This window comes from Tenacibaculum sp. MAR_2009_124 (assembly GCF_900105455.1).
GTDB lineage: Bacteria > Bacteroidota > Bacteroidia > Flavobacteriales > Flavobacteriaceae > Polaribacter.
The window spans coordinates 57,672-115,342 of sequence record NZ_FNSF01000005.1; the positions used below are offsets into that span (position 1 = coordinate 57,672).

38 protein-coding genes, 2 tRNA genes and 1 pseudogene (2 of these 41 cut by a window edge) are annotated in these 57,671 nt (G+C 32.6%); 25 read left to right on the plus strand and 16 right to left on the minus strand.

The genetic code is table 11. The features are described from left to right. The 5 genes from BLW23_RS11230 to BLW23_RS11250 all read right to left on the minus strand — a co-directional run. A protein-coding gene (locus tag BLW23_RS11230; protein WP_093669874.1) for a hypothetical protein crosses the window boundary here: on the minus strand, window positions 1-74 show its 5' portion. Its footprint begins 775 nt before the window's first position; 74 of the gene's 849 nt are visible here — the first part of the coding sequence; its start codon is at window positions 72-74; its stop codon lies off the left edge, out of view. A gap of 200 nt (window positions 75-274) precedes the next feature. Beyond that, entirely contained in the window at window positions 275-862 is a 588-nt protein-coding gene (gene nadD, locus BLW23_RS11235; RefSeq protein ID WP_093669876.1) for a nicotinate (nicotinamide) nucleotide adenylyltransferase, read from the minus strand. Then, entirely contained in the window at window positions 862-1,470 is a 609-nt protein-coding gene (gene gmk, locus BLW23_RS11240) for a guanylate kinase (RefSeq protein ID WP_093669878.1), read from the minus strand. The genes nadD and gmk overlap by 1 nt, the downstream gene beginning before the upstream one ends. Before the next feature lie 3 nt (window positions 1,471-1,473). Next, window positions 1,474-2,340 carry a YicC/YloC family endoribonuclease gene (locus tag BLW23_RS11245; RefSeq protein ID WP_255362783.1) on the minus strand — a complete coding sequence of 289 codons (867 nt, stop codon included), beginning with the start codon at window positions 2,338-2,340 and terminating at the stop codon, window positions 1,474-1,476. A 31-nt stretch (window positions 2,341-2,371) separates the two neighbouring features. After that, a complete protein-coding gene (locus tag BLW23_RS11250) occupies window positions 2,372-3,271 on the minus strand; it encodes a DMT family transporter (RefSeq protein ID WP_093669882.1) in 900 nt (299 codons plus the stop codon). A 708-nt stretch (window positions 3,272-3,979) separates the two neighbouring features. Here BLW23_RS11250 and BLW23_RS11255 point away from each other — a divergent pair. Further along, window positions 3,980-13,453, plus strand: coding sequence for a non-ribosomal peptide synthetase (locus BLW23_RS11255; RefSeq protein ID WP_093669884.1), 9,474 nt, complete (start codon window positions 3,980-3,982; stop codon window positions 13,451-13,453). 1 nt (window position 13,454) lies between these two features. Next, window positions 13,455-21,203, plus strand: coding sequence for a non-ribosomal peptide synthetase (locus tag BLW23_RS11260; RefSeq protein WP_093669886.1), 7,749 nt, complete (start codon window positions 13,455-13,457; stop codon window positions 21,201-21,203). A 51-nt stretch (window positions 21,204-21,254) separates the two neighbouring features. Here BLW23_RS11260 and lysM read toward each other — a convergent pair whose 3' ends face one another. Further along, window positions 21,255-21,725, minus strand: a complete 471-nt coding sequence (gene lysM, locus BLW23_RS11265; protein ID WP_093669888.1) for a peptidoglycan-binding protein LysM — start codon at window positions 21,723-21,725, stop codon at window positions 21,255-21,257. 244 nt (window positions 21,726-21,969) lie between these two features. Further along, entirely contained in the window at window positions 21,970-23,016 is a 1,047-nt protein-coding gene (thiL, locus tag BLW23_RS11270) for a thiamine-phosphate kinase (RefSeq protein ID WP_093669890.1), read from the minus strand. A gap of 141 nt (window positions 23,017-23,157) precedes the next feature. Between thiL and BLW23_RS11275 the strand changes: the two genes are divergently transcribed. From BLW23_RS11275 to BLW23_RS11320, 10 genes are all read left to right on the plus strand, one after another. Then, complete coding sequence (locus BLW23_RS11275; RefSeq protein ID WP_093669892.1) at window positions 23,158-24,603, plus strand: choice-of-anchor B family protein; 1,446 nt, start codon at window positions 23,158-23,160, stop codon at window positions 24,601-24,603. Between the two features lie 2 nt (window positions 24,604-24,605). Further along, entirely contained in the window at window positions 24,606-25,928 is a 1,323-nt protein-coding gene (locus tag BLW23_RS11280) for a hypothetical protein (RefSeq protein ID WP_093669894.1), read from the plus strand. 44 nt (window positions 25,929-25,972) lie between these two features. Continuing rightward, a complete protein-coding gene (locus tag BLW23_RS11285; protein ID WP_093669896.1) occupies window positions 25,973-26,731 on the plus strand; it encodes an MbnP family protein in 759 nt (252 codons plus the stop codon). Between the two features lie 31 nt (window positions 26,732-26,762). Continuing rightward, entirely contained in the window at window positions 26,763-27,821 is a 1,059-nt protein-coding gene (locus BLW23_RS11290; protein WP_410529752.1) for a cytochrome-c peroxidase, read from the plus strand. A 115-nt stretch (window positions 27,822-27,936) separates the two neighbouring features. After that, entirely contained in the window at window positions 27,937-28,266 is a 330-nt protein-coding gene (locus BLW23_RS11295) for a HesB/IscA family protein (RefSeq protein ID WP_093669898.1), read from the plus strand. Between the two features lie 26 nt (window positions 28,267-28,292). Next, entirely contained in the window at window positions 28,293-29,741 is a 1,449-nt protein-coding gene (sufB, locus tag BLW23_RS11300) for a Fe-S cluster assembly protein SufB (RefSeq protein ID WP_093669900.1), read from the plus strand. Between the two features lie 66 nt (window positions 29,742-29,807). Then, a complete protein-coding gene (locus tag BLW23_RS11305) occupies window positions 29,808-30,170 on the plus strand; it encodes a four helix bundle protein (RefSeq protein ID WP_093669902.1) in 363 nt (120 codons plus the stop codon). Window positions 30,171-30,243: 73 nt separating this feature from the next. Further along, window positions 30,244-30,996: a Fe-S cluster assembly ATPase SufC gene (sufC, locus tag BLW23_RS11310; protein ID WP_093669904.1), complete on the plus strand. Its 753-nt coding sequence runs from the start codon at window positions 30,244-30,246 to the stop codon at window positions 30,994-30,996. Window positions 30,997-31,061: 65 nt separating this feature from the next. Continuing rightward, complete coding sequence (gene sufD / locus BLW23_RS11315) at window positions 31,062-32,375, plus strand: Fe-S cluster assembly protein SufD (RefSeq protein ID WP_093669906.1); 1,314 nt, start codon at window positions 31,062-31,064, stop codon at window positions 32,373-32,375. Window positions 32,376-32,600: 225 nt separating this feature from the next. Next, window positions 32,601-33,620: a serine hydrolase domain-containing protein gene (locus BLW23_RS11320; protein WP_176829802.1), complete on the plus strand. Its 1,020-nt coding sequence runs from the start codon at window positions 32,601-32,603 to the stop codon at window positions 33,618-33,620. Window positions 33,621-34,001: 381 nt separating this feature from the next. On the opposite strand, the gene BLW23_RS11325 is transcribed toward BLW23_RS11320, so the two are convergent. The 3 genes from BLW23_RS11325 to BLW23_RS23220 form a co-directional block, all read right to left on the minus strand. Then, entirely contained in the window at window positions 34,002-36,344 is a 2,343-nt protein-coding gene (locus BLW23_RS11325) for a trypsin-like peptidase domain-containing protein (protein ID WP_093669910.1), read from the minus strand. A 164-nt stretch (window positions 36,345-36,508) separates the two neighbouring features. Further along, complete coding sequence (locus tag BLW23_RS11330) at window positions 36,509-37,774, minus strand: S41 family peptidase (protein ID WP_093669912.1); 1,266 nt, start codon at window positions 37,772-37,774, stop codon at window positions 36,509-36,511. Between the two features lie 87 nt (window positions 37,775-37,861). Further along, window positions 37,862-38,464: a helix-turn-helix domain-containing protein gene (locus BLW23_RS23220; protein ID WP_176829803.1), complete on the minus strand. Its 603-nt coding sequence runs from the start codon at window positions 38,462-38,464 to the stop codon at window positions 37,862-37,864. Window positions 38,465-39,107: 643 nt separating this feature from the next. Here BLW23_RS23220 and BLW23_RS11340 point away from each other — a divergent pair. Beyond that, complete coding sequence (locus BLW23_RS11340; protein ID WP_093669916.1) at window positions 39,108-39,818, plus strand: DUF547 domain-containing protein; 711 nt, start codon at window positions 39,108-39,110, stop codon at window positions 39,816-39,818. 61 nt (window positions 39,819-39,879) lie between these two features. Here the strand turns inward: BLW23_RS11340 and BLW23_RS11345 are convergent, their stop codons facing one another. The 3 genes from BLW23_RS11345 to BLW23_RS11355 all read right to left on the minus strand — a co-directional run bounded on the left by BLW23_RS11345 (window position 39,880) and on the right by BLW23_RS11355 (window position 44,527). Continuing rightward, entirely contained in the window at window positions 39,880-40,407 is a 528-nt protein-coding gene (locus BLW23_RS11345; protein ID WP_093669918.1) for a GNAT family N-acetyltransferase, read from the minus strand. Window positions 40,408-40,526: 119 nt separating this feature from the next. Then, window positions 40,527-41,732, minus strand: a complete 1,206-nt coding sequence (gene odhB, locus BLW23_RS11350; protein ID WP_093669920.1) for a 2-oxoglutarate dehydrogenase complex dihydrolipoyllysine-residue succinyltransferase — start codon at window positions 41,730-41,732, stop codon at window positions 40,527-40,529. Between the two features lie 35 nt (window positions 41,733-41,767). Continuing rightward, complete coding sequence (locus BLW23_RS11355) at window positions 41,768-44,527, minus strand: 2-oxoglutarate dehydrogenase E1 component (RefSeq protein WP_093669922.1); 2,760 nt, start codon at window positions 44,525-44,527, stop codon at window positions 41,768-41,770. A 312-nt stretch (window positions 44,528-44,839) separates the two neighbouring features. Here BLW23_RS11355 and BLW23_RS11360 point away from each other — a divergent pair. The 12 genes and pseudogenes from BLW23_RS11360 to BLW23_RS11415 all read left to right on the plus strand — a co-directional run bounded on the left by BLW23_RS11360 (window position 44,840) and on the right by BLW23_RS11415 (window position 54,943). Beyond that, a tRNA-Asn gene (locus BLW23_RS11360) sits at window positions 44,840-44,913 on the plus strand. Window positions 44,914-44,976: 63 nt separating this feature from the next. Continuing rightward, a tRNA-Asn gene (locus BLW23_RS11365) sits at window positions 44,977-45,050 on the plus strand. Between the two features lie 112 nt (window positions 45,051-45,162). Next, window positions 45,163-45,573, plus strand: coding sequence for a lipocalin family protein (locus tag BLW23_RS11370; RefSeq protein WP_093669924.1), 411 nt, complete (start codon window positions 45,163-45,165; stop codon window positions 45,571-45,573). 533 nt (window positions 45,574-46,106) lie between these two features. Continuing rightward, window positions 46,107-47,081 (plus strand): phytanoyl-CoA dioxygenase family protein, encoded by a 975-nt coding sequence (locus tag BLW23_RS11375; protein ID WP_093669926.1) that lies wholly within the window; start codon window positions 46,107-46,109, stop codon window positions 47,079-47,081. A gap of 223 nt (window positions 47,082-47,304) precedes the next feature. Continuing rightward, window positions 47,305-48,696: a sulfatase gene (locus tag BLW23_RS11380; protein ID WP_093669928.1), complete on the plus strand. Its 1,392-nt coding sequence runs from the start codon at window positions 47,305-47,307 to the stop codon at window positions 48,694-48,696. Window positions 48,697-48,708: 12 nt separating this feature from the next. Beyond that, window positions 48,709-50,154, plus strand: coding sequence for an arylsulfatase (locus BLW23_RS11385; protein WP_093669930.1), 1,446 nt, complete (start codon window positions 48,709-48,711; stop codon window positions 50,152-50,154). A gap of 150 nt (window positions 50,155-50,304) precedes the next feature. Then, window positions 50,305-50,454, plus strand: a pseudogene (locus BLW23_RS23900) (LytTR family transcriptional regulator DNA-binding domain-containing protein); the annotation flags it as partial. A gap of 177 nt (window positions 50,455-50,631) precedes the next feature. After that, window positions 50,632-51,063: an NTF2 fold immunity protein gene (locus tag BLW23_RS11395; protein ID WP_093669932.1), complete on the plus strand. Its 432-nt coding sequence runs from the start codon at window positions 50,632-50,634 to the stop codon at window positions 51,061-51,063. A gap of 402 nt (window positions 51,064-51,465) precedes the next feature. Further along, the gene (locus BLW23_RS11400; RefSeq protein ID WP_218134051.1) at window positions 51,466-52,089 is read left to right on the plus strand and encodes a hypothetical protein; all 624 of its coding nucleotides are present in this window, start codon (window positions 51,466-51,468) and stop codon (window positions 52,087-52,089) included. Window positions 52,090-52,260: 171 nt separating this feature from the next. Beyond that, window positions 52,261-53,316, plus strand: a complete 1,056-nt coding sequence (locus BLW23_RS11405) for a serine hydrolase domain-containing protein (protein ID WP_093669936.1) — start codon at window positions 52,261-52,263, stop codon at window positions 53,314-53,316. A gap of 378 nt (window positions 53,317-53,694) precedes the next feature. Then, the gene (locus BLW23_RS11410; RefSeq protein ID WP_093669938.1) at window positions 53,695-54,543 is read left to right on the plus strand and encodes a sialate O-acetylesterase; all 849 of its coding nucleotides are present in this window, start codon (window positions 53,695-53,697) and stop codon (window positions 54,541-54,543) included. 7 nt (window positions 54,544-54,550) lie between these two features. Then, window positions 54,551-54,943, plus strand: coding sequence for a VOC family protein (locus BLW23_RS11415; protein WP_093671756.1), 393 nt, complete (start codon window positions 54,551-54,553; stop codon window positions 54,941-54,943). A gap of 30 nt (window positions 54,944-54,973) precedes the next feature. Here the strand turns inward: BLW23_RS11415 and BLW23_RS11420 are convergent, their stop codons facing one another. The 3 genes from BLW23_RS11420 to BLW23_RS11430 form a co-directional block, all read right to left on the minus strand. Then, window positions 54,974-55,864 (minus strand): carbohydrate kinase family protein, encoded by an 891-nt coding sequence (locus tag BLW23_RS11420; protein WP_093669940.1) that lies wholly within the window; start codon window positions 55,862-55,864, stop codon window positions 54,974-54,976. Beyond that, window positions 55,857-57,383, minus strand: a complete 1,527-nt coding sequence (locus tag BLW23_RS11425; RefSeq protein WP_093669942.1) for a glycoside hydrolase family 32 protein — start codon at window positions 57,381-57,383, stop codon at window positions 55,857-55,859. Before BLW23_RS11425 ends, BLW23_RS11420 begins: the two co-directional genes overlap by 8 nt. 258 nt (window positions 57,384-57,641) lie before the next feature. Then, window positions 57,642-57,671, minus strand: partial view of an alpha,alpha-trehalase gene (locus tag BLW23_RS11430; protein WP_093669944.1) — the 3' portion only. 1,821 nt of this gene lie beyond the right edge of the window; only the last 30 of its 1,851 coding nucleotides appear in the window; the start codon falls outside the window, past its right edge — the gene reads right to left on this strand; the stop codon is at window positions 57,642-57,644.

Genomic DNA, 57,671 nt, shown 5'->3' on the forward strand with positions numbered 1-57,671 from the left:
CCACAAGAAGCCAATGTTAAAAAACCTAAAAACGAAAGGAAGTATACATTTCTTTTTACAAATCTTACAGTCATAATTTCTATTTTTTAAAAGTTAATCAGTCCTTTGACCTAAGAGTTCTAAAAAAGTTTTAAAAAAGTTTATTTTTTTGAAAAATGTTTTAATAAAGCCAACTATATGTTCAATATTTAAAACTACTTAATAGGATTAATAAAAACAAAGAGAGGCTTTTCATTTAGAAAGCCTCTCTTTGTTTTTTAATTAAGAATATTTCTTATTTCCTATAAAAACTCATGTCATCGACATACTTCCAAACGGCATTCGAAAGCATTGGCCTTACAGACTTCCCCTCTTTAACTCCATTTCTTATCATGGTAGATGATATCTCTACAATAGGAGCTTTTACTGGATGAATTTTTTGATGATTATCAAATTGTGTTTCGATAACACCTTCTGAAATTCTTGGATATACATACACATGGTAATCATCTAAAATAGCCTCATAATTTTTCCATTTATGAAAACTTTTTAGATTATCCTCTCCCATGATCAAGTTAAACGTCTTATCTGGATACTTTTCGGAAAGTTGTGTAAGTGTATTAATTGTATAATTAGGTTGAGGCAGTTTAAATTCAAAATCTGATGGCTTAATTTTATCGTATTCTTGAGTTGCCAAGTACACCATTTCTAATCGATGGTGATTGTCAAGCAAGGAACTCTTCTTCTTAAAAGGATTGTGAGGTGTTACCATCATCCATATTTCATCCAAGTCAGAATTTTCAACCATATGATTCGCTATAATCAAATGTCCCACATGAATAGGATTAAAGGTTCCAAAATATAACCCAATTTTCTTGTTCATTATTTACTTTCTTCTTTTTTAACTGACTTTAACCCCAAGAATTCATCCACTAAATCTTCAGCATCTTGAAGAGCCACTTCTAAATCGTAGTTCTTGATAATTTTATCAAATTCTGGAGCTTTACTAAATTCAATCGGAGCTTTCGCGACTCTAGCAGCTATTTTCTCTTTACTTTCCTCTCCTCTTTTCTTTAACCTTCTAATTAACTCGTTAATATCTGGAGGTTTTACAAATACCGCTAGTGTTTGTTCAGGAAACTTCTCTTTAACTCTCAATCCGCCAACTACATCAATATCAAAAATAACATGCTTTCCTTGAGCCCAAATTCGTTCAACCTCGGTTTTTAGAGTTCCGTAAAAATTATCTATATAAACTTCTTCCCACTCTAAAAACTCTTCATTTTTTATCTTATTCTTAAACTCTTTTGTAGAAATAAAATAATAATCTTCTCCATCTTCTTCATTACTTCTCGGCTCTCTTGAAGTTGCTGAAATTGAAAATTCAAGATTAAACCGTTCTTGAGCCAATAGATGACGAACAATTGTAGTTTTCCCCGAACCAGAAGGGGCTGAAAATACAAATAATTTACCCTGAAAATCTTTCGTCATTCTTTATAATATATTTAAAATTTGTTCTTTTATTTTTTCTAATTCGTCTTTCATTTGTATCACAACTTTCTGAACTGGTGCATAATTTGCTTTTGATCCTGTTGTATTCACCTCTCTTCCTATTTCCTGAACAATAAATCCTAATTTTTTACCATTAGAATCTGGTGTTGCTAATTGCTCTAGGAAGTAATCCAAGTGATTCGCTAAACGAACTTTTTCCTCATTAATATCTAACTTCTCTAAATAATAAATAAGTTCTTGCTCAAACCTATTTTCATCTACTTCTGCTTGAAGTTCAGACAACGCTTTTTTCAAACGAGCTTTTACATACTCAATTCTCTCGGTGTCAAGCTTCTCTACTTCAACTAAACCTTGTTTGATATTTGCTATTCTTTGCTTAAAATCTTCTTCTAAAGACTTTGCTTCATCTATTCTATATTGAACAATTTCCTTTACAGCACTATCAATACCAGCTTCAATTTGCTTCCACTCATTTTCATCTAATTCCTCTCTTTCTGTTTTTAAAGCATCTGGCATTTTTATTGCCATATGAAGTAATTCAAGATCATCACTTGTTCCGGACTGAACAATATTCCTTAACTGATCCATGTACTCATTAACAACTCCTTTATTTACTTTGGTTGAAGTTTCGTCAGCTGTTATTTCCACAAAAATTGAAAAATCTATTTTCCCTCTTACTAAACTACTTGCTAAACCTTTTCTTACTTTAAGTTCTTTCTCTTTATAGTAAGAAGGCATACGCGCGTTTAAGTCTAATGTCTTACTATTCAGTGATTTTATTTCTATTGTCACTTTTTTTGTAGGTAATTGTAAAATAGATTTACCATACCCAGTCATTGAATGGATCATAATTTCAATTTTATTGGGTGCAAAGATACACTTATTTATCAGTTGTTACCTTCGCCCGCTTGGTAACTAAATATACTCCTATGAATATAAGTGCTGTTGCCAAAATTTTAATGACATTTAACACATCACTCCCTACAAATAGGGCGTATATAGTTGCGATAACTGGTTGCATATAAATAAACACGCTAACTGTTGTTGGTTTTAATCTTGACAAAGCAAATAAGTTGAATAAATATGTTATACAAGTTGTGAATATTACAACAAAACCAATTTTCAAATATATGTTTGTAGGCACTATTTGCCATGATACTTCAGATAACTCTTCCCATCCGAAAGGTAAAACCATAAGAAACCCAAAGAGGTATAGCCATTTTACAAAAACAATAGGATTATATTTCTGAATAACATCTCGTACAATTACTAAATACATTCCATAGGAAGCAGCGTTTACAAACACAAGAAGATTGCCTATCATAATATTTCTAGCATCTCCTCCCCCTGAATTTCCATAAAGAATTAATATTATCGCCCCGACCAAACCTATTACTACTCCAGCAATTTTCCTGAGAAATAACTTTTCTTTTAGAATTATACTCGCAAAAATCATAACAAGTATTGGCGTAGTTACCATCATTACAGAAGCACTAATTGGCGTAGTATAACTTAATCCTTTAAAAAAGGTTAACATATTTAAAGCAATTCCGAAGAAAGAAGCCATTATAATTCGTTTAAAATCCTTTTTTTCGATTGATTCTTTTTTAATAAAAAGACCAAGTATCCAAAAAACGGTAACGGCTCCACCCACTCTTAAAAGTATAAACCCATAAGGTTTAATATAAGTAGGCATTACTTCTTTTGCTACAGTGAATGTAATTCCATAAATAATAGTAGCGATTGATGTCGCAATTAATGCTAATATTCTTGAATTCATTATTTACTTTAATTAAGGTTGCAAAGATGAGGAAATATTAATCATCACTTTTCAAATTCTCATAAAAAAAGATTTCAATTATTCGTTTGAAACTTAAGCCCAACTGTCATAAAGTTCAGTTAAAAATTAGTTAAATAAGCGAGAGTTAAAAAAGGTTAAAAACTGTAAAACAACCCATTAACTTGGGCTTAACGAATCCTTAATTTGCATTCTGTCTTTTTATATTTTAAAGATTTGTAAATTTGCTAAGCAATCAATTTTTAAGCTATTTAAATGGCAAAAACAGATTGTAAATAAGAAAACAAATCAACCAAACCAAATAAGAGTTTTTTGAAAAAATGAATGATCTAAAAGAGAATAATTTTATTTTCTTTTTCTTGTTTTTTTAATTACTCTTAAACATGTTAACCAAACTTAACTAAAATGCAAGGGAAAATAACAATGAGCCTAATCCAAGGAGGGGGATATATAGGATTATTAGTTACCAACAAACTCCAAACGCAGGAAAAACTCACTCGTAAAATCTGCAATTCAAGCTAAATAATAAGCAATCTGACTTAATTCAGGTTACTACTATTTCATTCAACATACTTTAATCTTTTACCTTAAACCTAAGGTATAGGGCTCCTGTTCTGTTATATGAACTTTTAAGAGGAAGTTTTTACATCCTCCTGAAAGCCTATACCTTTTATTATTACTCTATTAATAATGGAAATTCAACCAAAAATCAACCTGCATCTAGCACAGCAAGATGTATTTTATTCACAATTATTAAACCCAGATAGTTCTTTATACAATATCGGAGGTTATGTAATTTTTAAAGGCGATTTCAAGACAAACTATTTTAAATCTGCTTTACAAAAAGTACCGTCAGTATTTGACATTTTCAATCTAGAATTCGATTTTTCAAATAGTATTCCTAATTTTTCCCCTAAACAATCTATTACTAAAATTGATCTTGAAGAATTTGATTTTTCTAATGAATTAACACCTCAAGATTCCGCTAAAGAATGGATGCAATCAGAGTTCAACAAACCTTTTGACATATATGGAAATAAACTATTTCAAAACGTCCTTATAAAAATTAGTGAGGACGAATTTTGGTGGTTCATGCGCTATCATCACTTAATTACTGATGGCTACGGTTGTTCTATCAAAGTCAACTATGTTATTGATGAATACGAATTACTAGTAAATAATAAGCCTTCCGAAAACACTGAATTTCCAAAATATTTTGACATAGCGCAAAAAAACAACGAATATCTTAACTCTAAGCAATACGAGAGAGATGCCGAATATTGGAAGGAAAAATTTACCACTATTCCCAAATCAGTATTTCAAAAAAAATTCGAGAATCGAACTCTAAATGCAGGAAGGTACTCCATCTCAATTTCCGATTCAGATAGGAACATCATTAATGCACTTACTGCAAAAACATCTGCCAATTTAGCGCAATTTAGCATTGCCGCACTTTCAATATATTTTGGAAAAACTCTTAATCAAAAAGACTTTACCATTGGTGTGCCTACGCATAACCGCGGTAGTAGAGTAGAAAGAAAAACTCTTGGTATGTTTTCTAGCATTCTTCCTTACAAAGGTCACTATGATGACAGGCAAACTTTAGCTGAGCTTTTGACCAACATAAAACAAGAGCAAAGAAAGGATTATCGTCATAGATTATATCCAACATCTCATATAAACAGGTCACTAAACCTTTTATCTGAAGACAAACTACAACTTTTTGATATTACCGTAAACTACGAGTTTTTCAAACTCTCAAGAACTATCAATGATAGTTTAAAGTCATTTTCTAAAAATGTAACGTGTACCGAAGAAGTCTCGAGCCCGATTTCATTCAGATGGTCGGACTACGGTTCGGAAGTTCCTTTAATATTAAATATCGACTATAAAAAGGAATATTTCGAGCAACAGGAAATAGAACTGATAGCTGAACGTTTTTTATATATTATTCGACAGTTTAATATTTCTCTTGATGCACCTGTAAAGAACATTTCTGTTATTCCTGAAAATGAGTTACAGCAATTACTTCATAAGTTTAATGATTCAACATATGAGCTTCCCACAAACAAAACTATCCTGGATTTCTTTGAAGAACAAGCATTTGCAACACCTGATAATATTGCTCTAATTCATAATGATAGACAACTTACTTATGAAGAGCTAAACAATCGAGCAAATCAACTTGCTAATTTCCTCAAGTACAAAGGAGTTCAATCAAATGATATTATTGGGCTGCTCTCTGAGAAAACCTTTGAAATGCTAATTGGTGTTTTAGGAATTTTAAAAGCCAACGCTGCTTATGTTCCTATATCGCCTGACTACCCAAAACAGAGAATCGATTTTATTATTGAGAATACTCAAATTGATATTTTACTTCACACTTCTGATACTTTTCTCAAAAAAGAAGAGCTACTAACAGTCAATTTAAAAAAAGATTGGAACGAAATTTCTACTTTTTCAAGAACCAATATTGAAAGAATTGAAAACACTGATAGTTTAGCTTATGTAATTTATACCTCAGGTACTACAGGAACTCCAAAAGGGGTTATGGTACAGCATAACTCGCTTAGTAATTATATACAATATCAATCACAACTTTTTAATTTCAGCTCAAATGAACATGTTCTTCAATTCTCGAACTTTATTTTTGATGCTTCTATTGAGCAGTTTTTCTTAGCTCTAACGAATGGCGCAACCCTTGTATTGCCATCAAAAAATGATATTCTTGATACAGAGAAGTTGCATATACTTATAAAAGACAAAAATGTAACTCATCTTCATGCTACTCCAAGTTACTTACAACAATTAAATAACTTGGACGAATGCCTTGAACTGAAAAGAGTTATTTCTGGTGGAGAAGTTTGTTCCTTAAGCCTAGCAAAGAGAATACCAGCCAATATAGATTTCTATAACAAATATGGACCTACAGAAGCAACGATATCGGTTACCGAACACAAATTTGATCCAAAATTAGATAAGGCACCTGTGCTTCCAATTGGACGTCCGATTGCGCATATGGAAGTCTATATTTTAAATAGTAAAAATGAAGTTTGTCCAATTGGTGTTCCTGGTGAACTATGCATTTCTGGAATCGGGCTCTCATCAGGATACTTGAATAATGAAGAACTTACCAAGCAGAAATTCACCCAGCACCCACTGAAAAAAGATACACCCATTTATAAAACCGGAGACATCGCTAGTTGGCTTCCTGATGGAACTATTGAGTTCATAAGTCGAATGGATGATCAGGTAAAAATTAGGGGACACCGAATTGAGTTAGGAGAAATTGAGAGTTCTTTATTTAAATTACAACAGGTTAAAAACTGTGCCGTACTCGCTCAAAAAGACAATCAAAAAAACGATACGCTAGTAGGTTATCTTGTACTAGAAGCATCTACCTCGATTGAAAGCGTAAAAAATGATTTAAAAGAGTCCCTACCAGAATATATGATTCCTGCCATTTGGGTTGAGTTGGATACAATTCCTTTAACTCCTAATGGAAAACTGGATAAAAAGGCATTACCTCAGCCCAAAATAAATAAAATTCCAGAAGACAACTATGTAGCTCCAAATACTCCTTTAGAAATTGAGTTAGCTACCATTTGGCAAGAACTTTTAGGAATATCAAAAATTGGAATTAGGGATAACTTCTTTAAACTAGGAGGCCATAGTATTTTAGTTATTCAACTTATTTCTAAGTTACGAGCAAAAGGCTATAGCATCGCTGTTAATGAAATTTTCGATTTCCCAACCATAGAAAGGATTTGCCAAAGGCTTCAAAAAATAACCCATCAGTTTCAAGCTTCATCAAACCAAATTACCAACGAGAGCAAAAAGATTACTCCAGAAATGATTCCTTTAGCGGAATTAAATCAAAAAGATATTGATATTATTACTGATACGATTCCTAATGGAGTTGAAAATATTCAAGACATCTATTCATTATCTCCATTACAAGAAGGAATTCATTACCATCATTTATTAAGCTCTGAAAAAGAAGGAGATCCTTATATTTTCTCTTGCTTATTTGGTTTTGATTCAGAAGGTGATCGTCAAAAGTTCACAAGCGCTCTTCAAAAGGTAATCGAAAGACATGATGTATTAAGAACATGCTTCATTAGTAAAGGTATTTCTCAACCCGTACAAATAGTACAAAAAGAAGTATCCTTACCAATAACAACATTGACGTTGGATGATTCTAAAGAGACTCTTTCTCAACTAAAATCAATTATTGAACCTGGAAACCAATGGATGGATATTTCTAAAGGCTCACTCATCAACCTTCAATATGCAGATGATAATAATAAATTCTATTTAATTTTTAACGAACATCATTTGATCTCAGATCATGTGGGACTAAGCAAATTAATTCAAGAAATTGATATTATATTATCCGATAAACAAGAAAAACTTGATTCTCCAAAACTTTACAGAGAGTTCATTGGTCAAGTTAGACATCTAAGAGAAAACAATAACGCCGAAACATTCTTTAGTGAATTATTCTCAGAAATATCAGAACCAAGTTATCCGTTTAATCTATCAAACACTTCTACTTCAGCAAGTAGAATTAAGGAAGGGGATTTAGAATTATCTAAGGAATTCAGTTCTGAAATAAAAACAAAATGTAAGAACTTAGGAATTAGTCCTGCCTCTTTTTTCCATGCAGCTTTTGGTCTTATTGTTGGACAATGTAGCAATACTGATTATGCTTTGTTTGGATCTTTATTTTCTGGAAGGCTTCAAACCACTTCAGAAGTATCAGAATCTTTAGGTTTATTTATAAACACGTTGCCAGTATTAATTCCACTAAAAGGAAATGTAAAAGAATACTTAGAGCAAGTGCATAGCCATTTAAATAGTTTAATTCCTTACGAACAAACGGCTATTTCTGAAATTCACAACTGGACTTCTATTCCAAATAACACTCCACTTTTGAGTGCTGTATTAAACTTCAGACATTCTTCTGCAGACTTATCTGTTAACAAAACAATTACTCTAGGCCATACGGAAGTAACTATTGTTGATGCAGTTGAACGCAGTAACTATCCATTTTCGCTAAATGTTGATGACTATGGTGATACTTTTAAATTGAATGCTCAACTAGATCAAAGCATCGCTCCAGAGAGGCTGCTTAACTATATGGAAATTGTTCTAAACCAACTTTTAACTGATTTAAATAAAGAACAAAAAAGCATTTCTGAAATCAACATTTTACCAAATCACGAACAACAGCTTTTAGTACATAATTTTAATGATACAAACACTAGTTACCCTGATCATAAAACTATCATCGATCTTTTTATAGAGCAAGTAAATAAAGCTCCTCATTTAACTGCCATCGCTCATAATGATTCTACATTCACCTATCAAGAACTTGATGAAAAATCGAATCAATTTGCTAATTATTTACTTTCAAATGGCAACCTAAAGATAGAAGAATCCGTAGCTGTTATTCTGGAGAGGTCTCCTTGGTTAATTGTTGCTTTCTTAGGAATACTTAAAGCCGGGGGAACCTATGTTCCTATAGATCCAAAATTCCCATTAGAACGAAAACATTATATTATTGAAGACAGTAATTCTAATACTATAATAGACCAAAGCTTTATTGAAAAGTTTCAAAAGGAATGTTCTAACATCTCAAATGATTTACCTCAGCGACCTATAACTTCTAATAACTTGGTATATATCATATATACATCAGGGAGTACAGGAAAACCTAAAGGAGTATTGATTGAGCACAAAGCGATTATGAATACCATTTTTGCTCAAATCGATGGTTTCTTTATTCATAAAAACTCTAAATGCTTACAGTTTGCTAGCCCATCATTTGACGCTTCAATTAGTGAAATTCTTACATCTTTACTATCAGAAAGCACCTTGTATATCATTGACGACAAACAAAAATCTGATGTTAATTACTTTACCAATTTTATTGTTGATAACGGTATTACCATAGCAACCATACCACCTGCTTTTCTGCAACTTTTATCTATTGAAAAGCTAGCAGGAATTAAGACCATTGTTTCTGCCGGTGAAGCCATCTCACTTGATCTAGCAAAAGGAGTAGCAAAACATTGCAATTTTATTAATGCGTATGGTCCCACAGAAACAAGTATCTGTACCTCCCTCTTTAATGAAGAGTTAACCTCTCTTGTTTCTATTGGAAAACCGATCAATAACACCCAAGTTTATATTTTGAATCAGAATAATTCTCTTTTACCAATGGGTGCTACCGGTGAGCTATGTGTTGGTGGTACAGGATTAACTAGAGGTTATCTTAATAGAGAAGAACTAACTGCAAAAAAATTCATACAAAATCCTTTCAGCAAAAGCTCTAATGAAAGAATCTACAAAACAGGTGATTTAGCCAGATGGCTGCCTGATGGATCTTTAGAATTTGCTGGAAGAGTTGACGATCAGGTTAAAATAAGAGGCTATCGAATTGAACTCGGTGAAATAGAAAACGTTCTTTATTCGATTAAGGGTGTTGTACAACACTCAGTAATTACTCATAAAGATAAAAATAACATCCATAGTTTGGTTGCCTATGTGGTACTCAATGATGAATTAACCAAGGAAACTGTTCAAGAGAAGTTAAAGAAAAAACTTCCAGAATATATGATTCCTTCAATTTGGATTGAATTGAAAACAATGCCAATTACTTCTAATGGAAAAGTGAACAAAAAAGCGCTTCCAATACCTGAAGAAGTACTTGTTTCTTCTTCGACTTATAAAGCTGCAAGAAACGAATTCGAAACAAAATTGGTTTCAATTTGGCAAGAGCTTTTATCAATTGATAAAATTGGAATTCATGATAATTTCTTCGAATTAGGCGGACACTCTCTTTTAGCGACAAGACTTGTTTCTCAAATTCGTACAAAATTAGATCTGGAACTTACTATTAAGGAAGTTTTCGAACATAGAACAATTGCAGAAATTTCAACACTTATAAATAACAATGATAATAATAGAAATGCACTTCCTACAATAACACGAGAACATAAAGAATTCATTCCTTTATCATTTAGCCAAGAACGACTATGGTTTTTGGATCAATTGCAAGGTTCTACAGAATACCATATGCCATTTGTTATTAATTTGGAAGGAGACTTAGATACCGAAGTACTTGAAAAATCATTTCAATTAATTATCGAACGACATCAAACACTTCGAACTTTATTAATCAGTGAGAACGGTAGCGAATATCAAAAAGTCATTTCTGAAATAAATTGGAAGTTACAAGAAACTTATTACCCTAATCAAAGAGAACTTAAGAATGAAATATTTAACTTTTTAACAAGTCCGTTTAATTTATCTGAAGACTATAAAATCAGAGTCAATGTTTATAAAACTGATGAAAGAAAGTATGTTCTAGCCTGTCTTATTCACCATATTGCAAGTGATGGATGGTCTCAAGCTATCTTTATAAATGAATTGAATGAAATTTATAATTCTTATAGTAATAACGATACTCCTTCATTAGCTAATTTAGATATTCAATACTCTGATTATGCAATTTGGCAACGTAAACATTTAGAAGGTAAAATAATTGATGATCAACTCAACTATTGGAAAGAAAAATTAAACGATGTACCTAAATTAAAACTCCCTGTTGATTTTACAAGTAATGTAGCACAGAATAACGATGCTGGTCTTGCTTCATTGATCATCGACAAAAAACTCACATTAGCTTTAAATAAAGTATGTAAAGAAGAGGATGTGACTTTGTTTATGTTCCTTTTAACTGGTTTTAAAGTTTTATTGAGTCGATATAGTAATCAAGAGGATATTTGTGTTGGAACTCCAATTGCCAACCGTACACAATCGGAACTGGAAAACATCATAGGATTTTTCACAAACACATTAGCACTAAGAAGTGATTTAAGCGGGAATCCTACCTTTAAAGAAGCTTTGGGAACAGTTAAAAAAACCACTTTAGAGGCTTATGACCACCAAATAGCACCTTTTGAAAGAGTCGTTAAAACAATAACTTCAAATAGAGATCTGAACAGTACTCCCTTATTTCAAGTGATGTTTGCTCTTCAAAATACGTTTGATGACAACCAGAAGCTTCAACTCGATAATATCCACGCATCTAAATATGATTTTGATCGTTCGTTAGCTAAATTTGATCTTTCGCTCGATGCTCTCGAAAGTAATGGAGTCATTAATTTATCAATGACCTATCGTAAAAACACTTTTACTAAAGACACGGTTAATCAACTTCTAAAACACTATAAAATCCTATTAGAGCAATTTGTGGAAAATAGAATTCAAAACATTCATTCGGTTTCCTTATTAGATACTAATGAGGAACAAAAACTACTGATTGATTTCCAGAATACAAATCATGCGTATCCAAAAAATGAAACGTTAGCAACCTTGTTTACAAAGCAAGTCATTAATACACCTCATCATATTGCCATAAGTCAAAATGAAAGGGAACTTACCTACAAGGAACTTGACAAAAAGTCGAATCAACTTGGACATTTCTTATTAAAGAAAGGAGTTAGAAAAGGAGATATTATTGGTTTATGCATGGACAGAAGTCCAGAGTTAATCATTGGTATTCTAGGAATCTTAAAAGCAGGGGCAGCATATGTTCCTATTGATTCAGATTATCCAGAAAAACGTACTGAACATATTATAAACGATACCTCGATTGAAATTCTGATAAGTGATCAACATAGTTCTATTGAAGCTGAGAACCGAGAAGATATTTTCGTTTTGAAATTAGATAAAGATTGGAGTTCTATTGAAACCTTATCAAAGGAAACACCTATGATAACGTCAAACTCAAGCGACCTTTCTTATATAATTTACACTTCTGGAAGTACTGGACTTCCGAAAGGTGTGATGATTGAAAACCAATCGGTGGTAAACCTTATTTCTTATCAATCAAAAAAATTCAATATCACAGATTCAGAAAGGATTTTACTCTTTTCTAACTATGTTTTTGATGCCTCTGTAGAACAGTTATTTATGACACTGCTTAATGGCGCAAGACTTGTTATTCTTTCGAAAGACGATTTGTTAAACCCTGATAATGTAATTCAGCTTGTAAACAATCAGAAGATAACTCATATTCATGCCACACCTAGTTACCTTTCTCAACTTGAAGGCATAGAAAATTGCGAAAGTATTAGACGAATTGTTTCTGGAGGGGAAAAATGTTCTTTTGAATTAGCAAAAAAACTATCCAAGAAAAAAGATTTTTATAACGAATACGGCCCTACGGAGACTACAGTTACGGCAACTGAGCTTTTATTTGATTCAGAAAGTAATAAAAACGAAGTAGTTTCCATCGGTAAACCTATTGGTAATACGCAAGCCTATATTTTAAACTCAGAAAATAAACTACAACCTATTGGTGTTTATGGCGAATTATGTCTTGCAGGAGATGGTTTAGCTCGTGGTTATTTAAACCAACCAGAATTAACTTCCGAAAAGTTCATAGAACATCCTTTTAATCAAGGTGAAAGAATCTATAAAACTGGTGATATTGTGAGGTGGCTACCAGACGGAACTTTGGACTTCTTAGAAAGAAATGACGGCCAAGTTAAAATTAGAGGATATAGAATTGAGCTTGGAGAAATTGAAAATACACTGCTCAAAATTGAGGAGGTTCGCAATGGTTGCATTTCGGCTAAAAAAGATAAAAACAACCAAGATTACCTAGTTGGTTACATTGTTTTTGAATCGGCTCCTATTAATAAAAATGTAATTATCAAAGAGCTTAAAAAAAACCTACCTGAGTATATGATTCCTAAGGTTTGGGTAGAAATTGATGCACTGCCATTAACTGTTAATGGAAAACTAGATAAAAAAGCCTTGCCTGAAATAGACTCTGTATTAACCAAGAAAAAAGAACTCATAACCCCAAGGAGTGCTACTGAGAAAAAACTCTTCAACATATGGCAACAACTACTAAATCTAGAAAAGTTTAGTATTGATGACAACTTCTTCGAACTTGGCGGCCATAGCTTACTTGCTACCAGATTAGTATCTGTTATAAAACTAGAATTAGGTGTAAACATTTCTATTCGAGAAATATTTGAAAATGCCACCATAGAAGGACTCGGTATTCTAATCGATTTATTTACAACTAACGAAAAAGAAGACGAAGATGAAGAAGATTTTAACCAAATTATAGAAATTTAAGATGAGCTTACATATATTAAAAATTTTAAAGGAACTAAATGAAAACGGAGCCAAATTAGAAGTTAATAAGGGCTCATTAAAGTTAAAAGCGACAAAACCTATTGCTAATGATTTAATTTCTCTATTAAAAAAACATAAAGAAGAACTTATTGATTTTATAGAAAAGCATCAAGTCAAAACAAGTAGTACTTCATTACCTAAAGTAACCAATTTAAGTGGAAACTTTACAGGTAAAATACCACTATCATTTAGTCAAGAACGCCTCTGGTTCCTAGACCAATTGAATGGTAGTGTAGAATATCATGTTCCTTTTATGCTCAACTTAAAAGGAAACTTAACCCCTGATGCTATGGAGCAATCACTTCGAACTATTATTACACGACATGAAATACTACGCACGGTACTATTATCCGAAGATGGAGTTCCTTTTCAAAAAGTAACAGATTCCGACGAATGGAGTATGTTACAAAAAGAAACATCCATCATAAACTCAGAAAAAGATGTTGAGGAGTTTACAAAACTTCCATTTGATCTTTCGAAAGATTTTATGCTAAAAGCTTGTCTATTTAGGGTAAGCAAAGACCATCATATTTTAGTTTGTCTCTTTCACCATATTGCTTCCGATGCCTGGTCTTCAGGGATTTTTATGAATGAATTATCTGAACTTTATAGTAGTTTTTCAAGCAATACTCCCACTTCTTTATCTCCCCTTGACATACAATATTCCGATTATGCCATCTGGTTGAGAAATCATGTTGAGGGTACCTTCTTAAATGAACAAATTAATTACTGGAAAAAGCAACTTAGTAACGTCAATAACCTATTACTTCCAACTGATTTCCCAAGACCAGCTATACAAAGTAAAAATGGAGCGGGCACTTCTTTAGAAATAGATAAAACCTTAAGTAATGATGTTCTTCAATTATGCCAAAAAGAAGATGTTACTCTTTTTATTTTAATGCTTTCTACTTTTAAAATACTTATGAGTAGATATTCAAATCAGAAGGATATTTGCATTGGTAGTCCGATAGCCAATAGAACACAGGCTGAATTAGAAGGGCTTCTAGGCTTTTTTACAAATACTTTAGCCTTTAGAAGCAACTTAGAGGGAAATCCTACCTTTAAAGACTTTTTAAAAACAGTAAAACAAACAACTCTCGAAGGCTACGATCATCAGCTTGTCCCTTTTGAAAAAATTGTTGACAGTGTTAGTAACCAACGAGACCTTAGTATGTCTCCTTTGTTTCAAGTAATGCTTGTTATCAATAACACACCAGAAGGAAACAAAGATCTTAAGCTTGAAAATGTTGACGTTTCAAATTATACGATTAATAGAGAGAGCTCAAAGTTCGACTTAACACTTCTTGTATTTAATACAAACGGGCAATTAACCATAGGAATTGAATACTGTACAGATTTATTCAAAGAATCTACTGCTGAACAAATTCTGAGAAACTTTAAAGAATTACTGAAAAGCATTACGGAAAATATTGAACTCCCTATTGAAAATCTAAACATTTTGGAACCAAGTGAGAAAATTACTTCACTTGATGCATTTAACCAAAACGAAAAAAACTACCCTGGTAATCAAACGGTTTTAGATTTATTTAAAAAACGGGTAGTTCAAACACCCAACAAAACTGCACTGGTTTTTCAAAATCAACAATTAACATATCTCGAACTAGATCGAAAATCAGATAAAATCGCTCACACCCTACTAACAAAAGGAGTAAAACCTAATGATAAAGTAGGTATTTGTATTGATCGTTCTGAAGAAATGATTATTGGTATTTTGGCGATATTAAAAACAGGATCTGCCTATGTTGCTATAGATCCAGAATATCCGGAAAGCAGAATAGATCATATGATCCAGGATTCAGGTATTCAGTTACTATTGACAAGTAAAGAATGTATTGAAAAGGTTACAAATGACAATCTTGAAGTCGTGATCTTATCAACAGAGCTTGCTTGCGAAACTACCACAGATCAATCACTTCCAAATGTGTCTCCTGAACAACTAGCATATCTAATTTACACTTCAGGCTCTACAGGCAAACCTAAAGGTGTACTCATGTCGCATAAGGCGCTTTTCAACCTCATCTATTTTCAAAAAGAAGCAGCTATTTCTGGAGATAAAGTAACTCAATTCACTAGTATTAGTTTCGATGTTTCTTTTCAAGAAATATTCTTTAGTTTAAGTCAAGGTAAAGAGCTACATATCATATCATCGAAACTTAAAAAAGATGCCTTAGCTCTCAAAAACTATATCAAAGAGAATAATATCAACATCATTTTTCTTCCCACATCATTCTTTAACTTTTTTAGTTCAGAAGGATATTTCGAAGAGTTGACCTCTGTAAAAAATATTTTTGTGGCAGGTGAACAATTAAAAATGACTCCCGAGTTGATTCATTACTTAAAAAATAGTGATGTTACTTTACACAATCACTACGGCCCCAGCGAAGCCCATGTGGTTACAACTCATGAATTGAGTAATAGAAATAACAACATAGAAACCACTACACCTTTTATCGGTTTCCCTGTTGCTAACAATCAAATCTATATTTTAGATACCCACCAACAATTAGTTCCTTTAGGAGTTCCTGGCGAACTTTGTATCGGAGGAAATCAATTAGCTAATGGTTATTTGAATAAACCAGAATTAACCTCTGAAAAATTTATTGCGAATCCTTTTAAAGACAATGAGAAAATTTATAGAACTGGAGATTTAGCAAAATGGTCTTCAGATGGAAATATTATTTTCTTAGGACGAATAGATAATCAAGTAAAAGTAAGAGGATATAGAATTGAACTTGGTGAAATCGAAAATGCACTAGCTTCTTTAGAAGAAATTGTAGAATGTTCCGTTCTCGCTAAAAAAGATGAACAAGGTAACAATCGATTGGTGAGTTATATTGTCTCTGTAAATGATTTTAACAAGGAAGAAATTCAAAATGAGTTAAAAAAACTCTTACCTGAGTATATGGTTCCATCAGTTTGGATTCCTCTTTCCAAAATGCCACTTACTCAAAATGGAAAAATAGACAAAAAAGCACTGCCTGAACCTGATACTTCTTTACTTTCATCAAACAGATACACTGCACCAGAAACCCCGCTTGAAAAACAACTTGCTACTATTTGGTCAACATTATTAAAAATACAACAAGTTGGAACTAATGATAATTTCTTTGAATTAGGTGGGCATAGTTTGCTGGCAACACGTTTGGTTTCAATCATTAGAAAAGAACTAAAAATTGAGGTTGCCATTAAGGATATTTTCAAATACTCGACAATCGCTCAATTAGCCGAGCACTTATCAAAGCAAGATGCAGCCACGATTTTACCTACAATTACAAAGCAAGAACAGCGTCCAAAATACATTCCTCTTTCTTTTAACCAAGAACGCTTATGGTTTATTGATCAATTAAAAGGAAGTAAAGAATATGATATGCCTTTGATTCTTGAACTAAAAGGAGATGTACAATCAACAATTTTAAAAAAAACATTAAAACTAATTATTTCACGACATGAAATATTACGTACAATGCTTCTTTCAGAAGAAGGCAATGGGTATCAAAAAATAGTTTCAGAAGACCAATGGGAACTGGCTCTACAAACAATTACTACCAATGAATCACTTAAAGAACAAATTGATACGTTTACATCGACACCTTTCGATTTAGCTCTTGATTACAAGGTAAAAGCAAAACTGTTTAAGGTTTCAGAACAAAACTTTGTCTTCGCTTGTGTTTTCCACCATATTGTTGGTGATGGCTGGTCAAAAGACATTTTTTTCAATGAATTTACCACTATTTACAAAGCACTAAGTTTAAATACAGAACCGAAACTTCCTTTTTTAACATTGCAATATGCCGACTATGCTATTTGGCAACGTCAATATCTTTCTGGGAGTATACTTGAAAAGCAACTGGAATATTGGCATAAAAAGTTACATGGAGTTTCTAATATTACACTTCCCTTAGATTTCGCAAGACCTTCTATACAGAGTAATTCTGGAAATAGTATTGAACACATATTAGCTTCTGAACTAAGTAATTCTTTAAATAGAGTTTGTAAAGAAGAAGGCGTCACTCTATTCATGCTTTTACTATCAGCTTTTAAAGTATTGTTAAGCCGATGGAGTAATCAACAGGATATTTGTGTGGGTACTCCAATTGCAAATAGAACTCAAGCAGAACTGGAGGGAATGATTGGCTTCTTTGTAAATACTTTAGCCTTAAGAAGCGATTTAAGTAAAAACCTAAGCTTTAAAAAACTCTTAAATTCAGTAAAGGAAACAACTCTCGAAGCTTATGATCACCAATTAGCTCCTTTTGAAAGAATCGTCGACCGTGTTTTAAATGAACGAGATTTAAGCACCTCTCCTTTATTTCAAGTCGCTTTTATTCTACAAAATACTCCAAATGAATCGGACGGTCTGATTTTAAATAACATTCAGGCTTCTCCATATAATACAAACCATGAAAGTGCTAAATTTGACCTTACTTTAAGCTCCTATGAAAAGGATAACCACATCTACTTAGGAATCAATTACCGAACGGAGTTATTCCAAAAAGACACTATTCAACGATTGTTAAATGGGTATGTTCAATTACTTACAAATGTTGTTGACAACATAGAAGCATCAATTCATGATGTTTCCATTTTAACACAAAATGAACGAGAGTTAACACTTAATACTTTTAATAATTTTGATAAGGTCTTCCCTGAAAACAATACGCTTCATGGTTATTTTTCAAAACTAGCAAAAGAGATTCCAAATAATTTAGCGTTGGTTTTTGAAAACAATGAGCTTACGTATAAAAAACTTGATGAAAAATCAAATCAATTTGCCAATTTCTTAACTGAGAACTTTATTATTGAAAATGAAGAGTTAATCAATGTCGTTTTAGAAAGGAATGAATGGTTTATTATTTCCATTCTGGGAATTATGAAAACTGGGGCTGCTTATATCCCAATTGACCCAAGTTACCCCGAGGAAAGAAAAACGTATATAAAAGAAAATTCAAAGTCGAAAATCACGATTGACAGTAAACTCGTAAACAAATTCAAAAAAGAGAATTCCAAGTTTAGCAAATTGCCAATTCTAATAAATGTTTCCCCCTCAAACCTGGCCTATATCATATATACTTCAGGAAGTACCGGTAATCCAAAAGGGGTTATGATTGAACATAAAAATGTTTTGAACACTCTCTTATCTCAAATCGACATTTTTTCAGTAAAAAGTTCAGATCATTGTTTACAGTTCGCTAGTTCTTCTTTTGATGCTTCTGTAAGTGAGATTTTTGTTTCACTCTTAAGTGGAAGTAAACTATATATTACTGACGAAAATAGAAAAACTGACATTAGCTACTTACGAAAATTTATTAGTAGTCATAAAATTTCTATTTTAACGTTACCTCCAGCATTACTTCAAGTTTTATCTATCGAAGATTTAAAAGGAGTAAAAACTTTAATTACTGCTGGAGAAGCAATTCCTCTAGAGCTAGGTAAACAATTCTCTAAACATTTTAATTATTACAATGCCTATGGCCCGACTGAAACAAGTATCTGTGCTACCATCTTTAAAGGGGTTATTGAAGACAGAGTTACCATTGGTCATCCAATTCATAATACCAAAATCTACATCACTGACGACAATTTAAATCCGCTTCCAATTGGTGTTATTGGAGAGTTGTGTATTGGTGGTAAAGGTGTTGGTAGAGGTTACTTAAATAACGAAGATTTAACCAATCAAAAGTTTGTTCAGAACCCATTTGATGAAATGGAGAAAACAAAACTTTATAAATCTGGAGATCTTGCACGATGGTTACCTGATGGGACCATTGAGTTTTTAGGACGTAAGGATGATCAAGTAAAAATTAGAGGTTATAGAATAGAACTGGGTGAAGTTGAGCATCATATCAGTCAAATAAAAGGAGTTAAACAGGCTGTTGTTTTAGCAAAAAAAACGAATCAAGGGATTAACCAGCTTATTTGTTATATGACTACGAAAAACGAATTCAACGAAAGTAGTATTAAAGAAGAACTCCAAGCTACTTTACCGAGTTTTATGGTTCCTTCAACATTTGTTACTATCGATGAATTTCCTTTGACAAATAATAAAAAAGTTGATAAAAAAGCTTTATTGAATATTGATGTTTTAAAAGCTTCTACAGACTCTTATCATGCTCCGAGCAATACAACTGAAGAGCAACTTGCAACAATATGGCAGGAGGTCTTGGCTTTGGAAAAAGTAGGTGTCCATGATAATTTCTTTGAAATTGGAGGGAATTCAATTTTAGCTATTCGCTTGGTAGCAAAACTTCAAGAATTCTTTAAACTTGAAATTAATGATTTATTCAAATATCCTACTGTTAATAAACTATCAAAAAACATAAGCTACTCAAAAGACTTCTTTAAAAATAAAATCCAGCATCATATAACTCAATTAAGAAAATTAGAAAATCAGAAAGAGTTAAACAAACCGTCCGAAAAATTAAACCAACAGGCATTAATTACTGAAAAAATTAACATTGAGAAACAAGAGTATCTTTCAAAAATTAAAGATTTGAATACGCTGAATCTTGAAAAGGAAATAGCTTACAATAATTTATTACTCCTTGGATCCACAGGGTATTTAGGAATTAATCTTCTTAGAAGTTTGTTGCTTCAAAATTCATCACAACTAACAACAATCGTAAGAGCAGAAAATAACACTGCCGCCAAAGAAAGATTATCAGAATTATATACCTTCTATTTTAATGAAGAATTACCCAACACAAAAAATATAACTGTTATTGCGGGCGATATTACGAAACCATTATTTGGGATTGATAAAGCCATTTATAAACAACTAACAAATTCTGTCGATAGTATTATAAATGCGGCGGCAAATGCTAAACATTATGGGAGTCTTGAAAGTTTTCAAAAAATCAATGTATACCCAATTGAAACCATGATTTCTTTTGCCAATGAAGGAGTTTCGAAGGTTATTCACCACGTATCTACACTAAGTATTTCTGGGTTTAAGAATATTGATTCAGCAGATCAATCATTTCTATTCACAGAAAAAGAAACAAACAAAAATCAAAATCATACTAATTTTTATACGCAAAGTAAATTAGAAGGTGATACTCTCTTAGATAAAGCTAGACAAAAAGGAATTAAAGCTAATATTTATCGAGTTGGAAACTTAAGTTTCAACAGTACCAATGGAAGTTTTCAAAGAAACATAGAAGACAACGCTTTTTATAACCGCATGAAGTCTTTTCTAGCTATAGAAGCAATGCCTGAATCACAACAAAATATGGAGATTTCATGCATAGATAAAGTATCTGAAGCTATATTAACTGTATTTAATAAGAAAGAATTGTTTAATCGAAACTTTCATATTAGAAACACCTACTCTTTGAGTAATACCGAATTTGTTGATTTTGCAAATAAAAACGGATATTCGATTACACTAGAAAAGATGAGTGATTTCTTTGAAAACTTATTAAACCAATATAGTGAAAAGAAAGAGCTCATTAATCGTTTCCTTTTACATTCGAGCGCCTTTGATGCAGATGTATCCGATGTGATTCCATATCAAGTATGTAGTAATAAAACAGATTACATTCTTGACAAATTAGGGTTTGCTTGGAACGAAATAGACGAGCAACAAATAAAACAGATGCTCGATTATGGAGAAAAGATTAATTTCTGGTATCAAACCCATAAAGATTCTAAAAAACTAGAAGAGGTTTAACAAAAAAAGAGGCTGTCTAAGACAGCCTCTTTTACCATATATTATGTCTAATTAGTCCACTAATGGTGGAATTCTTAGTACTTGCCCAGGATAAATTTTATCTGGATGAGAAAGCATTGGTTTATTCGCTTCGAAAATTACAGGATACTTCATCGCATCACCATAAAAATTCTTAGCAATTTTACCTAAAGTATCTCCACCTACAACGGTATGAAACTGTGCCATTTCTTCTTCCTTAATTTCTTCCACTTCAGCAACTGTCATATTATCTTCTACAGATGCAATCCCTTCGGTATTTCCAACTACTAAAACAACTTTTTCTTTAGTAGCTAAATCAGTAGCTTCACCACTAACTGCTGCCTTATCATCGTCTACAGTTACAGCTAAATCAGACACTGACAAGCCTAAAGCATTTACAGCTTCAACTAATTTTCCTGCTTTTTCAGCAGCTTCTTCTTCTGTGGTTTTTCCGATTCCAAATACTTTCGCACCGGCATTTTTGATAAATGAAAAAATTCCCATTCTTTTTTGATTTTTTGTTAATAAATAAATGTTTCTACTTGCCTAATATACAATTTTTATACCAAAAAATAATAAAGCAATAGTATACATAATCGTAACTTAAACTTATTAAGTTTTCAATCAAAAAAAACAAACTATTTTTAACCTTTCATTTTCAGTAAATAATGAAATTTCGAACAATAATTCTCTAGGGGTTAGTTTGTGAAAAGTGCAAAAAAAAGTCGTTTTAAAAACGACCTTAAATTTATTCTTCAAAAGAGTTCCAGCCTTGCGCCTTTAGCGCAATTTCTTGGTTCGCCCGTGTTACTAAATTCAATCCTTGATCTTTCTCAGTAATATGACCAATAATAGTTAAATTGGGATTTCCTTTAATTTTATCAAAATCATTAATAGAAACTGTAAATAACAATTCATAATCCTCTCCTCCACTCAAAGCAACCATTGTTGAATCAATATCAAATTCTTCACAAGTAGAAATCACCTGTGGGTCCAAAGGAAACTTATCTTCATAGATTTTACAACCTACTTTACTCTGTGTACATATATGAAAAATCTCTGACGACAATCCATCAGAAATATCTATCATTGATGTAGGTTTCACCTCTAAATCTGCTAAAAGTCTAGGAATATCTTTTCTTGCTTCAGGTTTCAGTTGCCTTTCAATAATATATGAGTAATTTTCTAAATCCGGCTGATTCTGAGGATTTACTTCAAATACTTGCTTCTCTCTTTCTAATACCTGCAATCCTAAGTAGGCTCCACCCAAATCTCCTGAAACTACAACTAAATCCGTTGGTTTCGCTCCATCTCTATAAACAATATCTTCCTTAGTTGCTTTTCCTATAGCAGTAATTGAAATTAATATTCCTTTATTAGAAGAAGTTGTATCACCTCCAATTAAATCTACATTATATGTATTACATGCTAATTGAATTCCAGCATATAACTCCTCTATAGCCTCTAAAGAAAACCTATTAGAAACTGCAATAGAAACAGTAATCTGCTCAGCCTCCGCATTCATCGCATAAACATCCGATAAATTTACCATAACAGCTTTATATCCTAAATGCTTTAAAGGCATATAACTTAAATCAAAATGCACTCCTTCAACCAATAAATCTGTGGTTACTACTGTTTGTTTTTCAGAAGATTCCAATACTGCTGCATCATCACCAATTCCTTTCACTGACGTAGCATGCTTCAACGAAAAGTGTTTTGTCAAATGATCTATTAATCCGAACTCACCTAACGACGCTAGAGACGTTCTATCTTGATTTTTATTTTCTAACATGCTGCAAAGATACTTATATCTCAACAATTAACACAGTGTAATTATATGTCAATCTCCTATATTAAAACTAGAAACAAAAATCTTTTTCGTATTGTATTTCAATATTTTATAAATTTGTTAAACACCCCTAAATTATACGGCATGCTTAAAAAAATCTTTTTTATCTCGTTTTTATTGTCAATAACAGTTATTCATTCTCAAACAACTTGTAGTAATGGTATGGCAGGAGACTATCCTTGTAGCAATTATGATCTAATGGCTTTTATTCCGATTTCAACACTTGCTAATTCCAATGGTTCACCTAGCTCTAGTGACATATGGGGATGGACAGACAGCACAACTAATAAAGAATACGCTATTGCGGGCATGTCAAACAGTACTGCTTTTATTGATATTAGCGACCCTGTAAATCCTATTTTTCTTGGCAGGTTAAATTCTAATGCAGGAAACAACTCCTGGAGAGATATTAAAGTTTATAACAATCATGCATTTATTGTAGCTGACATCGTTGGAGAACATGGAATGCAGGTTTTTGACTTAAGAAGGCTTCGTGGTGTAACTTCTGAGCAAAATTTCACCGCTGATGCTATTTATACCGGTGTTGGAAGCTGCCATAATATTGTTATCAATGAAGATAAAGGAGTCGCCTACTTAGTTGGCTGTAGAAGTACCAATGGAGGAGGCCCTATTTTTATCGACATTTCGAATCCTACTAATCCAACAAGTTTAGGTGATTATCAAACAGATGGATACTCTCATGATGCACAAGTCATCACCTACAACGGTCCTGACACTGAACATCAAGGCAAGGAAATTTATATTGGTAGCAATGAAGATGAAATTGTAGTACTCGATGTTACTGACAAAAATAATGTAGTAAGAATTTCAAATATTAACTATCCTCAAATTGGATATACACACCAAGGATGGTTTACCGAAGATCATCGTTACTTTATTTTAGGTGATGAAACGGATGAACGAAATTATGGAATGAATACACGAACCTTAATCTTTGACCTCCAAGATTTAGATACCCCGAACCTGTCTTCTACTTATTTAGGAGAAACCGGAGCCATAGACCATAATGGGTATACTAAAGAAAATGAATTTTTCTTGTCAAGTTACACTGCAGGTATGCGAGTATTAGATATTTCGAACATTTCATCAACATCAAATCCAATGACGGAAATTGGATATTTTGACACGCATCCTGAAAATGACAACACATCTTTTAGAGGTGTTTGGAGCGTTTACCCATACTTCCAAAGCGGAAACATTGTAATCAATGATATTAATAGAGGAATGTTTATCGTTAAAAAAAGCGGTACGTTAAATTCTGATTCTGATGAAATCAATGAAACAGCTATAAAAATATATCCAAACCCCACCGATGTAAATCCAATTATATCCATTAACAAAGGTCGCATTGAAACCATTGATGTTATTTCAATTTTAGGTAAAAAAGTTCTTTCTTTTAAAGATATCAATAATCATGATTTTGAAATTGACATAAGCGGTATTTCATCAGGAATATACTTCATAAGAATAAACAATAAATCAGCGCAAAAATTAATAGTAAACAACTAAAATTGACACGAAATCTACTATTTTTCAGCACTTTGTTTCTATTACTAACAAGCTGTAACAAAAAAACTATTGAACTTCCTTCTGTTTTTCTAGAGGAAATAGACTTTGTAAATACCATCGGTGGCTCTAAAAATGAAGTAGCGAAATCCGTCGTTTTCACCAACGATGGTGGTTATGCCATTCTTGGCTATGTTCAAAGCAATGACTTAGATTTTTCATCGAAAACAAACGATAGCTTCGATTTCTTTGTTATCAAGTATTCTCAAAACGATGTATTAGAATGGATAAAAACATATGGAGGGAGCGATGACGACAGAGGCGATAAAATTATTAGCACCTCCGATGGAGGTTTTGCTGTAATTGGCTATTCAGAAAGCTCTGATATTGATGTAAGTGAGAATGCAGGTGATAAAGATTTTTGGATTCTAAAACTAGATTCAAACGGGAACATCACTTGGAAAAAAACCTTAGGTTATCTTGGAAAAGACTTCGGAACAGCAATTATCGAAACTTCCGATGGAGGTTTCTTAGCTTCTGGCGAATTGGATGTAACTGCCTCAGGTGGCGAAGGAAATACAAGTTCAAGGCCATTTCATGCTGGTGGCGACTTTTGGGCGATCAAATTAAACTATTCAGGAACTGTTGTATGGAGTCGTTATTATGGTGGTACTTTTACAGAAACTCCTTCGGGAATTGTAGAAACTCAAAATGGTAATTTTATTATTGCTGGCACCTCTGATAGTGCAGATGTGGATGTTCTTAACAATAAAGGAACTTATGATTTTTGGGTAATTAAAATTAACAGTACAGGTGACCTCATATGGAATAAAAACTTTGGAGGTTCTGAAATTGACGAAGCAAAAGCCATTGTTAAAACAAGTAATAACAATTTTCTTATTCTTGGAAATAGTCGAAGTAATGATCAAGATATCGTCCAAAATTCTGGTGGAGCAGATTTATGTATTGTTAAAATTAACGATGAAGGAGATTTATTAATGCAAAAAAATCTCGGTGGAAACAATTTTGATGCTGGAAATGCAATTCATCAAATGGGCGATGGTAACTTTTTAGTTTCAGGCAGCACTAGAAGTACCTTTGGGAATATTCAAAACAAAGGACAAAATGATGCTTGGCTCTTAAAAATTGATTCACAAGCAAATATCCTTTGGCAAAAAAACATTGGAGGATCGAACATCGATTTTTGTTTTGATGCTACAGAACTTCTTGATGGCACAATAATAGGTGTTGGTGAGAGCACAAGTAATGATAAAGATATCTTAGAGAATAAAGGGTTTTCAGATATATTAATAGTAAAACTTAAGTAAAACCGTTATAGTGTATATTTACATAAAAAAATAACTAGTTATTCATGAAAAAATTTGCGATCATTTTTTTATCATTTTTTTTACTTTGCTGTAGTGCAGATAATGACGAACCTATTAAACAAATTTCGGTTAAGTTTAGCTTCACTCATAATTGGGATGGTACTTCGGTAGATGCGGGCGATTTTGAAGAATTTAATTTTGAAAATCAAAAAGGAAACAAAATAAGTATTGAACGTCTCCGATATTTAATATCAAGAATTAACTTAATAAAAAGTAATAACGACACTATTAAATTTGATGGTTACAAATTAGTTACGCTTGATACTTTAGAGAACAATTTAATTCATGAACTTCCTGAAACAATTTCTGAAGGGATCTACAATTTGTCATTTACATTCGGGTTTGACGATAACGATAATATTTCAGGAGCTTACCCCGATTTAAACACGGCAAACTGGGAAGTTGCTGCTGAGAAACCAGGAGGATATCACTTTTTACAACTTGAAGGTAAGTTTAAGGATTCTGTAGGAGCTGACAACCCTTATCTTTATCATACTATAAAAGCCTATAATTCGGCAAACGATTCATTAAAAGACACCTCCTTTAAATTAAATTTAGGGAGTATTTCCTTAAAAAACAATGCAACCGTTGAAATACAAATGAATATTGCTGAGTGGTTTAAAAACCCTCATGCCTGGGATTTAAATGAACGAAGTGTTGATTTAATGATGAATTTTGATGCTCAATTAGACATGTCTGATAATGGAAAAAATGTTTTTCGTTTAGGAGGAGTTACAGAATAGTTGAATAGAACACAATTAAACAAATGCACTATTGAAATATTTAGGAATACTACTTGCACTAATTATGTTAAGTTGCTCTTCTCCAAGCAATGATATGCAAGTGTATACTCCAAAAAAAGTGGAGCTAGAAGTTCCGGATATTCTAAAACAGAAATTAATTGCTCCTTTAGTACCTTCAAATAACCCTTTAACGGAAGAAGGGATTTCTTTGGGTAAAAAGTTGTTTTTTGACACTATACTGTCAAAAGATAATTCTCAATCTTGCGCTAGTTGTCACAATCCTCAAAATGCCTTTTCTGACAGTTTAAAATTTAGCCTTGGAGTTGATGGAATACCCGGCAATAGGAACGCAATGCCCTTATTTAATTTAGCATGGAATTTTGACGAACGATTTATGTGGAATGGTTCGGAACTAAGCATTGAAAGACAAGCATTTTCTCCAGTACGTGACCCCATTGAAATGCATAACGACTGGAAAATAGTTGCCGAAAAACTGCAAGCGCATAACGAATATCTCGAACTATTTTTAAAAGCTTTCAACACCAACAAAATAGACTCTACATTTGTTACGAAAGCATTAGCTCAATTTGAACGCACCTTAATTTCCGCCAATTCAAAATTTGACAACTATTTACTCGGAAACATCAACCTATCAGAAGAAGAACTTAATGGTTTTGACGTATTTATACGTGAAGACAAAGGCGATTGTTTCCATTGTCATGGAAGTGAACACAATCCGCTTTGGACAGACAACCAATTCCACAACAACGGTCTTGACTCAAACTTTACGGATTTAGGTCTCGGAACTGTAACCGGTGATCCTAGTGACAATGGAAAATTTAAAACACCTTCCCTAAGAAACCTTATTTATACTGCTCCTTATATGCATGATGGTAGATTTACTACTATCGAAGAGGTGATTAACCATTATTCCGAAGGATTGCAAAACTCTTCAACGGTAGATCCGTTAATGAAAAAAGTACACGAAGGAGGCGTGCATTTATCTAATGAAGATAAAGCAGCTTTAAAAGCTTTTCTTCTTACTCTTAGCGACCCAAGTTTTGTAAACAACCCTGAATTCATGAATTAAGACATATATATCGACTTTGTTTATGGCGAAATAGACTATATCCATTCTAAAAAATGATATAAATCATATTTTGTCACTATCTTTGTAGCTGATTTGGATTTAATCTATTTAAGATATGATAAAAGTTTCAGATACTGCAAAAAAGAAAGTAATTCAATTAATGACTGAAGACGGCTTTGATGCTATCAACGATTTTGTTAGAGTTGGTGTAAAGAGTGGAGGTTGTTCAGGTTTATCATATGATTTACACTTTGATAAAAAACATGGTGAAGCAGATAAATTATTTGAAGATAATGGTGTAAAAATCATTGTTGACAAAAAGAGTTTCTTATACCTAGTTGGCACTATTTTAGAATATTCAGGCGGTTTAAATGGTAAAGGATTTGTTTTTAACAATCCTAACGCTAACCGAACTTGTGGATGTGGCGAAAGCTTTTCCTTATAAAAAAAACAAACAGACATTAATAACTGATGAGTAAATATACTGAAGACGATTTACGAGAAGAACTAAAAACCAAAGAGTATGAATATGGTTTTTATACAGATATTGAAAGTGAAAAGTTTCCGAATGGTTTAAATGAAGACATTGTTCGCGCTATTTCTAAAAAGAAAAACGAGCCAGAATGGATGACTGATTGGCGTTTAGAAGCTTTTAGGGTTTGGGAACAGATGGAGGAGCCTGAATGGGCTAATGTAAACTATGAGAAACCTGATTTTCAAAATATATCTTACTATTCAGCACCTAAACAAAAACCAAAATTAGAAAGCTTAGACGAGGTTGACCCTGAGTTACTAGCTACTTTTGAAAAGTTAGGTATTTCATTAGACGAGCAAAAACGTTTGGCTAATGTTGCTGTTGATATTGTGATGGACTCTGTTTCCGTAGCAACTACTTTTAAGGAAACTTTAGCTGAAAAGGGTATTATTTTTATGCCCATATCAGAAGCTATTCAAGAGCATCCTGAATTAGTTAAAAAGTATTTAGGAACAGTAGTACCAACTACAGATAACTTCTATGCTGCTTTAAATTCAGCTGTTTTCTCTGATGGATCTTTTTGCTACATTCCTAAAGGCGTTCGTTGTCCAATGGAATTATCTACCTATTTCAGAATTAACGAAGGAGGAACTGGTCAATTCGAAAGAACTTTAGTTGTTGCCGACAAAGAAAGTTATGTTTCTTATTTAGAAGGATGTACCGCTCCAAGTAGAGATGAAAACCAACTGCACGCTGCCGTTGTTGAGTTGATTGCTTTAGATGATGCTGAAATAAAATATTCTACTGTACAAAACTGGTACCCTGGTAATGCAGAAGGAAAAGGAGGCGTTTTTAACTTTGTTACCAAAAGAGGTCTGTGCGAAACTAACGCTAAGATTTCATGGACTCAGGTTGAAACTGGTTCTGCAGTTACTTGGAAATACCCAAGCTGTATATTAAAAGGAAATAATTCTGTTGGAGAGTTTTACTCAATTGCAGTAACTAATAATTACCAACAAGCGGATACAGGAACTAAAATGGTACACTTAGGTAAAAACACCAAGTCTACCATTATTTCCAAAGGTATTTCTGCAGGTAAATCTCAAAACAGCTATCGAGGACTCGTTCAAATTAATTCTCGTGCTGAAAATGCTCGTAATTTCTCTCAATGTGATAGTTTATTAATGGGTAATGAATGTGGAGCTCATACCTTCCCATACATTGAAGTTAAAAATAAAACGGCTCAAATTGAGCACGAAGCTACTACCAGTAAAATTGGAGAAGATCAATTATTCTATTGTAACCAAAGAGGTATTGATACTGAAAAGGCAATAGCATTAATTGTAAATGGATTTAGCAAAGAAGTTCTGAATAAGCTTCCAATGGAGTTTGCTGTTGAAGCTCAAAAATTACTGGAAATATCATTGGAAGGAAGTGTTGGATAAATTATAAAGTCGAAAGGCTAAGGTCGAAAGACGGAAAACATAAAGCTCATATATTTTAATAAAAACATGATAAAATCCTTTGAAGATATTGAAAGTTGGAAGCAATCACGATTATTTAATCAACTTATTTATGATGCAACCAATAATTTTAAATTTGATAAGGATAATGATTTAAGAAGGCAGATTAGAAGAGCATCTGTCTCTATAAGTTCAAATATTGCCGAAGGTTTTGAAAGAAATACTGACAAAGAATTTATTCATTTCCTTTATATAGCAAAAGCATCAGCTGGCGAGATTCGTTCTCAATTATATTTGAGTTATGATTTAAAATATATTAGTGAGAATGATTTTAATGAATTAAAAAGTAAAGTCATTGAAATCTCAAAAACAATTAGTGGATTAATAAAATATTTAAAGAACTCAATCTAGACAAGTCGCTTTTAGTCGTAAGAAAAATAAAGACTTTTAGCTTTCGTCTATAGACTTTAAACTGAATATACAAATGTTAAAAATAGAAAACTTACACGCAGAAGTAGAGGGCAAAGCAATTTTAAAGGGAATAAACCTTGAAGTTAAAGCTGGAGAAGTTCATGCAATCATGGGACCAAATGGTGCGGGAAAAAGTACGTTATCTTCAATTATCGCTGGTAAAGAAGAGTATGAGGTAACTTCTGGTTCTATTGAATTAGAAGGTGAAGATATTGATGAATTAGCTCCTGAAGAAAGAGCTCATGCTGGAGTATTTTTATCATTTCAGTACCCAGTTGAAATTCCTGGTGTTACTGTAACCAATTTTATTAAAACTGCTATCAATGAATCTAGAAAAGCAAAAGGTTTAGAGGAAATGCCTGCTAAAGACATGCTTAAAAAGATTCGTGAAAAATCTGAATTACTAGAAATTGATCGTAAGTTTTTATCTCGTTCTTTAAATGAAGGATTTTCAGGTGGAGAAAAGAAAAGAAATGAAATCTTTCAAATGGCCATGTTAGAGCCTAAATTAGCCATCTTAGATGAAACAGATTCTGGTTTAGACATCGATGCTTTACGAATTGTTTCTAACGGAGTTAACAAATTAAAATCAAAAGATAACGCGGTAATAGTTATTACTCACTATCAGCGTTTGTTAGATTATATAGTACCTGATTATGTACACGTTTTACACGATGGTAAAATTGTAAAAACAGGAGATGCTTCTTTAGCTTTAAAGCTTGAAGAAAAAGGATATGACTGGATTAAAGAAGAAGTGAATAGTTAATAATGTTAGAATTTACATCTCGACTAGTGAGTAAACTTTAACCTTTGAAATTACAACTATCAACAATGGAGTTAAAAGAAAAATTATTATCATCATACGTAGCTTTTGAAAATGAAAGAGACATCAACACTGATGTACATGAAATTAGAACAAAAGCACTACAAAGTTTTGAAGAACTTGGTTTTCCTTCGAAAAAATTAGAAGAATGGAAATATACTTCTCTAAATTCAGTATTAAAAGAAGATTATAGTCTTTTTCCTGAGCATGACATCGCTATTCAATTAGCAGATGTAAAAAAGTATTTTATCCACGATATCGATAGCTATAAAATTGTGTTTATTGATGGGAAATATAGTTCCTTTCTATCAGAAACAACTCATGATGGAATGGATGTATGCTTAATGTCTGCTGCACTTTCTAAATCGAAATATAAGCCGATTATTGAGAACTATTTTAATAAGGCTGCTAAGCAGGACAACCTAACCTCTTTAAATACAGCTTTTGCTAGCGAAGGAGCTTTTATTCATATTCCACGCGGAGTAGAAGTTGAAAAACCTATTCAAATTATAAATTTCACCACAGGAAAGGAAGATGCAACAATGGTTCAACCAAGAAACCTTGTTGTTGTTGATAACAATGCTCATGTTCAAATTATTGAACGTCATCAAAGTTTGACTGACAACCCTGTGTTAACAAATAGTGTTACTGAAATTTATACGGATGTTCATGCTACTGTTGACTATTATAAAATTCAGAATGATAATATAAATGCTTCTTTAGTAGACAATACTTATATTGAGCAACAAAGAGAAAGTATTTGTTCTGTTCATACCTTTTCTTTTGGTGGAAACATTACTAGAAACAACTTAAACTTTTTCCAAAAAGGAGAAAGAATTGATTCTATTTTAAAAGGTATTACGATTATTGAAGGAAAGCAGCATGTTGACCATCATACTTTAGTACATCATATAGAACCTAATTGCGAAAGTCATCAGGATTATAAAGGTATTTATAATGAAAGATCAACTGGTGTGTTTAACGGTAAGGTAGTTGTTGAGAAAGAAGCTCAAAAAACCAACGCTTACCAACAAAATAACAACGTTTTAGTTAGTGATAAAGCTACGATCAATGCGAAACCTCAATTAGAGATTTTTGCGGATGATGTAAGATGTTCTCACGGTTGTACTATTGGTCAGTTAGACGATCAAGCTTTATTTTATATGCAACAACGTGGTATTCCTAAAAAAGAAGGAAAAGCTTTATTAATGTATGCATTTGCCAATACAGTATTGGAAAGTGTTAAGATACCAGAAGTAAAGAAAAGAATTACAAAAATTATAGCAAATAAGCTAGGAGTTAATATAGGTTTTGATTTATAAAACCAACCAGAATTACTTTAAAACACTGAAAGCCTGAGTTAAATTGACTCAGGCTTTTTTGATTTTTAATGCCCCATTTTCATAGGAAATACACCCAGTAAAATTTATATTTACGAGAATAAAATCAACGACTATATACTACTAATGACCAAATTCAATATATTAATCTACTCACTGTTCTTTTTCCATATTTCTTGCGGCCAAACTTTATCTAAAATTGATGTTTTGATTCAGAACGAAATGAAATCCGACAATGTCGCTGCATTAGCTATAGGCGTAATAGACGCGGGTAAATTAGTTCATTTAAGTACTAATGGTTTCAGTGATATAGAAAAACATTACGAAGCCTCAATACATACTCCATTTCATATCGCTTCCATCTCTAAAACGGTCACCAATTTGGCTGTTTTCAAACTAGTAGAATCTAAAAGAATCGACTTGAACACCGACATCAACACCTATCTACCTTTTAAGGTTAAAAACCCTCATTATCCAAATGAAACGATAACAGTTCGAGAGTTACTAAATCACCGCTCAGGGATTCGGGATAATTATGATCTATATGAAACATATTGGGAAAACCCCAAAGGTGACTCACCCTTTGATTTAAAATTATTTTTAAAAGAATATTTAAATGAGGATGGAAAACTTTATGAGACCAAACATTTCGAAAGTAATTCAAATCATAAATCCTTTGCTTACTCAAACACTGGTTACGCTCTTTTAGGTTTGCTTATTGAAATTGTCTCAGAGATGAAATATGAAGAATTTTGTCAAACTTATATATTTAAGCCACTTGAAATGCATAACACAAGCTGGTTTCTGAGAAACTTAGATTCAACATTGGTTGCGAAAACCTATGTAAAAGATCACTCCGGTTTAAAATTCAAAGGACATAACGGCTATCCAGATTACCCTGGAGGCCAATTAAGAACCTCGATTTCAGACTTTTCAAAACTTTGGGTTAAATACCTAAACTCTAATAATAAAAAATTTATTCTAGAGCATAAAACAACCTCCAAAATAACTCCAAACCCACAAATCTCTCATCAAGGTTATTACACATGGTTCCCAACAGCTATCAACAACCATTTATATTACAATCACAACGGCGCTGATTTAGGAGCAAGAACAGAAATTTTTATTGATGTTGCCCAAAAAAGAGGAATCATTGTATTTGCTAATTCAGAATACGATATCACAAATTTATGCAAGAATATTGAAAAGAACATGTGGGCTAAATAGTTAATCAAGCATCCTGAAGCCATCAGCAAAAGGAAAATTACCTCTTAAATTTATCGGCATTTTTTCTAATATTCCATTGCCTATGATAAACATAGAATCTGACCTGATATAGATTCTTAAACAAAAAACGATCATTCCCTTAATTGACAAGGCAAGTATTTTTTACACAATATAAAGATAAATAATATAGAGCTGCTTTTATAGAGAAAGAACTCCTTAGTGAAAAAATTAAATGAGCTTTGATTCTGACCTCATCTGCGAATATTCAATAGTTATCTCTAGCTAGAAATTCAGAGTTTTCATTCGTCATAAAAAAACAGCTCGGAGAAATCTCCGAGCTGTTCTGTTACTCTCTAACTTTTGGTTAGACTATACTTGTTTTTATTTCTCTTTTACTTTTACAAAAGTCTTAGAGTATGTTGATTTATCAGTCGTAACTTCTAAAATATATACTCCTTCTTGCATTTGATTCACCAAAATATTGTTCGACAATTTACCAGTTTTAATAACTGCTCCTGTTACGTTTACAATCTTATATGTTCCCGTTAATTCTCTTTCCGGAATCTTAAGACTTAACGCACCTTGCACAGGGTTAGGATAAATCATTAAATCATCAATTACTTGCGTTCTTGGCACAAACTTCTCTACAATACTTTCATTAGCACTTTCTCCCACACAAAAACTCTTCGTTTCTGAGCTCGCAAATTGTCCGCCTGAAGCTAAAGTAGCACCTGTACTGCTAGAAAGTGTATAAGAACCGTTTCCGTAGCTACAGCAAATACCGTCTCCGTAAGAATCTTTAAACACTAAGCTATAACATCCATTTGCTAATGTTACGTTTTTTGTAACGGTTGGTTTGTCTGCATTTGAATAAGGCCCTCCTGAACTAACAACAGCTCCTGAACTATTTTTAATTTCCCAAGTAGTTTCCGCAGGATAATTATCTAGTGTGATACTCAATGTTACCGCAGAGTTTCCTCCACCGCCTCCACCAGAACCATTGGTAGATAATGCTAATTTATCAATTGCCATATCTCCTTGCCAAGTAGATCCAGTAGTTCCGTTAAATCTTAATTTAACTTCACTTCCAGCATAGCTATTTAAACTTACTGACTCAGACAACCAAGAATTTCCTTGATTTCCTGACTTTTGCCAAGCAGTACTCCAAGTAGCACCTTTATCCGTACTAACTTCTAATTTTAAACTTCCCATGCCAGTAGCTCCATACATGTGATAGTCAAATGTAAATGATGCGCTCGTAGCTTGACTTAAATCAAAACATGGAGAACTAACGATTGCCGATTTAGACGGATAGTTAGGTGAAGACGACTCAACATATAAATAATATGATCCCGCATTCGCAGCTGAAGGTCCTGTATTTCTAGATGGAGTTGATCCCGAACGTGTAGCCCAATTAAAATCATCAGAAGTACTTTGTTCCCAGTTGCCTAACGTATTTTCAAAACTTTGATTATACGGAAAAGCCGAAACAGTACTAGCACACGTTGGATCTCCTCCACCGCCGCCACCGCCGCCTCCAGAGTTATCAACTCCGTTCGTTGGCATGTCGTTACCGATTGCACTAATTAAATTATCACTTCTACCATATGACCCATTAGGACATCCTCCTGTATTATGAATTGCAATAACCAAATTAGAGTTATAATCTAGTACAGGTGATCCTGAACTTCCTCCTTCAGTATCTGCATAATATCTTACTTGCTGACCTGACCCTGATGAACTTTGATAAACTCTAGAGAATCCTCCTGCTGTTCCATCTGTATCAGTATTCACAGATATTTCCTTTCTTCTTCCTCCTGGGTGTTGAGGAATATAAATTCTATCTCCTGAAGTAGGAACTGCCGAACTTAAACTTAAGTAACCATAAGTATTTGTTGGGTTACTTGGTAACTTTACTAAAGTGTAATCCAAAGAAGAATTCGTTTTAATAAAGGTAGCAGACGACGCCACTACATCTTGCTGTGCTAATGTACTTCCGGTACAACTCTGATGTTGGTAATTGAAGATAAAATCGGTGTTCTGCGCTCTTGAAGCTGTTCCAATACAGTGGTTGTTAGTCATTAAGTGACCTTCACTTCCTAATAACCATCCAGTACAAAGAGAACTACCTCCAATTAATAAGCGACAAACTGCTTTACCTTTTTCAAACATTTGAGTACCCTGATAACATGCAATACGCTCTTTATTATCAGATCCACAAATTGATCGGGTTTGAGAAGCCACTGTTCTCATAATTTTTTCTTCACTATAACCATAAGCCACTTTGCTTATTTCGAATCCATTATGACTTCCAGCTGTTCCTGACGAATAAAGCTTTAATACAATTTTATCATCAAAAAGCACTTTAGACCAGAAATCACTAATCATCGTCATTTGATCGTCAACGATTTTTCCTTTACCACCATAAATAATGGTTTCTTTTGATTTATTTCCTGTAATCTCAATATGATCACCTGGAGCTAAATCAAAATTCTTAAAATAAAGTTTAATGTAAGATGAATTTTTCGAATAAAATTCTTTTTGATAAACCAGTTCTTTTCCTGATTTGTTAGAACTCGCTATTCTAAACTTTTGATAAGTTTTAGTTACTTTAATATCGGAGTCAAATTCATCTCCAATCTTGAAAATTTTTTGAGCACTTATAGTTGTAGCGCACAAAAAAATCATGGTCATAACGACCATTTTGAAAAAGTAATTTTTCATTTTTAGAAGGGTTTTTATTGGTTAATATTTGATAGCTAAATTATTAATAATCAATATATATTACAAGATTAATGTTAAAATTTAGATTTTTATTTACGAAAAACTTACTAAACCCTACAATAACCGCAGCATAACCTAAGTTATTATTTATTAAGCCTTTCTCTTTACTTACCAATTTCTTCTCTTATATCATTAAAAATCCATTCGAGCATATTATCCTCTCCTTTAGAATAACTTTTCCATTCATAATGAATAACCTGATCCGGTTGCACTCCCTCTGTAATCGCTTCTTGAAATCGAAATAACCTCTTTGAGTATGTCATTACTAATTTTGAATTTGGAAGTATAAATTGCCCCATATCTTGATAGCCTGTTGGATTAGATCCCGTGGGTTCGCCTACAATTTTAGCATTTAACATGTGTCGATATTGAGAAGCGTTACTTGTTGCCGCTGAAAACGTAACTTTATCTGTTAATACATAAACTCCAGATTTCCAATCGATACTATCCGCCAAGTTTAAATAATAGGCTAAAAACGTTCCAACGAAAAAATCTCCTCCTCCATTATTTCTTAGATCTATAATTAATCGCTTGGTTTTGTTCTTCTGAATATAACCTAAAACAGTCGCTCCAAAGGCTTTCATCTCATCAAATGACGGATAGCTCTCAAACCTTATATATACAGCAGACAGGGACTCCAAAGAACTATACCAAAGAAAATTGTGCTTAGCATCACTTGGTCTTTTTACACCAATTGCTTTTCTTTCTAATACTTCTTTTTCTCTTTTATAATAATCTCCACTATCAATGGCCTCAACAACAACTTCAAGTTCATGATTACTATCATTCAAAAAGGTCAATTCAATCCTTTGATAATTATCAATTACATCTAGATTTAGTAATAATTCTGAAATTGTCATGTATTGACCAGTTCGCACTATTTTCGAATGCTCATTCTCCACAAATTGTGCTACTTCTGAAACTCTTTTAGCGACCTCTCCCACATTTATTCCTCTAATTTTAAACAGTCTTTTACCTAACAAATGTTTATATTTTGAAATAGCTTTTACAACTCTCCATTCTCCATTTACCCGATATAGTTCGAAAGGAAAAACATGCTTTTTGATAGCGCTAAGAGAAACGGAAGTGTGACCATCTCCTACCCTTCTAGTTAAACGCATTAAGTCAGTAATTATATCCATTTGATTTTTCACATGAAGCCCTCGTTTTATTGAAGACAATTCTTGCTCAAATTCTTCCTTAGAAATATTTTTATAAAGATCAATGTGTTTTTCTTCTAGGTTTTTATGATAAACATCAATATCTGTTAACCAATCATTAACCATTTTCGATTGTGAAAACATGGAAAACTGAACTGTCATAATTACTACTACTAGCATTGACAAACTCTTTACTAACTCCTTAATCATTTTACTTATTTTAGGTTTATTTGTGCAAACCTATGGTGTCATGAAAGTTAGAGAGTACAAGAATGTTAGAACCTAACAAAATAACACCTATAAAACCTGTTTTTTGAATTCATTTGGTGTTAATCCTGTTTCCTTTTTAAACGTATTATAGAAAGTGGACTTTGAATTAAAACCAACTTCTAACCCCACAGAAACCAAACTGTAATTATTAAATTCGGTTTTTTTCAATAAGAGTTTTGCTTCTTCTACACGATAATGATTGATAAGTTTAGATAAGTTTTCGTATTCTGTTTTACCTAAAATTTGTGATAAATATCCTGGGCTGATATTTAACATCTCAGCCACTTTTTCTCTATTAAGTTGAGCGTTTAAATATATTTTTTCAGAAGTTAATAAGTTAATCAACTTGTCTAGATATTCATTTGCCCCATTCGATTCAATACTTGAATACTTAGTAGTTTCTACATACTTTCTAATTTCAAATTTTTCATTAGAGAATTTAAACTTATATAAACCTATGTAGATCATCCAATAGACAACAACGCTAAAAGCTGCCCATAAGTACGTATACGATTTACGTTCACCCACAAGAAATCTTCCTAATTCCAAATAAGATCCATACAAATCAATTAAGAAAAAAAGCCCCCAAAATATTTTTATCCAAAAGAAATAATCTTTTGTTTTTTTCAAGAAGACGATTCTAAAAGACAAAAGGAATAATGTTAAAGGATAAATTATTGACAAAAAACTCACCGATTGGTAGAAAACCTCAATTGTATCTTTCGTTAGGAAAGGGATATTAAGCCATCCATAAAGGTTTTGAAATGTTACAATTATATTTAAAAATGTTAGGACAATAAAAGGACTGTAAAGCCATTTAAAAGGATACTTAAAATGACCATTCTTCGTTACCAAAAGAAAATATATAAAAAGCGTAGTTGGATATAAAAATTGCCATAAGAAAAGGTCAAAAAAACGTATGATATAAGGGTTATTTCCTATATCCCAAAACCAATTATTTACACCTACAATAGCTAATATCACAAGGGAAATCCCCAAATAAAAATTGGCTTGACCTCTTAATAATTTCGACGTTAAAATAACAACTCCCAATAAAAAACAATGAATAATAGAAATAAGGACAAAAATTTCCAAAAAAGTTAGGTTCATATAGCTTCACTAGTTAATTTATGCGTTTACTTATCTCTTCCCAAAACTACCTGACAAAATAGAAATATTCTTATTAATATGGAATATTTTTCTCTTAAAGAATGTAATGACCATTTGTTTAATACGTCCAAAGAAGTATCAAAGATTCAAAAACTGAAAAATTATGCGAAAAATAGTTACAATCTGCCTATTCCTTTTTATAGGCTTTCAAACACGGGCTCAAACGGATGTTTTCGATGCCTTGCTAAAAACTTATGTTGATAAACAAGGAAATGTTGATTATGTTGGTTTACGTAAAAACAGAGCCGTTTTAAATATCTATTTAAAACATCTTGAAAAAACGGTGCCAGGTAAAAAGTGGTCTTCAAATAAATCAAAGGCATTTTGGATAAATGTCTATAATGCTTATACTATAAAATTAATTTTAGATAGTTACCCTCTAAAAAAAATAACAGCCATTAAACGTAAAGGAAGAAATGCTTGGAAAATACCGTTTGCTAAAGTCGGTAACGAAAGTTATTCATTAGATTATATTGAACACAAAATTTTACGCAGATGGCATGATGATCCTAGAATTCATGTTGGAATTAATGCTGCTTCTAAATCTGGTCCAAAATTTGTCGATTTCGCCTTTACCGAAGCTAACATCGATGAAAAACTAGAGAAACTAATGAGTGATTTTATAAATGATCCAACTAAGAACAAAATCTCTCTTGATAAAGTTGAAGTCTCAAAAATATTCGAATGGTATCAAGAAGATTTTACCTTAAAAATTACACTTGTTGATTATTTGAACAAATACTCTAAAACTAAAACAAATGATAATGCTCAAGTAGTTTATATGAATTATGACTGGGCATTGAATGAAAAATAAGGACAAAAATTAAATAGTACTTATTACTACATTTGTCTATAAGATGGGGATTAGAATTTATCTAATTCTCATTTTTTTTTATTGAAAACAACATGATCTCCTCATCTTCATTTGGCAAGGTTATATATTTATCAAAAGTAAGCCCTAACTTCATAAGTAATCCTTGAGAAGCTTTATTTCCCTTTGCCGTAATGCCCGCTATGGTGTCAATTTGAAAATCAGTGAAAGCTGTTTCCATTATTTTTTTACTAGCTTCATAGGCGTAGCCTTTACCTTCATAGTTGGGCAAAAAAGCGAACCCTATATCGACCCCTTCTAAACCTTCTCTATCATACAAACCACAACTACCAATTTTAACGTCATCTTTTTTTCTTATCACTACGTAATTACCGTATCCTAACCTTTCACTTTGAGGTAGCATTTTCTCCTTAATATATTGTGTTGCATCTGCAATACTGTGAATATTTCGATCGCCTATAAATTGCTTCCATTTAGGAGTGTTTAATAACTCCAAAACAAAAGACGCATCATGGAGCTCTGTTAATCTCAAGATTAACCTTTCTGTTTCTATTATTGAGTAGTTTTTCATTTATTTAAATAACGATTAAATATTGTTGAACTCGTTTAAAATTAAAAAAACCATATCAATTGATATGGTTTTTTTAATTCAAATATGTTAAAAGTTAAACATCTATATAAAATAGAATTCTATAACTCTAATGCCTTTGTTGGATTGTTATCCATTAATAACTCAACTGGGTTTTCTAAAGCTTCTTTTACTGCCACTAAGAATCCAACAGACTCACGTCCATCAATTATTCTATGATCATAAGATAAAGCTACATACATTATTGGTCTTATTACCACCTGTCCATCTTCAGCAACTGGACGATTTACAATGTTATGCATTCCTAAAATCCCACTCTGAGGAGGATTTATAATTGGTGTTGATAACATTGACCCGAATACTCCTCCATTCGTAATAGTAAATGTACCTCCTGTCATTTCATCAACAGTTATTTGCCCATCACGTGCTCTTAAAGCCAAACGTTTTACTTCACTTTCCACTCCTCTGAAAGAAAGGTTTTCTGCATTTCTAATAACAGGCACCATTAATCCTTTAGGACCAGACACTGCTATTGAAATATCCTGAAAATCATGTGAAATTTTATAATCTCCATCCATCATTGAGTTTACGTCTGGATACATTTTTAACGCTCTTACGACAGCTAAGGTAAAGAAAGACATGAAGCCTAATCCAACACCGTGCTTCCCTTTAAATGTTTCTTTATAATCTTTACGTAAATCAAATATAGGTTGCATGTTAACTTCATTGAATGTAGTTAACATTGCTGTTTCATTTTTTACAGATACCAGACGTTGAGCCACTTTTCTACGCAACATAGAAAGCTTTTTACGCTCAGTTCCACGAGCGCCGTTTCCAGGTGTTCCCATTGACGGAACAGCCTTCACAGCATCTTCCTTAGTTACTCTTCCATCTTTTCCTGTCCCTTTAACATCAGAAGCATTTATTCCTTTTTCGGCTAATACTTTTTTAGCCGCTGGAGAAGCCGTACCCGTTGCATAGGTATCTTTTGCTGGCTCAGCTTTTGGAGCTTCTTTCTTTTCTTCTTTAGCAGGTTCAGCTTTTGTTGTTGACGCTCCTTCTGGTTTTGGAGCATCCATATCAATTAAACAAACTACAGCTCCCACTTCAACAGCATCTCCTTCTTCAGCTTTTAATGTGATTATTCCACTTTCCTCCGCAGGTAGCTCTAAGGTCGCTTTGTCAGAATCAACTTCGGCAATTGGTTGATCTTTCTCAACATAATCACCATCTTCAACTAACCATGTTGCTATTTCTACTTCCGTAATTGATTCCCCCGGAGAAGGAACTTTCATTTCTAAAACCATCAGTTCTAAATTTTATATCTGAATTTATTTTTTCTTTACTTCTTTATTAAATCTCTGAACGTATCTACATCCAAATCAAACACTTTAGCCATCACAGTATCCTGACGACGCTCGTAACGTTTTTTTGATCCAGCTGCAGGTGCAGAACGATATCTTCTTGAAATACATTCCAAACGTGCTAATTCAAAACGTTCGGCCATATGCCCCCAAGCTCCCATATTCCTAGGTTCTTCTTGAGCCCAAACATAACGTTCTACATTTGGATATTTATCCATTATTTCCTTTATTTTCTCATTGTGCAATGGAAACAATTGTTCTATTCTAATCAAGGCAACATCGTCTCTATTTAAATCTTCTCTTTTCTGAAGAAGATCATAATAGAATTTCCCCATACAAAATACCATTTTCTTTACTTTCTCAGGTGCTATTGTATCGTCAATAACCTCTTGGAATCCTCCTGAAGCTAAATCTTCCATGGTACTTACAGCCTTTGGTAAACGTAACAAACTTTTTGGTGTAAATACAACAAGAGGTTTTCTAAAATCACGCTTCATCTGTCTACGTAAAATGTGATATACATTTGCTGGCGTTGAACAATTTGCTATTGTCCAGTTATCCTTACCACATGATTGTAAGAAACGTTCAATTCTTGCTGAAGAGTGCTCAGGACCTTGTCCTTCATAACCATGAGGTAATAACATTACCAAACCGTTCTGAAGTTTCCATTTATCTTCAGCCGAAGAAATATATTGGTCAAACATAATTTGAGCTCCATTTGCAAAATCTCCAAACTGAGCTTCCCAAATAGTTAGGGTATTTGGAGCCGCCATAGCGTATCCATAATCAAATCCAAGAACTCCGTATTCTGATAAATGAGAATTATAAATGGTCATTTCACCTTTATTATTCGCATTCGTATTTAAAAGATTAATTCTTTCTTCAGAAACCTCGTCTCTCATAATCGCATGACGATGCGAGAACGTTCCTCTTTCTACATCTTCTCCAGAGATTCTAACATTATAACCTTCTTCTAGTAGCGTTCCATAAGCTAAGTTTTCGGCAGTTCCCCAATCCAATTGGTTTGTTTCAAAAACTCTCTTCGCTCTATCTTTTAATATTCTATTTGCCTTTCTAACGAACTTAACTCCTTCTGGTGCTTCAGAAATAACTTTAGCTATTCCCTTCAACTTGTCAAGATCATATGTTGTATCAACTGGTTGAAGCATGGCTTCCAGTTGTTTTCTTATGAACCCTTCCCAAACTTCAGGCATAAATTCGTTTACACGTGATGACACTTGTTTTTTAGATTCCTGAAATTCAACTTCAAGCATTCCTTTAAACTCACTCGTCATTCGATCTACATAGGTATCATCTATGCTTCCTTCAGCCTTTAATTTCTCAGTATAGATTACTTTCGGATTCTTATGCTTCGATATGGCTTTATATAAATTTGGTTGAGTAAAGGTTGGTTCATCTCCTTCGTTATGACCATATTTCCTATACCCTAACAAGTCAATAAATACATCACGCTTGAATTTCATTCTAAATTCAACCGCCAACTGCATGGCATGACATACTGCTTCAGCATCGTCGGCATTTACGTGAAGTACTGGAGATAATGTTACTTTAGCAACATCGGTACAATATGTGCTTGAACGCGCATCTAAGTAGTTTGTAGTAAATCCTACTTGGTTGTTTACTACAATATGAATTGTTCCTCCTGTTTTATACCCATTTAACTGAGCCATTTGAACAACTTCATATACAATTCCTTGACCAGCTATTGCAGCATCACCGTGAACTAATATTGGTAAAATCTTTCCACTATCGCCTTCGTAATCATTATCAATTTTAGCTCTAACAATTCCTTCAACAACAGCATCCACTGTTTCTAAGTGAGAAGGGTTAGGTACCAAATTCATTTTAATTTCCTGACCATCTTTATAGGTCTTACTTAGCGTTAGCCCTAAGTGATATTTAACATCACCATCAATATCCTGGTCTTCAAAATCTTTCCCTTCAAACTCACTAAACAAGTCTCTTACCGGTTTTCTAAAGATATTAACCAATGTATTTAAACGCCCTCTGTGCGCCATTCCTAATACACACTCCTTAACACCATACGATTCAGCGGCATCTCTAAGTGCCATACTGATACCTGGAATTAACGTTTCTCCTCCTTCTAACGAGAAACGCTTTTGTCCAACATATTTTGTTTGTAAAAAGTTTTCAAATCCAACTGCCTGATTTAACTTAGAATGTATGTATTTCTTAGTTTCATCGGAGTATTTTGGGTGGTTATCATTATGATTCAATCGATTTTGCCACCATTTTATTTCCTCTGGGTTTCTTAAAAACATGTACTCAACACCAATACTATCACAATAAATAGTTTGTAAGTGCTGAACAATCTCTTTTAATGTTTTCGCTCCAATTCCTAAAATTTCACCTGCACGGAAAACAGTAGATAAGTCGTTTTTTGAAAGTCCAAAATTCTCAACATCTAAGGAAGGAGAGTATTTTCTCCTATCTCTTACTGGGTTTGTTTTGGTAAATAAATGTCCTCTTGTTCGATATCCATTTATCAGATCGATTACCAAAAACTCCTTTCGAACCTCTTCAGGTACTTCAAATGAATTTTCATCTGTTTCCAAATAATCTTCACTTGCAAAATCATATCCTTGGAAAAAACTCCTCCAACTTGGTTCTATCGCGTCAGGATTTTTCTGATATTGTTCGTACATATCACCTATAAAACCTGTGTGTACTGCGTTTAAGAACGAAAACTTGTCCATATTGTATGTTATACTTTTCTTTTTTTATAAGAATTCAATTAAACTCAGATGTTTTATGCAAATTCTAAGAATAATGGCTACAAAAGTACAACTTTTAGTAAAAACTAAGATTCTTTTTAATCTTATTTTAACAGGGAATTACTATGCTTTTTTTTGACTAAAGCACAAGTAGCCCGTTTTTTTTTACCTTTTAATTTACTGATTTTCAAATAACATGTAAAAACATGCTATTTTTTTAGCATTTTTTATTTGCAGATAAATAAAAATCTCTTAAATTTGCACTCGCGTTTGAAAACAACAACGTTTTTAAATTCCTCCTTAGCTCAGTTGGTTAGAGCATCTGACTGTTAATCAGAGGGTCCTTGGTTCGAGCCCAAGAGGAGGAGCAGAAGGCAACTTGGAAGCCGATAATTTCCAAAATTTAAATATATTTGTTCAGCAAAGAACATTCCTCTTTAGCTCAGCTGGTTAGAGCATCTGACTGTTAATCAGAGGGTCCTTGGTTCGAGCCCAAGAAGAGGAGCAAAAAACACCACTTTTCAGTGGTGTTTTTTCATTTTATTCCTTTAGTTAAACTTTGTTAGGTTTATTTATAACTGCGACTTATGATATAAATTAACTCAATACTACACCTCATGAAGAATTTAACATTATTGTTATTACTAACATCATTACTGATTTCCTGCTCAGAATCAATCGACAACTATGTAAGTCCAGATCCTATTCATGGTCATTGGCAACTTTCACAAATTATAATTAATAATAGAGATGTGACGAATACCTGCTTCACAAAAGCAACTGTAAATTTTAATTCAGATAAAACCTTATCATCAGAGTTTTATGGCAGTGTAAGAGGAAGTTGTACTTCTGCTGGGGCAAAAAACGGTACCTGGAAAAATGAGAACAACACCTATTCTATTGATTTTAATGAAGATTTCCAACAAACAGTTACCGCAGTATCATTTTTAGACAACTACACAAAACTTTCTATTACCATAGAAGTTGGAACAAACACTGTTGTTGTCTATACGTTTACAAAGATATAAGTTACACGGTTAGTGTATAGAGTATTTATCATTCTGCTAAATTCTTTTAATAGATATATTATCAATCGCTTTCCCCCAACGCTTAATTTTATAGTACTATTAACAAAATATTATACAGCTAGAATATTGTATTTTTTAAATTTGTTTTCACATCTAAATAAAAATCAAGGTACTATCTATAAAGCTATAACCTAAACGAACTATTAAAACTTTGAAAAACGAGACTACTAGAATTGCATCAATTGATATTTTAAGGGGATTGACACTGTTAATAATGGAGAAGTAATAAAGCTAAATCACCCCTACCAACTACGGGTAGCGCATTGATTTCCAATATTTTTACTTTCCGACAAAAAAAATTCGGAGACTATAAACATCAAAGTAATTCTAAACTGATTAAGTACTTTTAGTACATTGCGAATTTGAGTTAAATGCGAAAAAATATTTAACAACAAATACCATTTACATATTGATATTATAAATGGTACTAGAAAATAAATCACTCAACAACAATAGAAAAGAAATTTACTCCTATGAATATAGACGGAAAAATCGGCATCTATTTTTTAAAAGAAATATGGAGTCATTACAACGACCTAAAACAATCGAAACAACCATTACAAGAAGTAGAATGGAAATATATTCTCGCTGTTTTTAATACTTTGGGAATTGGTATGGAACCCTCCATAAAATATCTCATGAATTCTCAACAAAGTTTTGATCAATTTGAATCTTGGATTGAAGAAAATGGTAGAATTTCTAATAAGGCTATTTCTCATTTTAACTCTGTTATTCGAAATGAAAAAAATGAAGAAACCCACATTACTAAAATATTTAACGATGAAGAAATTGACCACTGGAACGAAGAAGGTTATGTTATTCTAAAAAATGCCATTTCGCAGGAAGACTGCAAAGAGGCTGTCAAGTTTATTTGTGATCAAATTGATGTTGATTTGCATGAAAAATCTTCATGGTATAGCGATCATTACTTAAGACAAGGTATCATGGTTCAACTTTTTAATCATGAAATATTGGAGAAAAATAGATTTTCGGAAAAAATTAGACTCGCTTTCGAACAACTCTGGAATAAAAAAAACCTTATTGTAAGCATGGATAGGGTTAGTTTTAACCCTCCCGAAACCGACTTCTATCAATTTCCTGGTCCAAACCTACATTGGGATGTTAGTCTATCACAACCAATTCCCTTTGGAATTCAAGGCCTATTGTATTTAACCGACACAGCCGAAAACCAAGGAGCCTTCACTTTAATTCCAGGGTTCCATAAATCAATTGACACTTGGTTAAGCTCTTTAGATGGCAATCCAAGAGATATAAATTTGTTAAACAATTTTAATGAAAAACCCATATCTGCCAATGCCGGTGATTTTATTATTTGGGATCACCGTTTGCCCCATGGGAGTAGAAAAAACTTAGCAGATTCTCCTAGAATTGTTCAATACATTAACTATCAGCCTATGGATATTGAGTATCAAAAAGAATGGATTTAAACAAAATAAGCTAATGCATTTAATTTGTATCTAATAAATTTGGCCTATCATTTCACTAATTATTCTTGCTCATTTTAAATATTCTGAAAATCTACTTGATTTTCAAACCAATAACCCTTATCTTTAATCTAATTTGGGAGCTCATAAATTAAAACAGATTATGTAGAAATCGATACCCCTAGCGGAAAGCTTGTGATTTCAAACATAAACAAAACCACTAATTATGAGACTTTTTGTTCCACTCTATTTTGCTCTATTACCACTAGTTTACTGGTACCCTAGAAATATTCCCTATCAATCAAAACCTAATATAATTCTCATTAATATTGATGATCTAGGATGGAAAGACACTGGTTATCAAGGAAGCAGGTATTATGAAACGCCTAATATCGATTCCCTTTCAAATTTAGGAATGACTTTTAATAATGGTTATTCCACTTCGGCAAATTGTGCCCCAAGTAGAGCTACTTTAATGACAGGTAAATGGACTCCCAGGCATGGGATTTACACGGTTGGGTCTTCTAAAAGAGGTAAATCAAAACATAGAAAAATCATTCCAACAAGAAATGTAAAAACACTAGACCGAACACATAAAGTTATTCCTAATATTTTAAAAAACAACGGGTATAGAACCTGTCATGCTGGTAAATGGCATTTGAGCAATTCACCTCTAGAATTTGGTTTTGACATAAACATTGGTGACGGGCATAACGGTCACCCTAAAAATTACTACCCTCCCTATAAGAATGTAAATATTGAAGCAAAAAATAACGAGCATCTTACAGACGCTATCACTCGAAAAACTATTGATTTTATTAATAACAATTCTTCTCCTTTCTTTCTTTATTACGCTCCATATGCAGTTCATACCCCTATAACTTCTGTAAAAAGTTTACAACAAAAATACAGCGTAAAACCACCATCAAATAATCAAAATAATTCTTCCTATGCTACAATGATCGAAAATCTTGACCGGAATATAGGTTTACTGATTAAAACACTTAAGGATAAAGGAATTTTTAATAACACTCTAATAATTTTCACCTCTGATAATGGAGGATTATATGGTATAACTCAACAACCTCCTTTAAGAGCTGGAAAAGGAAGTTATTATGAAGGAGGTATTCGAGTTCCTTTCTTTTTTGTTTACAAAAATATAATTCCATTGAACTCGAAAAGTAAAATACCTATAAGCAATATTGACCTATTCCCAACTATTTTAAATTATGCAGAAATCAATTCTTCTCAGTTAAAGTTAGACGGTGACAATCTATCACCGATTTTAGAAAAAAAAACGAAAACTTTTGATCGTTCTCTTTATTGGCATTTCCCAATTTATTTAGAAGCCTATAACCAATATCAAAATGAAAATAGAGATTCTTTATTTAGAACTCGCCCAGGCTCGGTTATCAGGTATGGTGACTATAAATTACATTACTATTTTGAAAATAATGAAATAGAACTTTATAATTTGACAAATGATATTGGAGAAAAAAACAATCTTGCTTCGAAAGAAACAAAGAAAAAAGAAGAGATGCTCGTTTTACTGAAAAACTGGTGGCAAAAAACTAAAGCTCCGATACCTTTCGAGTTAAACCCTAACTACATTCATTAAAACAAAAACATAATGCATCAAATAAGAAATATAGTCGTAATAACAATTCTGACAAATACTTTGTTTAACTGCTCTAATTACAAAAATATAAATAAAACTAAAAACAACTCAAGACCAAACATTGTTTATATTCTTGCTGATGATTTAGGTTATGGAGAATTAAGCTTAACTGGTCAAAAAAAATTTTCCACTCCAAATATTGATCAACTAGCAAAGGATGGAATGTTTTTTACACAACACTACTCTGGATCTACCGTTTGCGCTCCTTCAAGATCCACTTTATTAACGGGACAACATACGGGGCATACATTTATCAGAGGGAATAAAAGCGTTCAACCAGAAGGGCAATATCCATTAAGCTCTTCTACAGTTACAATTTCCGAACTCCTAAAATCTAAAGGCTATATTACAGGAGCCTTTGGTAAATGGGGATTGGGCATCCCAACTTCCGAAGGAGATCCAAACAAGCAAGGCTTCGATGAGTTTTATGGTTACAATTGCCAGCGAATCGCCCATAACTACTATCCATATCATATATGGAACAATCAAAAAAAGGAAATACTAGAAGAAAATATTGGCACTAATACCAAAATATATGGACCAGAGGTTATTCATAAAAAGGCACTTGAATTTCTCGAAAAAAATAAAGACACTTCCTTTTTCATGTATTACCCTTCAATTATTCCTCACGCTGAACTTGCCGCGCCAGAAAAGTATCTAAAGAAATTTCGCGGAAAATTACTTCCAGAAAAAAGTTATCAAGGTATCGATAGTGGCAAACGATATAAAAATGGTGGTTATAGTTCACAAAAGGAACCTAATGCCGCATTTGCCGCTATGGTACACTTGTTAGATCAACAGGTGGGAGATATAAGAAGAAAAATTGAAGAACTTGGTATTTCAGAAAATACTTTAATCATATTTACCTCTGACAATGGACCTCACAATGTAGGTGGTAAAAATTCAACTTTTTTCAATAGTAATGCTAATTTTAGAGGATACAAACGGGATTTATATGAAGGAGGAATACGTGTTCCTATGATTGCTTATTGGCCTAAAAAGATAAAAGCGAACTCTATATCCAATCATCTTTCTGCTTTCTGGGATTTTTTACCTACGGTTTGCGATATCATAAAAACAACACCTCCTGAAAATATTGACGGTATCTCATTACTCCCTACATTTTTTGGGAAAAAGCAAAAAAAACATAAGTTTTTATATTGGGAGTTTTTAGAAAAAGGTGGAAAACAAGCTGTAAGACTTGGCAATTGGAAAGGTGTTCGATTAAATATGACAAACAACAAAAATGCTCCTATTGAATTGTATAATTTAAAATCCGATATCGGTGAAGAACATAATATTGCTGATAAATATCCTGATATCGTAAAACAGATAGCGAACATTATGAAAGACCAACATACTTATTCGGACATATTTCATTTTAAATATGAAGATTAATAGACATCTATACGTACTCATATTGAGTTACTACTTAAAATAGATAAAGCCTCATTGCGAACAATGAGAATCGAAAGCTTCTATAAAGCTTTCGATCATAGTTAATACAACTTTTTAGACTTTTTTAAACTTAAATACACGTACCAAACATTATCCTCTATAGAAAACAGACTCTCCTCAAGTCAATTTATTCGAATACATAAATCACCTATAGTAACGATAAATAAAATAGAATTATTAGAAGGAAGTAGAATTACAAGAAACGAAAAAATATTCCTTTCGGAAAAACATATAACCTAAATGTTAATGGATTAGTGAAATAAAAAACAAAACTTCCTACATAAAAACTTAATTTTCAGTATATTTATAAAGCTAAAAAACAATCCATCTTAATTTTAAAATGAAATCAATAATCGTTTGAGAGATGAAAAAACTCTCTGTAATTTTAATTCAATCACTAATAAAAACCCCCATATTATGTTCTCTATTTTTTCAAATATTTATTTTGCGAAAAGATCAAGTTCCCCTAAAAACTTTGTTAATGAATTCATAAAAGACTATCATAAATGGAATAATACCGCATTAAAAAAAAGTGGTACTATTCAGGATTCTATCAATGTAATTAATGAAGCGAAAGAAAATTATTCTAAGAAAATAGTAGAAAAATACTGTCATGAAGGCTTCGAAGGACAACCTATTTCTTTTAGTGACGACACTGCCCACCATCCGAAAAAAGAAGTGATAACTTCTGAAAATGTTAAAGGGAATGAAGCCATCGTTTTAACTAAAATGAATAAAATGCATGATTTTGAGGTTGACTACGAATATCGCTTAATCAAAAAGAATAAGAGATGGTATCTATCCGCAGTTGACTATGTTGATGGTAACTGTAAATGGCCTTGTTTATGATAAATTAAAACATTTTTTTTGGGTTAAAATCTTAAAATATTGCTCAAATATCTCGAGCTGAAAAGCCTATCCTAAAAGTTTTTTGATATTATGAGCAAAAAAGAAGCCAATTTATAATAGTAAAATTCCGATCTAATTTCGATAAAAGTCAATTATTTAAGCAGAAGTATTACATAATATCAAATTTACAATATAATTTTTGAGATTCTAACAACCTTTTAAAGCAACAGAGTTGCACTTAAAAAACATTCTATTATATTTATAACTGAATAAACACAAGACCTTCAAGGTCTTTTTTTATAAATCTAATATATGTTACAAAGAAAATTTGATCAAACCGTAAAAAAACATTTTCCAAATGCCAAAGATGCCAAAGGCACTTCTATTCATTATCTAGGTAAAATGCACATCGAACATAACATCGATATTTCTAAAGTATTAATGGCAACATCTGTATGCTCAGATGATATTAACGTTCCATCCACCACCTTCTTCAATGTACTATTCGGTCCATTCATCATGGGAGGCCTAGGAGGGATTCCTTTTGTAGGTCAAACGGGCATGACTGCATTTGCACATCATATTCCAGATGACGGAAGCGCTTTTATCTTTTATGGCCCACATATTGGTATTACCCCCGAAGGTCATTTGGGAAAAATGTATAGACCTAGGCAGGAAGAAATGGGAAATTCTTGCGGGGCACTAATGCTAGCTTTAAGCAGACTTAAAAATGATGATTATACTCCTACCATAAATGATGATGACTATCAGCAAATGAAACTTGAAGAAAGCTTACTTCCTTATCGTGAAGAAATACTTAATCATGATAACCAGCAAAAAGCAATAACGGAAGCAACTTATAAAATTATAGATCAAAAAATACATGAACATATCAAATCTTGTAAAGACGAATTTCATGTAGATAGAATTACGTTACTTGGAGGTATCGTTATTAATACTGACTACGGATTAGATGATTACTTTGATGTTAGAAATTTTGAAGTAGTCGATATTAAAAAACTATAATATTAATAAGCATTTACAAGGACTCGGATTCCTAAAAAATTGAGAAGAGACAAAGAATAGTTGACAAAACCCTACTAACTATTCTTTATCTTCTTTTTCACTAAATTCTTGTTTTCTGTAACCTCTTTCTTCATATCCCCGTCAGAGAAAGAAACTCTTAAACTTTAATTTATGAAAAAAACATTTCGTCTGATACGACTGTCAATTAGTACCATTTGCTTACTATTATCACCTATCCTCAATTCTCAAAATTTCAAACGAATAGATAGCCTTCTATCACTGAAGTATTCAAAAGACGCTCCAGGAGCAGTATTTTTAATCTCAAAACATGGAAAAATTGTATATGAAAAAGCATTCGGGCTTTCAAACCTAGAATTAGATACTCCGATGAAAACTAACAGTGTTTTCGAAATTGGTTCTATGACTAAGCAATTCACGGCAGTTTCAATTTTATTGCTCGTAGAACAAGGTAAAATAAGTCTAAAAGACGAAATCACTAAATTTATACCAAATTACCCTACTTCTGGACATAAAATCACCATCCATCATTTATTAACTCATACCTCCGGTATTAAAAGCTTACATAAAATCGCCCTAAAAGATTTATCTCCAAATAAACTAATCGATTTTTTCAAAGATGAGTCTATGGATTTTGCTCCTGGGGAAAAGTTCAAGTATAACAATTCGGGCTACATCATTTTAGGTTATATTATCGAAAAAGTTTCGGGACTCAACTACGCGAATTTCGTTAGAGAATATATTTTCAAAAAACTACATATGAACTCTTCCTATTATGCAAATCAAAAACAAATAATTCCTCAAAGAGCCTCAGGGTATCACTTCAGAAAAAACTATATTAACAGAAGGCCAATTAGTTATACCATTCCTTACTCATCAGGTTCTCTAATGTCAACCGTTGCCGATATGAACTTATGGCAAATTGCTATAAAAAACTATATTTTAATCAGCAAACAAACAGCTCAACTAGCATTCAAAAATTACACATTGAACAATGGTAAACATATAAACTACGGCTATGGTTGGCATATTAAAACCACAAATACAATAAAAAGAATTGAACATGGAGGTTCTATCTTTGGTTTTAAATCTATGGGCATTTATTTACCTGAGAACGACATTTACGTGATAGGCTTAACGAACTGTGATTGTAATTCTCCAACAAAAATAAGTAAAGAAATAGCTGCAATCGCTTCTGAGAACTATTAAGTATACTTTTTTCTTATTTTACAGCATAAAACAAATAATGTCTAACTTTTCTTCCAAAGATTGTATTTCCGAAGAAAAAAAGGACAGTAAATAAGGGAGAAAAAAACCAAAATAAAAAGCTCCTATTGGAGAATTTAGCTTCATTTCTCTTCCTGTTGACACAGAAGGTAATATATCGGTTTACATTCTACAAACTAGACAATAAACACGATGAAAAACTTCTTTTATAATTGGCAACGTTAAGAAGACATTAAACAATTATCAACAACAGTTCATATATTTTCTTGAATTGTTGTTGTTTTTTTAGGTATATTGTTCACAGAAAAGTAATACTTACAAAAATTATTTTTCTCGAAACTAACTAACTTATCTACTACTATGCCAATTAAAAAAGCACTAGGAACACTTATGTTCCTTGCGTTATTTTCTGATCCCTTTTGTTTTTCACAAGATTCTAATTTCCACATATATTTATGCTTTGGACAATCAAATATGGAAGGAGCTGGAGCGATAGAAGAAATTGACAAAAAAGTTCCCGACAACTTCTTCGTTTTACAAGGTGTTAATTGCTCTGAACCTAATAGGAAAAAAGGCTCTTGGCGAGCAGCTACTCCTCCATTATGCCAATGTAACACAGGGTTAAGTCCTGCCGATTATTTTGGCAGAACAATGGTTGCTAACCTGCCTGAACATATTAAAATAGGGATCATTAATGTTAGTATTTCAGGCTGTGATATTCGAATATTTGATAAAGATATATACACATCTTATGATGACACTCATAAAGCTGATTGGTTTTCTAATATAGTTAAAAACTATGGAGGAAATCCATACAAACACCTAATTGATTTAACCAAAACTGCGCAAAAAGATGGCATTGTTAAAGGTTTTTTATTGCATCAAGGAGAATCAAATTCAGGTGATGTGCAATGGCCAAACTACGTTCATAAAATCTATAAAGATTTATTAAATGATTTATCGCTAAACTCAAAAGATGTTCCTCTTTTGATCGGAGAAGTTGCCTCTGAAAACAATAGTTGTTGTAATAGCATGAATTCTATTATTAATAAAGTTCCTGAAACAATTAACAATTCACATGTAATTTCATCAAGGAACTGTACGACCAAGGATATAGCCCATTTTAATTCTGAAGGATATCGCGAAATAGGGAAACGCTATGCATTAAAAATGCTTGATTTATTGAATGTTGTTAACACTAAAAACTAAGGTTAAAATGAAAAATATAAACAGACTTATTACAAACATATGTTCCGTTAATTTGACAAAAAGCAAGTCCTTTTACACAAAATTATTTGATTTCACTATCGCTTTTGATAGCGATTGGTTTATTCAATTGGTTTCTAAAAGTAATGGATTAGAACTTGGGATTATTGACCGAAACAACGAAACAGTACATAATGAATATCAAAAAAAACCAGAAGGCTTCTTTATAACCTTTGTAGTTGACAACGCTGATGATTTGTATAAGACAGCCAAGAATGAAGGCTTCGAAGTACTTAGTAAACCTACAAATACTTTTTATGGACAACGAAGGTTGCTTTTGAAAGATCCAGATGGAACTTTAGTAGATATTTCTTCTCCAATAAAAGATTTTCAGTTTAGTTAATCTTTTATTTTAATTATCAAATAACTCTAATCAATTGGCGTTTATTAACTCAAGTGAATTCTCTATTTCTTCATTAGAAACTTTAGAATTCGCTCCAGGCTTACTTGCCACCAATGCTCCTATCGCGCAGGCATAACGCAATGCTTGTTCTGGTGGTTTATTTTTCAGTAATCCATCTAATAGTGCCGCCACGAAAGAATCGCCTGCCCCTACAGTATCAACAACCTCAACCTTTATTGTTTTGCTGTAATAAAAATTTCTTTTATAATATAACACGGCCCCTTCTTCCCCTTTGGTCATACAAATTGCTTCTAAATTGTAGATTCGAGAAAGTACCTTGAAATCGGATTCAATAGTTGTTATTTCTATGTTCAATAATTGAAACAACTCTAAATATTCTTCCTCATTAATTTTAAGGAAATTTGTTTGTTCTAGTAATTCTTTAAGTATTAGTGTATCGTAGTAAGGAGATCTCAAATTAACATCCAACACTTTATATGGAGCTATATCTAGTAACTTTAACAATGTTTCATGAGAAACTCTGTTACGATTAATTAGTGACCCGAATATAAACACATCAGAGTTTTTAACAACAGTTTCCATTCTTTCTTCGAACTTGATAAAATCCCAAGCAGAATCTTCAACAATTACATAACTAGCCGATCCTTTGTCATCTAAGCTTACCTCAACCTTTCCTGTTGCAAATTTAGATTTTTGAATATATTCAAGAGATAGTCCTTCATGTTTCATAAAAGATATAATTTCATTCCCTTCAAAATCTTCTCCCACCGAACTCACCATAGTAACCTCATTATTAAAAGATTGCAACCGAATAGCTACATTTAAAGGTGCCCCTCCAATTCTTTTATAGGTAGGAAAAACATCCCACAAAACCTCTCCAAAACAGACTATATTAGACATATGATTTTATTTTGTATGTTTTTAAATTCTTTATTGTAAATTCTTTATCAGAAAATAATGACATTTGTGTCATTTTGTATTTAGGAAAGAAAATTTCTGTAAATACATGTTCTCCTTCATTTAAAAAAATTTCTATGGATGTTTTATCAATTACTACTTCCAAAGCCAATTTTTTATATTGTTTTTTCAATTCGTAAATTAATTTCTCTGTTAAAAACTGATCAGAAAATTTTGGCGCTCCAACCTTACTTCTGTCGATAAAAAATGTTTCAGAAACATTATCTAACCCAAACTCTAGACTGTCACCTTTGTTATTGGACCATGAAAATGTGTAAACTTGACTTGACAAATCATCCAAGCTAATTTTAAAAACAATACTTGACTCAAAACTACCCTTACTCACATCGCATATCGTTGTTTTCAACGGTTTTTTTAATGTATACATCAAATCTGAATTATTAAAAAGTTCTTTCACAGGAAGTGATTTTATGATGTAACTTCCATCTTCTTTCAACCTAAGCTTCAATTCTCTAGGAATGGTCATTGTTCCTCTCCATTCATATGTTGGTACTTTATCAGCATAATTCCAATTTGACATCCAACCGATAAATAATCTTCTCCCATCTTCTTTTGGGACATTCGACCAGGTGACTCCTGCATAATTATCTCTTCCATAATCTAACCAAACAGCTCCGTTTTCATCCAATTGTTTTTTAAAACTTCTATCCACCGTGAATTTCTCACCATCAAAACCCCCAATAAAATACTGCGTTCCTGATCCACCATTCGGACCACCAGGGTTTATACTTTGAAGTAATACCCATTTCTTTTCACCTGTTTCATTAACTTCAAGTTGAAACAAATCAGGGCATTCCCATACTCCTTCATGTGCCCCGATGTCTTTTCCAAAGGATGACACGTACTTCCAATTGATCAAATTTTCTGAACGATAAAATAAGGTTTCAGCATAGGTTGACAATACCATTAACCAACGGTTTCTTTCTTCGTCCCAGATAACTTTTGGATCTCTAAAATCTTTTAATCCAGGATTAGACAAAACTGGATTCCCTTGATACTTTTCCCAAGTAAATCCTTCATCCAAAGAGTAGGCTATTCCTTGAGTTTGATAACCTTCTTCTCCCCTTTTCTCTTTTTCGGGATCATGGTAAGTAAAAATGGCTATAATTGGAACACTATCTCCGTCTCCTAAACCAGATGTATTATTATAATCAACTACCGCGCTACCTGAAAAAATATACCCAAGTTCATCAGGGTAAAGTGCAATTCCATGTTCAGTCCAATTTATAAAATCCTTACTGGTTGCATGTCCCCAATGCATTGGTCCCCAAACATTCCCTTCGGGATAATATTGATAAAACAAATGGTATGTTCCATTTAGAAAAAACATCCCATTAGGATCATTCATCCATTTCGCTTTTGGAGTAAAGTGTATTTGAGGTCGGTACAACCTATTTTCTTCTGAAATATTATTATATAAAGACTTACTACTTTTCAACATAAAAAGACATTGAAGGCATTGACTTATTATTACAAGATTTTAAATGAATCATATTTGTAGTAGGTATATGATACCAAATAAACTTTCATTTTTATGATATTCTTTTTAATGAACTCTTTTAAACAAGTTCAATGATTTTATTCTATAAGCAATATAAAAATAATTGAATTTAAATGTTAAAAAACGAGATTTAAACTCTTAATATTGATAACGAAATCGTTTTCGATTTCCAAAACTAATCTTAGCTTATTTTCTCTTTCAAAAAACCTTTTCTGGAGAGTCCAAGTT

What these genes read in the sequence shown, in the direction of transcription:
- BLW23_RS11305 (WP_093669902.1), top strand. Translation starts at nt 29,808, where the DNA reads ATGATAAAATCCTTTGAAGATATTGAAAGTTGGAAGCAATCACGATTA.
- sufC (WP_093669904.1), top strand. Translation starts at nt 30,244, where the DNA reads ATGTTAAAAATAGAAAACTTACACGCAGAAGTAGAGGGCAAAGCAATT.
- BLW23_RS11415 (WP_093671756.1), top strand. Translation starts at nt 54,551, where the DNA reads ATGAAAAATATAAACAGACTTATTACAAACATATGTTCCGTTAATTTG.
- BLW23_RS11245 (WP_255362783.1), bottom strand. Translation starts at nt 2,340, where the DNA reads ATGATCCATTCAATGACTGGGTATGGTAAATCTATTTTACAATTACCT.
- BLW23_RS11380 (WP_093669928.1), top strand. Translation starts at nt 47,305, where the DNA reads ATGAGACTTTTTGTTCCACTCTATTTTGCTCTATTACCACTAGTTTAC.
- BLW23_RS11330 (WP_093669912.1), bottom strand. Translation starts at nt 37,774, where the DNA reads ATGATTAAGGAGTTAGTAAAGAGTTTGTCAATGCTAGTAGTAGTAATT.
- BLW23_RS11375 (WP_093669926.1), top strand. Translation starts at nt 46,107, where the DNA reads ATGAATATAGACGGAAAAATCGGCATCTATTTTTTAAAAGAAATATGG.
- sufB (WP_093669900.1), top strand. Translation starts at nt 28,293, where the DNA reads ATGAGTAAATATACTGAAGACGATTTACGAGAAGAACTAAAAACCAAA.
- BLW23_RS11340 (WP_093669916.1), top strand. Translation starts at nt 39,108, where the DNA reads ATGCGAAAAATAGTTACAATCTGCCTATTCCTTTTTATAGGCTTTCAA.
- sufD (WP_093669906.1), top strand. Translation starts at nt 31,062, where the DNA reads ATGGAGTTAAAAGAAAAATTATTATCATCATACGTAGCTTTTGAAAAT.
- BLW23_RS11370 (WP_093669924.1), top strand. Translation starts at nt 45,163, where the DNA reads ATGAAGAATTTAACATTATTGTTATTACTAACATCATTACTGATTTCC.
- BLW23_RS11410 (WP_093669938.1), top strand. Translation starts at nt 53,695, where the DNA reads ATGCCAATTAAAAAAGCACTAGGAACACTTATGTTCCTTGCGTTATTT.
- BLW23_RS11285 (WP_093669896.1), top strand. Translation starts at nt 25,973, where the DNA reads ATGAAAAAATTTGCGATCATTTTTTTATCATTTTTTTTACTTTGCTGT.
- BLW23_RS11255 (WP_093669884.1), top strand. Translation starts at nt 3,980, where the DNA reads ATGGAAATTCAACCAAAAATCAACCTGCATCTAGCACAGCAAGATGTA.
- BLW23_RS11355 (WP_093669922.1), bottom strand. Translation starts at nt 44,527, where the DNA reads ATGGACAAGTTTTCGTTCTTAAACGCAGTACACACAGGTTTTATAGGT.
- BLW23_RS11395 (WP_093669932.1), top strand. Translation starts at nt 50,632, where the DNA reads ATGTTCTCTATTTTTTCAAATATTTATTTTGCGAAAAGATCAAGTTCC.
- BLW23_RS11250 (WP_093669882.1), bottom strand. Translation starts at nt 3,271, where the DNA reads ATGAATTCAAGAATATTAGCATTAATTGCGACATCAATCGCTACTATT.
- odhB (WP_093669920.1), bottom strand. Translation starts at nt 41,732, where the DNA reads ATGGTTTTAGAAATGAAAGTTCCTTCTCCGGGGGAATCAATTACGGAA.
- lysM (WP_093669888.1), bottom strand. Translation starts at nt 21,725, where the DNA reads ATGGGAATTTTTTCATTTATCAAAAATGCCGGTGCGAAAGTATTTGGA.
- thiL (WP_093669890.1), bottom strand. Translation starts at nt 23,016, where the DNA reads ATGTTAGAAAATAAAAATCAAGATAGAACGTCTCTAGCGTCGTTAGGT.
- BLW23_RS11420 (WP_093669940.1), bottom strand. Translation starts at nt 55,864, where the DNA reads ATGTCTAATATAGTCTGTTTTGGAGAGGTTTTGTGGGATGTTTTTCCT.
- gmk (WP_093669878.1), bottom strand. Translation starts at nt 1,470, where the DNA reads ATGACGAAAGATTTTCAGGGTAAATTATTTGTATTTTCAGCCCCTTCT.
- BLW23_RS11325 (WP_093669910.1), bottom strand. Translation starts at nt 36,344, where the DNA reads ATGAAAAATTACTTTTTCAAAATGGTCGTTATGACCATGATTTTTTTG.
- BLW23_RS11260 (WP_093669886.1), top strand. Translation starts at nt 13,455, where the DNA reads ATGAGCTTACATATATTAAAAATTTTAAAGGAACTAAATGAAAACGGA.
- BLW23_RS11425 (WP_093669942.1), bottom strand. Translation starts at nt 57,383, where the DNA reads ATGTTGAAAAGTAGTAAGTCTTTATATAATAATATTTCAGAAGAAAAT.
- BLW23_RS11385 (WP_093669930.1), top strand. Translation starts at nt 48,709, where the DNA reads ATGCATCAAATAAGAAATATAGTCGTAATAACAATTCTGACAAATACT.
- nadD (WP_093669876.1), bottom strand. Translation starts at nt 862, where the DNA reads ATGAACAAGAAAATTGGGTTATATTTTGGAACCTTTAATCCTATTCAT.
- BLW23_RS11405 (WP_093669936.1), top strand. Translation starts at nt 52,261, where the DNA reads ATGAAAAAAACATTTCGTCTGATACGACTGTCAATTAGTACCATTTGC.
- BLW23_RS11400 (WP_218134051.1), top strand. Translation starts at nt 51,466, where the DNA reads ATGCACATCGAACATAACATCGATATTTCTAAAGTATTAATGGCAACA.
- BLW23_RS11275 (WP_093669892.1), top strand. Translation starts at nt 23,158, where the DNA reads ATGCTTAAAAAAATCTTTTTTATCTCGTTTTTATTGTCAATAACAGTT.
- BLW23_RS11345 (WP_093669918.1), bottom strand. Translation starts at nt 40,407, where the DNA reads ATGAAAAACTACTCAATAATAGAAACAGAAAGGTTAATCTTGAGATTA.
- BLW23_RS11295 (WP_093669898.1), top strand. Translation starts at nt 27,937, where the DNA reads ATGATAAAAGTTTCAGATACTGCAAAAAAGAAAGTAATTCAATTAATG.